The sequence below is a fragment of the Anabaena sp. FACHB-1391 genome, from assembly GCF_014696755.1.
Taxonomy (GTDB): Bacteria; Cyanobacteriota; Cyanobacteriia; order Cyanobacteriales; family Nostocaceae; genus Dolichospermum; species Dolichospermum planctonicum.
In genome coordinates this window covers 1-57,671 of record NZ_JACJQS010000018.1, presented here as the reverse complement: position 1 = coordinate 57,671, position 57,671 = coordinate 1, and the positions used below count along the sequence as shown (strand labels likewise).

The following is a 57,671-nucleotide window of genomic DNA, read 5'->3' as shown; positions in this document are numbered from 1 at the left end:
TGATCCGCGTGTCTGATATGGTTCTGGTGTGGTGTAAGAGGAGAATAAAATGAGTAATTCTATAGATTTTAGTGGCAGACCATTTCATTTCATTGGCGTTGGAGGTATCGGAATGTCTGCTTTGGCTTATGTTTTAACCAAACGTCAATTACCAGTATCTGGTTCAGATTCGCGTCCTAATCATATTACGCACAAATTAGAATCTCTGGGTGTTCACATTTTTAGTAAACAAGAAGCCAACAATCTGGAGTTTTTTCTGCCTCAAGTAGCTAGTGATGAGGTATTATTAACTAGAGCAAAAACCAATTTGCCGCAGGTGATTTGTTCCACAGCTATTAATGCGAATAATTTGGAATATAAAGCTGCTTTGGAATTAGGTTGCCCGATTTTGCATCGTTCTGATGTTCTAGCTGCTTTAATTGCTGATTATTACAGTATTGCTGTAGCAGGCACTCATGGGAAAACCACCACCAGTAGCATGATTGGTTATATGCTATTGCAAGCTGGACTTGATCCGACGATTTTGGTTGGTGGGGAAGTCAAAGCTTGGGAAGGTAATGCGAGAATGGGGGAAAGCCGTTATTTAGTAGCAGAGGCTGATGAGTCTGATGGTTCTTTGGTGAAACACGCTCCTGAGATTGGAATTATCACTAATATTGAATTAGATCATCCTGATCATTACGAGACTTTAGAAGAAGTAGTTGATACCTTTCAAACCTTTGCTCGAGGTTGCAAAACCTTGGTAGGGAGCATTGATTGTGACACAGTGCGCCATCGCTTGAAACCAAGTATTAGCTATAGTCTTGACCCAGATCAAGGTGCTGACTATACCGTTAGTAATGTCAATTATCGGGCGGATGGGACAACAGCTTTGGTGTGGGAAAAAGGTCAAGCTTTAGGTGTATTAAATTTACAGCTATTGGGTCGTCATAACCTGAGCAATTCCTTAGCAGCAGTGGCGGTGGGTAGATTCTTAGGCTTAGAATTTGGGCAAATTGCCGAAGGTCTTGCCACTTTTGAAGGCGCAAGACGAAGGTTTGAGTTCCGAGGTGAAGCTGCTGGGGTGACTTTTATTGATGACTATGCCCATCATCCTAGTGAAATTCGTGCTACTCTAGCCGCAGCTAATCTTCAATCTAGACCTGGACAAAGGGTAGTGGCTATTTTTCAACCCCATCGTTATACTCGGACATTAACGTTTTTAGAAGAGTTTGCTGAGTCTTTTGCTCATGCTGATCTGGTTGTGCTAACTGATATTTACAGTGCTGGTGAACCTGATTTGGGTCAAGTCAGTGGAGAAGATTTAGCCACTGCAATTAGTAAACACAACCCTCAAGTAGTTTATCAACCAAATTTACCTTTAGTTAGTGAATTTTTACTGGAAAACCTGCGTTCAGGAGATTTAGCACTGTTTTTAGGTGCTGGTAATTTAAATCAGACTATTCCTGAATTGATTACCACCATGAGTAAACCAGCAAAAAGCTACATCTGAGAAAGATAACTGCATCTAGCAGTGGGGTGATAAGTTAACTGCAAGACCGGATTTTTACGGTAAATAAATCACATAAGTCAAAAATTCACCAATTGAAGTAAAGATGATAACTTCCCAGGAACTTGGCAAAATCTGTAATTTTTCTGATTTGACCCCGCAAAGACAAATTAAAGATCATGGGGATAATGGTAAATCAATTTACTTACCAGGGACTGATTGTTCTCTCAAGACTCATACTTCCTTGTCAGGGTTTACTTCTTATCGAGTTGGGGGGGAGGCTGAATACTATGTTTCTCCTCAGAATTTAGAGGCTTTAAAAGCAAGTATTGAGTTTGCCAAAGAGAATTATTTAGCGATAACAATCTTAGGCGCTGGTTCTAATTTGTTAGTGAGCGATCACGGTATACCTGGATTAGTCATTGCCACTCGTCATCTCCGCTCTAAATATTTTAACCCAGATACAGGTCAATTAACCGTATCTGCGGGAGAATCGATTCCTGCTTTAGCATGGGACGCTGCTGCTTTGGGATGGGAAGGATTAGAATGGGCTGTGGGTATCCCTGGAACGGTAGGGGGTGCGGTGGTGATGAATGCTGGGGCGCATAGTAGCTGTATTGCAGATATGTTAGTTAGCGCTCAAGTTCTTTGTCCTGATGGAACTTTGGTAACTCTCACCCCGGAGGAATTAGGCTATACATATCGGAGTTCACGGCTACAAGGTGGGAAATGGATTGTGACTCAAGCGACCTTGCAACTGCAACCAGGGGCAGATCCTGTGGTAGTGACAGATAGAACCAAAGACCATAAAAAACACCGACTCAGCACCCAACCATACAGCTACCCCAGTTGTGGTAGTGTGTTTAGAAATCCTCAACCCTATACTGCGGGTTGGTTAATTGAACAAACTGGACTCAAAGGCTATCAATTAGGGGGAGCGCAAGTTGCCCAACTCCATGCTAATTTTATTGTCAATCGGGGGGGAGCTAAAGCCAGCGACATTTTTTCTCTCATTCGTCATGTTCAAAATCAGGTGCAAGAACGCTGGTCAATTTGGTTAGAACCAGAGGTAAAAATGTTAGGTGAGTTTCCAGCGGTTTTCTAAAGGGAATAGGGAATAGGGAATAGGGAATAGGGTTTGAAACTGTAACTTAAATTCTAGCCAGATATAGACAAACTTGCCGAAATCTACTATTTTAGATTAAATAGTAATCAAAACATTGGAGGTTTAACAATCCATCTATAATTGAATTTGATTTGTCAGTAATCGTACAGCGGATAACCAGTTATGACAGGAAAAGGACAGGGATTTGGCTTTGGCTTAGGCAAAATGAAAGAATTAGCCGAAGCTTTTAAAAAAGCGCAGCAAGTTCAAGAGGGTGCAAAACGTCTTCAAGAAGAATTAGAGGAAATGGAGATTCTGGGAGAATCTGGTGGTGGACTGGTTAGGGTGATTGTCAGTGGCAACCAAGAACCCAAACGAGTGGAAATTGCTCAATCTGCTTTAGAAGAAGGTGCAGAAGTGCTTTCTGATTTAGTCGCTGCGGCCATGAAAGATGCTTATAAAAAGTCTACCGAAACCATGCGGGAACGGATGGAAGATCTAACCAGTGGATTGGAGTTACCTGGATTGTAGTCAATAGCTAGTGGTCAGTGGTCAGTGGTATAAAGTAACTGGCAACTGACACAAAAAATCAAAATAGATGACTTATAAGTTACTGTTTGTCTGCCTTGGTAATATTTGTCGCTCACCGTCGGCTGAAAATATTATGAATCATCTGATTTCGCAAAGGGGTTTAACTAAAACAATTCTTTGCGATTCTGCAGGTACTGCTGGTTATCATATTGGTAACGCACCGGATAGACGCATGAGCGCCGCAGCAGAGAATAAGTTAGGATTTAAACTCCAAGGCCGAGCGCGTCAATTTCAAAGCTCCGATTTTCAAGAGTTTGATTTGATTTTGGCCATGGACCGTAGTAATTATGATGATATCCTAGCTCTTGATCCTTCTGGGCAATATCATTCTCAAGTTAGGCTGATGTGTGATTTTTGCTCTCAATATACCCTCAAGGAAGTTCCAGACCCTTATTATGGAGGAGTTGAGGGTTTTAATTTTGTGATTGATTTACTGATGGATGCCTGTGAAGGTTTACTAAAGTATATTACTGAGAAGTAATCCAAAGTATCATATTTCTTAGATCCTCGATTTATTGACAAAATCGGGGATTTAACTTTTGGATTTGGGGATTTGGGTTTTTTAGATTAACTAACCACAGAGGACACAGAGGACACGGAGTTAGGAAGAAAATACAGCTTTGATTCTCACTATTTCAAAGTTTAAAATTTTGTAAAATATTTTCTTTTTTTGTCGGGGTAGTTGACTTTCCCCCGTGGGCGTGATATTGTGATAATGGGAATGCGTCCCTCAATAAAAATTTTGCTCACACTCCATTATATTTATATGACTATAATACCACGCCGAAAGCAACCCGAACCCTAAAAATAAAAAATTTTTTTCAAAAAAACTTATTTAAAATTGTATTTAGATAAATAAAACTTATGAGTTGTGTAAAAGTTCAGTTTTTTGGTAGATATTGTAAATTCTGAGTCGGAAAATATCTGAAAATAAATAATTAATATTCAATATTCTAGTTGGCCATGAAAAGTGAAGATTGTCAACGGGTAGAAATATTTCTGCAAAAGTGGAAAGGTTCTCAGGGGAACGAGAGAGCAAATTATCAGGGTTTCTTTTTAGAACTTTGTGATGCTCTGGGGGTAGAGCGTCCATCACCTAAAGGCAGTATAGCAGGCGATCGCTATTGTTTTGATAAAGATATCAAAATTTTTAACAAAGATGGAGTTACGACCAACTTTGCAGACTTCTATAAAGAAGGACATTTTTTAATTGAAGCCAAACAAGGGGGAAACGCAAATAAACGGGGTACAGCCAAACGAGGGACAAAAACCTACGATATAGCCATGGAAAAGGCCTTTTATCAAGCACAAAGCTATACACCTTTTCTACCTAGTAAACCTCCCTTTTTAATTACCTGTGATATTGGTTCACATTTGGAAATTTGGATGAGTTTTAGTGGTAACTATGGTGGTTATGGAGCGCGGGAAAAAATTGATCTTGATCAGCTTTTACATGAGAAAGTATTTAATCGCTTTGTTGCGATATTTAATGATCCGCAAAGTTTAAACCCGGAAAAATATCGAGCGCGGGTAACAAGAGAAGTAGCGGATACCTTAGCTAAATTAGCGCGGTGGTTAGAACAACAAGGACACGAACCGAAAGAAGTGGCAAATTTTCTCATGCGCTGCATTTTTACCATGTTTGCAGAAGATGTGAAATTATTGCCAGGAGAAGTTTTTACTAAAGCATTAAAAGAACGTTGGTTGGTTGAACCCAAGACATTTAAAACCCAGATTGAAAGACTGTGGAAAGTGATGAATACTGGGGGAGAATTTAACTTTGATGAAATTCCCCAATTTAACGGCAGCTTTTTTGCTCATGCAACAGCTTTTGATTTACCCAAAGAACAGTTAGAAGTGCTGTATGAAGCTGCAAATAAAGATTGGACTGAGGTAGAACCGGCGATTTTTGGGACTTTATTAGAACGAGCTTTAGATAGTAAAGAACGGAAAAGTTTAGGAGCGCATTACACACCCCGATCCTATGTTGAGCGGTTAGTGCGTCCCGTAGTCATAGAACCTTTGCGGTCAGAATGGTTATTAGTGGAATCGGAGGTTAATCGCTTTTTAACTCTCAAAGAAACACAGCAAAAACCGACAAAGACACAAATAGAAAAAGCTGAACATGAGATTCGGGGATTTTTAGAGAAGTTACAACAAATTCGTATTCTTGACCCGGCTTGTGGTTCGGGTAATTTCTTGTATGTAACATTAGATTTATTAAAGACATTGGAGCAAGAAGTACAGACGCGGTTACTGGATGTTTTGGGAGAGGTAACAACGAATTTATTAGAGGAATTTGATCCGCGTTTAGCAGGAAGAAAACAGGTAAATCCGTCGCAATTTTTAGGGATTGAAATTAATCCTAGAGCGGCTGCTATTGCAGAGTTAGTAATTTGGATTGGTTATTTACAATGGCATTTTAAACGCTATGGAAGTACACCACCACCAGAACCGATTTTACAGGATTTTCATAATGTTGAACATCGTGATGCGGTGTTAGATTATGATGGGAAGGAGTTAGATATTGATCCTAAAACGGGTCAGGTAAAAACGCGCTGGGGTGGAAAAATGATCAAGCATCCTGTGACGGGGGAAGATGTTCCAGATCCGAGTGATCAAGTTCCTATTTATCGTTATCTTCATCCTCGTCCTGCTATATGGCCAAATGCAGATTATATTGTTTCTAATCCTCCTTTTATTGGTAATTATCGGATGCGTGAAGCTCTAGGAGACGGGTATACAGAAGCAGTACGACAAGTCTATAAAGATGTACCTGATACTGTAGATTTTGTTATGTATTGGTGGCATAAAGCGGCTGATTTAGTTAGAACGGGTAATTTACGAAGATTTGGATTAATTACAACTAATAGTATTAGTCAAACGTTTCAAAGAAAGGTGATTGATTTTCATCAGAATCAAAAAAACTCCATTCGTTTAATTTTTGCAATTTCTGATCATCCTTGGGTTGATGGAGGTGCAGCAGTTAGAATTGCAATGACTGGAGTAGAGTTAAATGATTCAAAAAATCAACGAATACCCCAGTTAGGTAGTATAATATTTGAAAATGAGGCATTAACCCCAGAAGATCAAGCTGATAATATTAAGATTGAGTTTTGCAATGCTAACACAATTTTTAGTAATCTATGTGTTGGAGTTGATTTCACACGAACTCGGCCACTTATTAGTAATAAAAAACTATGCTGTCGAGGTGTTCAACTTATTGGTAAAGGATTTGAGCTAACTCATGCACAAACTTTAAATATAGAAACAGAAATTGTTCATCCTTATCTAAATGGACGAGACTTATTACACATTTCTAGAAATGCACTTGTAATTGATTTATTTGGTCTTTCAGAAAATATAGTTAGAGAGCAATATCCAAAAGCATATCAATGGGTTTATGAACGAGTTAAACCAGAAAGAGATCAAAATAATCGAGGATCATATCGAAAAAATTGGTGGATATTTGGAGAGCCAAGAGCTACTTTAAGAGATTCAATAAGAGCAATCAACAAATTTATTGTAACTGTTGAAACTTCAAAACATCATGTATTTTTTATGCTTGATAAAAGTGTAATTCCTGATAATAGGCTTATCATATTTTCTCTTGATGATGCTTACTTTTTAGGGATTTTATCAAGTCATTTTCATAAAATTTGGGCATTAGCAGCAGGTGGAAATTTAGGAGGAAATACACCATGTTATAATAAAACTGTTTGTTTTGATCCTTTCCCTTTTCCAAATCCTACACCAGAACAAAAACAGAAAATCCGAGAATTAGGAGAAAAATTAGACTCCCACCGTAAACGAGTACAAACACAACATCCTGAAATCACAATTACGGGAATGTATAACCTGCTAGAAAAACTCCGCAAAGGAGAAACATTTACCGAAGCAGATAAAACATATAATAATAAAGCCTTAGTTTCCACCCTCAAACAAATTCATGATGAATTAGATCACGCTGTTTTTGATGCTTATGAATGGCAAGATTTAAAAGATAATCAAAAAACAAAGGCCGAAATTGAGGAAATAATTTTATCAAGATTAGTCGCGCTCAATGCTGAACGTGCAGAAGAAGAACGTAACGGAATAATTCGCTGGTTGCGTCCCGAATATCAAGCACCAAATGAAGTTACCCAACAACTACTAACGGAAGTTATGGAAACAGAAGAAACTGTGATTATTCCCACAGAACAAAAAACTTTTCCCAAACAACCAAAAGACCAACTTGCAACTATCCGCGATTTACTTCGCACCAATACCAACGAGTGGACAGTGGAACAAATTGCTGCTCAATTTAAAAATGGTGGAAAATATAAAAATACTATTACCGAAAATCTGGAGAGATTAGAATGGTTTGGGATTTTAATGTGTCGAGAAATAGGAGAAAGTAAATATTGGCAATATGTGGAAATATAGTAGAATGTCTGATAGCGAAGCGTGGCCTTAGCTATATCAGGATTGACAGGATTTCAGGATTGACAGGATGCTTATTTGTGTTATAATTCTTTTATCTGAAACTTGATGGTCAGCGGTTCGAGTTTCCCGAAAATTTTAAAAAATTAAACAATTCTCAAAAAAATTCTAAAAATTTTAAAAAAAATTTCTTTTTTTTGGTCTTAACCGATTGACTTGCGCTGCGCGGCATGATATTCTGATAATGGGAATGTGTCCCTCGATAAAAATTTTGCTTACACTCCATTATATTTATATGACTATAATAACACGCCGAAAGCGACACGAACCCTAAAAATAAAAAATTTTTTTCAAAAAAACTTATTTAAAATAGAAAATCTATAACTTTAACTTATATATATCCCATATATTAATGGTTACAGAGGTTGGGGAGCTAATATTTTATTTGTCTAAATCAGGATTGACAGGATGCTTATTTGTGTTATAATTTTGTTATCTGAAACTTGATGGTGAGTGGTTCGAGTTTCCCGAAAAATTTGAAAAAATTAAAAAATTCTCAAAAAAATTCTAAAAATTTTAAAAAAAATTTCTTTTTTTTGGTCTTAACCGATTGACTTGTGCCGCGCGGCATGATATCCTAATAATGGGAATGCGTCCTTCAATAAAAATTTTGCTTACACTCCATTATATTTATATGACTATAATAACACGCCGAAAGCGACACGAACCCTAAAAATAAAAAATTTTTTTCAAAAAAACTTATTTAAAATAGAAAATCTATAACTTTAACTTATGAATTAGTCATAACATGAATATAAATTACCATTACAGCGGATTAATATAAGGGTGAGGTACACTTTTGGCGGGCAAGATGCCCGCACCACAAGAGTTTTATTATTAATATCTGTACTTCATAATATCGGAAACTGCTATACATCACTATTTTATTATTAACTGATTACAAGAAAAAGAAAAAATGTAAACGTGGTAAATTACCCAAATACATGAATAATTAATCACATATTGAAAATGAAGAGGTAAATAAATGCGGGCTTTTGTGACTGGTGGTACGGGGTTTATTGGTTCTCATGTGGTGCGATCGCTGTTACAATCAAAATACCAAGTTACAGCTTTAGTCCGTCCTCATAGTCACCTGAACAATTTACAGGGTTTGGCTGTAGATATTGTTAAAGGTGATGTAAACGACGCGAATATTTGGGAACAGATGCAGGGGTGTAATTACTTATTTCATGTTGCTGCCCATTATTCATTGTGGCAAAAAGACCGGGATTTGCTATATTTGAATAATGTACAAGGGACGCGCAATATTTTAGCAGCAGCGCAAAAAGCGGGAATTGAACGTACAGTTTATACTAGTTCCGTTGCGGCTATTGGTGTGGGAAAAGCTGGGGAAATTGTGAATGAAACCCATCAAAGTCCGGTAGAAAAATTGGTGGGAGATTACAAAAAATCGAAGTTTTTAGCCGAACAAATAGCAATATCAGCAGCTAATCAAGGTCAGGATATTGTGATAGTAAATCCTAGTAGTCCCATTGGTCCATTAGATATTAAACCTACACCAACCGGGGATATTATTTTACGGTTTCTGCGGCGACAAATGCCCGCTTATGTAGACACAGGGTTAAATTTTATTGATGTGCGGGATGTAGCTAAGGGACATTTATTAGCATTAGAAAGAGGGAAAAAAGGCGATCGCTATATACTAGGTCATGAGAATCTTAGCTTCAAACAACTTCTAGAACAACTTGCCCAAATCACCGATTTACCTGCACCACAAACGTCTATACCAGCTTGGATACCTCTAACAGTCGGCTGGGTAGAAGAAAAAATCCTCGCACCTCTAGGGAAAACCCCAACAGTTCCCATAGATGGTGTTCGCATGGCACAACAACCAATGTATTATGATACTTTTAAGGCTATCCGCGAATTAGGTTTACCTCAGTCCCCCCTGAGTGTAGCGCTCAAGGATGCTGTAGATTGGTTCGTGTCTAATGGTTATGTGAATAGGTGACAGGTGATAGGTGACAGGTGACAGGGAACAGGTGATAGGTGATAGGTGATAGGTGATAGGGAACAGGTGATAGGGAACAGGTGATAGGTGATAGGTGATAGGTGACAGGTGACAGAAATTAACTACCAATTACCAATTACCAATTACCAATTACCAATTACCAATTACCCATTACCCATTACCAATTACCAATTACCAAACAAATTGAGGAGTGTTAGTTTCATGGCGATTAATCTACAACAAGCAATAGATATAGGTAAGTATTTAGTTACACAACGCTTATTAGGGCGGAAACGGTTTCCCCTGGTATTAATGCTAGAACCGCTGTTCCGGTGTAATTTAGCCTGTACAGGTTGCGGTAAAATCCAGCATCCAGTGGAGATACTCAAGCAAAATCTCACCCCAGAACAGTGTTTTGCAGCGGTGGAAGAATGTGGCGCACCAGTTGTTTCCATTCCCGGAGGAGAACCATTATTACATCCCCAAATCAGGGAAATTGTTGAAGGTTTAATTAAACGCAAGAAATATATTTACTTGTGTACAAATGGTTTATTACTAGAAAAGAGTCTCGATAAATTTCAGCCTTCTCCCTATCTCACCTTTAGTGTACATTTAGATGGAATGCGAGAATGGCATGATAAATGTGTAGACAGAAAAGGGGTTTTTGATACTGCTGTCCAAGCAATTCGCGCCGCTAAAGCGAAGGGTTTTCGTGTCGCTACCAACACGACCATTTTTGAAGGTTGTAATGTTGAAGAAATGCAGGAGTTTTTCGATTTTCTGGAAACATTGGGAACTGACGGGATGATGATTTCTCCTGGTTATAGTTATGAATGGGCTCCAGATCAAGATCATTTTTTACAAAGAGAACAAACCCGCGCTTTATTCCGGGAAATTCTCATACCCTACACCTCTGGAAAGAAAAACTGGAACTTTAATCATAATCCTTTATTCTTAGATTTTCTCATTGGTGAAAAAGACTATGAATGCACTCCTTGGGGTAGTCCTAGTTACAGTGTTTTAGGTTGGCAAAAACCCTGTTATTTGTTGAATGAAGGCTATTATCAAACATTCCAAGAATTGTTAGATAAAACTGATTGGAGTCAATACGGACGCGCTAGTGGTAATCCCAAATGTGCTGATTGTATGGTACATTGTGGTTATGAACCCACAGCAGCAATGGACGCAATGCAGCCGAAAAATATTGCCCGTTCTCTAACTACTGTATTTGGGAAGTAACATTCTGAATCAGGATGTACAGGATTTGAGGATGTACAGGATTAAATAATAGTTAAGTGATATTTAATCTTGTTAAGATTCTCATCTAGAAAATCCTGATTCTGATTACTTTTTGAATAAATAAGATCCAAAATTAGAGAACAACGTCGTCGGATTAAAGAACATTTAGAAGAAAACCCTAGTTTAAAATCCTATCTATCAGAAGTAGTTATTTCTGCTTATCAAGATGGTGTAGATTTAGCAATTCAGGAAACTAATTTACCTGATACCACTTTTCCTAGTGAAAATCCTTATAGTATTTCTCAAATTCTTGATCCTGCTTTTTTAGTGAATCAAGAGGAATAATAACCAAATGGTAACTGAGAGTTTTGACATCAGTATGCAAAAAAAAGTTGTCAAAATACTTGGCAAATAAAAGATCATCTGCTATATTAGTTTCATACCCAAAAACCTAATCCCCTAATCCCCTGTCCCTACGGGGATGTAGAGACGTTCCTCGGATCGTCTCTACTCTTTTATATTGAGATTGCAGGTTTCTGAAATTTTAGATATTGAATCTTTAACCTAAAACCCAAAATCCAAAATCCAAAATCCAGTTAGGCCCTATCTAATCAGCATTAAGAATTTTGGGAACTCGGAAAAAATCACCTTCCTGTTGAGGAGCGCTGTTGAGGATTGCTTCTCTGTCAGGATAAGGTTGGAGAATGTCCTCTCTGGTGACATTACTGACATCAATAGCTCTGGTTGTTGGTGCGACATTAGTAACATCCAGTTGATTTAGTTGTTGAATATAATCCAGAATACTACCCAATTGAGTGGTAAATTGTGTTTCTTCATCTGCTGTCAATTCTAAACGAGCGAGATTAGCAACTTTACGAACTAGTTGACTATCAATCATAATTTATCAGTTATCAGTTGTCAGTGGTCAGTTGTCAGTTATCAGTTATCAGTTATCAGTTATCAGTTGTGAGTTGTCAGTTGTCAGTTGTCATAAAACTAACAACCGACTCATGGCTAACTTAAAAGAATACGTCAATTTGCGATCGCCCGGTAGTTTTTAGCCAGTTTTGAGCTTCAATGTAATTATTGGGAGCCATGCGAATTGCTCGAATCCAATAATCCGCTGCTTGATCAAACAATGCCTCACCACCGTCATGATCCCCGCTTTCCTTAGCTCTTTCACCTTGAAAATGATAAATGACGGCGATATTATTTAAAGCTTGGGGTAATTGTGGATTTAACTCAATAGCCTGATGATAAAACTCTAAAGCCTTATTATGATCACCGTTACTGGCATAAATCAACCCCATATTATAGAGAATATAACCGCGATCATTGGGGTCATCTTCCATTTCCAAGGCTTCTGTATAATAGTCTAATGCTTCAGCATACTCACCTTCTGCTTGTGCGGACATTCCATCTCGGTAATAAACAAATGCCTCTTTAGCTTTTTTGTTGGTTGGCAATATCTTGAGGATGATATCTGCCATAACGGTAAAGGATTTGTCAACAAAGTTATCGTTTTTCTGTGTTCTTGGCATATAAACCTTTTTGGTTACTCAATTGCAGCATAAACCTAATACGGCTAATTTAACTGATTTGTGGGGGTTTGAGTTAGGGAGGGAGAAGGAGACACGAGTATTATATGCTATAATATAATAATTAACCGTAGATAAATGCAAGTGATTAGGGATGAATCATATTTATTTATATGTATTAATTTGTATTAATTTAAAGCTTGACAATATGATCACTATCTGTAAATAATCAATCAAACAAATTAGATCCAAAACTATTCCCATAAATTGATGATTAAGGCACTAAAACTACCCCAGAAATTAATGCTGCTTGGTTCAGGAGAACTAGGAAAGGAATTTGTAATCGCTGCTCAACGTTTAGGTAATTATGTGATTGCTGTTGACAGATATGCTAATGCTCCTGCTATGCAAGTAGCGGATTGTGCTGAAGTTATTTCTATGCTGAGTGCTGATGATTTAGAAGCAGTAGTAAATAAACATCAGCCTGATTTTATCATTCCCGAAATTGAAGCTATTAGAACTGAAAAGTTACAGGAATTTGAACAAAGGGGAATTACAGTTATTCCCACAGCAGCGGCCACTAACTACACCATGAACCGCGACAGAATTAGGGAATTAGCCCACAAGGAACTAGGAATTAGAACTGCTAAATATGGTTATGCTATCACCTTAGAAGAATTAATTACTGTTGCTGAAGAAATTGGTTTTCCTAATGTTGTTAAACCTGTGATGTCCTCTTCTGGAAAAGGTCAATCTGTAGTTAATGATAGAACTGAAGTAGAAAAAGCTTGGAATTATGCTATTTCTAATTCTCGTGGAGATAGTCAAAAGGTAATTGTCGAAGAATTTATTAATTTTGAAGTTGAGATTACCTTATTAACAATTAAACAATGGGATGCACCCACAATTTTCTGTTCTCCCATTGGCCACCGTCAAGAAAGAGGAGATTATCAAGAATCTTGGCAACCCGCAGCTATTTCTGAAGCTAAAATATTAGCATCTCAAGAAATTGCCAAAAAAGTTACTGATGCTTTGGGTGGTGCGGGAATTTTTGGGGTTGAATTTTTCATCACTAAAGACGAAGTGATTTTTTCCGAACTTTCTCCCAGACCCCATGATACAGGAATGGTGACATTAATTTCCCAGAATTTGAATGAATTTGAATTACATCTGCGAGCGATTTTAGGTTTACCAATTCCCCATATTCAACAGTTAGGATTTTCTGCAAGTGCGGTAATTTTAGCTTCAGAAAAATCTGATTCTATTGCTTTTACTGGTGTAGCTGAAGCTTTAGCAGAAAAAGATGTAGATATTAAATTATTTGGTAAACCTATTGCTCATCCCTATCGTCGCATGGGAGTGGCCTTAGCCAAAGGTGGAGATATTCAGGAAGCGAGAGAAAAGGCCACAAAAGCAGCTAGTCAGGTGAAAATAAGTAATATGTAAATTAGCTTGTTATTAACTTATACATAGCATTTTGTCAATAGTAAAAGTCCTGAACAAATGAGTATTATATTTTACACTCAATCGTCAGGACGATGATTTTGAGATAAATTTACAAGAATCTAACAGTGATGAAAGTTGACAGAATGGGAAAAAATGCCCCCGGTGTCAATCTTTGGTACTATTATTACCGAACTTATGCAATATTCATCACCTGGTAAAGCAGTTTGTTGACAAGATTATTTTTTGGGTGAAATCAGCATCATCATATTTCGCCCTTCTTTCTTTGGTGCTTGCTGTAGTTCACCAAAAGGCTCTAAATCTGTAGCCATCCGCTTAAGCAAGGTTTCTGCCAAGTCACTGTGTTGAATTTCCCGACCTCGGAACATTACAGTAGCCTTAACTTTATCGCCATCTTTGAGGAAGCGTTCGGCTTGCTTGACGCGCACATTATAGTCGTGTTCTTCTATTTTGTAGCGCATTTTTACTTCTTTCACATCAGCCGTGTGCTGCTTCTTCCGGGCTTCCCGCGCCTTCTTTTCTTGCTCAAACTTATATTTCCCATAGTCCATAATTCGACATACCGGCGGGTCAGCTTTGTCACTGATTAGCACCAAGTCCAATTCCTTCTCTTCGGCTAATTGTATGGCTTCTTGGGGGGTTATAATTCCCAGTTGTGCGCCATCAGTGTCAATTACCCGAATTTTCGGGAAGCGAATGCGTTCGTTAATTTGGGGAAGATCACGAGTTCTTTTTTTCTCAATCACAGGCATTATGATTAGTGGCAGCTCTTTAGTTAAGAATTTGGGTTGGTCTTGATTTAGTTAGCTTGGTTGAATATGCCGATTAAGGCAAAATACAAGAGTAACTCAGAATTGAAAAATGAATATCCATCTCCAGTGTAGCTAATTCATACACTAGTTGGCAGTCTCAACATATTTGTTATGCTATTGCTATACAGAACTTGACAAAAACCGGTTCAAAAAATTAATTAATGTAAATTACATGATATTTAACACCAATAACTATGGTTGCAATTTATCCTCATGAATACTTAGAAATCTAAGATATCTAGGGGATGCTTCTAGGATAACAAAATTAGGTATACAGTGGAGATAATCAAATATAATTTAACATATTAGGGAAAAAGAAACAAGGTTAATAATTGCTTAATCACAAAAGAGGGAAAAGTGACGACTGCAATACATTGGCGGCAACGGGTTGGTAATCAAAGAGACTGGGTATGGCGGGGCTGGCAGACTCGTTATACTTATATTCGTCCTGTCAAAGATCATCCAGGACAAACACCATTGATTTTACTACATGGCTTTGGTGCTTCCATTGGTCATTGGCGGCATAATTTAGAGGTATTAGGTAAACACAATACAGTTTATGCTATAGACATGATTGGATTTGGCGCATCTGAAAAAGCTGCAACTAATTACAATGTAGAATTATGGGTAGAACAAGTTTACGACTTTTGGAAAACCTTTATCGGTCAACCAGTTGTTTTAGTGGGTAATTCCATAGGTTCACTGATTTCTTTAGTGGCAGCGGCTACCCATTCTGACATGGTAAAGGGTATTGTGATGATCAGTTTACCAGATCCCAGCCTAGAACAAGAAATGATCCCGACTGCTTTCAAACCTGTGGTTAGGGGTATTAAAAGTATATTTACCTCCAGATTAATATTAAAACCGATATTCTATTTTGTGCGTCGTCCTAGCGTGCTGCGGCGTTGGGCGGGTTTAGCCTATGCTCATCCTGAAGCGATTAGTGATGAACTGATAGACATTTTAGCAGGACCTCCCCAGGACAGAGGATCTGCCCGTGCTTTTAGAGCCTTATTTAAGGCAACAACAGGGGCTAATTTTAGTCCGAGTGTCAAGAAAATTTTACCAAACTTAACAATTCCCATGTTGTTAATTTGGGGGAAAAAAGATCGATTTGTTCCCCCAAAACTAGCGGATCAATTTCTGCGCTACAATGAGAAACTAGAACTAGTATATTTAGAAAATGTGGGTCATTGTCCCCATGATGAATCACCAGAACAGGTTAACGAAGCAATTTTAGATTGGATAGGTAGAATGGGTAACTGGTAATAGATAAGGAGATGATTAAGTTCTTGAGTAACGGTGGGAAGTTATTCAATATTGACTTCTGTAGTATCAATATCCGTACTTCCGTCAACACCATGAGCGATAGAAACCATTTTCGTGAGAATATGCTGACTAGGGACTTTACCTTTTAATACCACAGTGCTACCCGTTTGAGCAACCCAGAGAGTGTCAATATCATCAAGGTCAGGATCTTGATCAAATGCTAATGCTACGCGTTTTGCTAAACCACTTTGGTCATATTCTCCGTTTAATCCTATCCGTTCTGGGGGAGTTGTTTGTCTATTAGCATCAGTCGTGGGATTAACTTGAGTGCTTTCCGATTGTTCTAAACCAAAAAGTCTTTGTAACCAACCCATAAATACTGATCTCCTATCATGATTCACTTCTGATAATAATATAAGTCCTTAAAAATAGATATATTTAACCAAGAAAATTTTGGACAAAATCCACTAGTAGTTAGATTTCTAGATAACTTTTCCAGAAGAACTGAATGATTGGAACTATTAAGTATAAAATAAGAATTAAGACCGACAATTCAGCGTGGTAGAAATTCGCTTCGCAGTCATGAGTGCCGGTCTGCGTTCATGCCATGCTTTTTTAGTTGCCGATGAAACATACGCTGTCAGTTATAGTTGAAGATGAAGCAGGAGTTCTATCCCGCATTGCTAGTTTATTTGCACGTCGGGGTTTTAATATTGAAAGCCTTGCTGTCGGTCCTGCGGAGCAGGGAGGAGTATCGCGGATTACAATGGTTGTGCCTGGTGATGATCGCATCATCGAACAACTTACCAAGCAACTGTATAAGTTAGTTAATGTTCTCAAAGTGCAAGATATTACAGAAATACCTTGCGTAGAAAGAGAATTGATGCTTTTGAAGGTAAATGCTAATAGCAGTAATCGTTCAGAAATAATTGAATTATCTCAGATTTTCCGGGCGCGAATTGTTGATGTGGCTGAAGATTCTTTGACTTTAGAAGTTGTGGGTGATCCTGGTAAAATGGTAGCGATAGTTCAAGTGCTACAAAAATTTGGACTGAGGGAAATTGCCCGTACAGGTAAAATTTCTTTAACTCGTGAATCAGGTGTAAATACTGAATTACTGAAGTCTTTACAGGTAAAAGTCTAGGGTGATTAAACGCGGATTAAACTTATAGTTAACAATCGAAGTTTCCCGTCCAATTAAGCAGCAGATATGGTGTAACTACTATGTCTGCTGCTATTATTTTGCTATTATTTTGATTTAATCAGGAATTATGTCAACCTGGCGTGACTTAATGAGTGAAAACTTGATAAAAAGTTTATAGTTCAAAGCAAAAAATAATAACCCATAGATTATGTTCATATTTGGTTAGTAAATATAAATTATATAGCACTCAAACATGACTAGTGAAAATTTATTCTTGTAAATTATCACCCCAGAGGCAGAAGACACAAACCGCAAGAATATATTTTCATTAATCAGCTATTGATGCTATGTGATTTGGGATAAATTCTCAAAAAATGATGAAGATATTGAGTAGATTCATTGATTATTAAATTTCCACCATTTTACCATTAAGATTTGTTTGTATTAATAACCAATTTAGAACTGGGCAGGTAATCCCTATGATTGATAATTGAATAGGGTTATTTCCATAAGTATTTTTTTGAGGTTATTAATGAGAATTTCAGGTGTTTATCCAGTGAAAAAATTCTGTAGATTTTCCTGGAGATACTGATATGAATATCCTATTTTTTGTTTCTCACGTTACTATTCAGAGAACAATTAGAAAATTATCGAGTCAATTAAGTAAAATCAGGAATAGACATTGGTTTATTTGTGATATCACGGTTTTTGCAATGACACCATTGTTAGCATTAGGATTGCGTTTAGATGGTAATCTAAACTTGCAACAAGATATTTTCCAGTTGGGAATTGCGACAATTTTGTTTTTAGTAGTCAAACTAATTATCTTTTGGGGGGTTGGTTTTTATAGACGCTATTGGAAGTATGCAAGCATCGAAGAAGGGATTTATATAGTCACATTGATGATGGGTGTGGTAGTCATCCAAACGACCCTATTTAATTTATTGGAGATGCTATTAAGTGAACTTCCGCAATCACTGCCAATTTTGGAGGGAATACTATCTTGCATATTTGTGATTTTACTGCGGTTTAGTGTTCGAGTTGTAGAAAGGATAAGCCACAGACAAAAAATATCTAAAAATAGAGAAAGAGTGTTGATAATTGGTGCTGGTAGTGCGGGGGTTTCCCTTGTAGAAGATATGCAAAGAAATCCCCAATTTGGAGCTTATCCCGTAGGATTTATTGATGACGACATCAAAAAACAGAATATACATTTAAGGGGAATTCCCGTATTAGGAAATCGTCAGAAAATTTCTGAAGTTATCAAAACACTAAAAATCCATAAAGTTATCATTGCTATGCCTACAGTTCCTGGACAAACTATTAGAGAAATTGTAGATATTTGTCAAAACAATGGAGTGCAACCTAGTACCTTACCAGGAATCTATGAAATCCTGAATGGTCGTGTAAGAGTAGATAGTGTTAGAGACATCAAAATTGAGGATTTGCTCAGACGTGAACCCATTCAGACAGAACTGGAAAGAGTAGCCCAATTTATCAATAATAAGACAGTATTAATCACAGGTTCAGGAGGATCGATTGGTAGTGAACTATGCCGACAAATTTTACGTTGTTACCCAGCTAAAATTATCCTAATTGGCCATGGAGAAAATTCTGTTTTTAATATCCAACAAGAACTAGAAAAACTGATCCAAATACTGAAAAATAATCATAAATCAGCGACGGATGTTAATATACCGCAGATTTATACCTTCATTGCTGATATTAGAGTGCAGTCGAGATTAGAACACGCTTTTGAGAGATTTAAACCGGATGTAATTTTTCATGCTGCGGCTCATAAACACGTTCCTCTGATGGAATTAAATCCCGCAGAAGCAATTACTAATAATGTAATGGGAACGAGAAATTTACTACAAGTAGCATTGCAATATAATGTTGAACATTTTGTGATGATTTCCACAGATAAAGCAGTTAATCCTACTAATGTCATGGGTGCTAGTAAAAGAGTAGCGGAAATGTTAGTTTTACAAGCTGCAAAAGAAAGTGGTAAATCCTATGTAGCGGTGCGTTTTGGCAATGTTTTAGGAAGTCGTGGTAGCGTAGTTCCTACGTTCCAAAAACAGATTTTAGCAGGGGGACCAATTACAGTTACTCATCCCGATATTTGCCGATATTTCATGACCATACCGGAAGCAGTTCAACTAGTTTTGCAAGCATCTATTCTGGGTCGTAGTGGTGAAGTTTTAATGTTAAATATGGGTGAACCTGTGAAAATTGTAGATTTAGCAAAAGAATTAATTCATCTTTCAGGATATGAAGTTAACAAAGATATTGACATAGTATTTACAGGTTTAAGACCGGGGGAAAAGCTATTTGAGGAATTGTTTATTGAGGGTGAAGAGTATGAAAATACTGAACATGAAAAACTATTAGTTGTGAAAAATGCGAGTCGGATTATTCCTAATTCTTTGAATATTACTGTAGAAAAATTGCTAGGAGTAGCTGCCAGAAATGATACCAATTCTATTATCTTATTGCTATCGCAATTGGTAGCAGGTTACAAACCGAAATTCCCGGAAGAAAGCAGTTTATTAGATACCGCTAAATATGCCAATCAGACCTCCCATAGGCAGGTAAATATTTTAGCAAATATCGAGCCAACAAGTGCATAAGCATTCTTGATAGTTTAAGTCAATCTCAATGAAAATTATGGAATTAAGTAATAGAGTTCAGATCAAAGATTTTCCTAAATCAAACTATTTATCTTCCCTCAAAAAAACAGTGAGAACTTTTGTGAGAAGAAAATGTGATTGGTCAATAGGAATTTATACAGGTGAATCACCTTTTCAATTAAGTTCTCCAGAGAATATCAAAAATCCGGTTTTGACGGCTAAAGATGTTACAGATATACCAGCAGACTTCGTTGCTGATCCATTTATGGTTCGTGAGAATGGAGTTTGGTATATGTTTTTCGAGGTACTAAATAGTTTGAATTTTAAAGGAGAGATAGGACTTGCAACTAGCAAAAATGGCTTGAATTGGCGTTATGAACAAATCATAATTAGGGAGGATTTTCATTTATCTTATCCTTATGTATTCAAGTTCCAAAATGAATACTATATGATTCCAGAAAGCTATAAAGCTAATGCAATTAGGCTATATAAAGCAGTTGAATTTCCTACTAGATGGACATTAGTTAAAACCTTACTAGAAGGCAGCGATTATGTAGATTCTTCAATTTTCAATTTCCATGATCAATGGTGGATGTTTACGACATCTCCCCAGGGGAATATACTGCATCTTTACTATGCTGATGAATTAATGGGAAATTGGGTCAAGCATCCTCAAAGTCCTTTAATAGAAGGAAATTTTCATATATCCAGACCGGGAGGAAGGGTAATAGTATCTGATGGCAAGATTTTCCGATATACACAGGATGTGGTGGGTTTTTATGGTAATCAAGTTAGGGCTTATGAAATTACAAATTTGACAACTACTAACTATGAAGAAAAAGAGATCATCCATAATCCAGTGATTAAAGGAAGTGGTGAAGGTTGGAATAAAATTGGTATGCACAATATTGATCCACATCAACTTGATAATGGTAAATGGATAGCTTGTGTGGATGGTTATCAAATAGTTTTTGTATTTGGCATGGCAGAAAGAAAAAGAATTAAGATCATGACGAAAGCCAATGCCAAAAAATAAAGACATAACCCTACGTCGTAATTTTTCTTGGACTTTCATTGGTAATCTAATTTATTCAGGTTGCCAATGGGGAATGTTAGTAGTTTTAGCTAAACTTGGTAATCCAGAAATGGTAGGGACATTTACTTTAGGATTAGCAGTAACAGCCCCAGTAATGATGTTTAGTAATCTCCAATTACGAGATATTCAAACAACAGATGCTAAAAATCATTATCTTTTCAATGATTATTTAGGTTTAAGATTGATCACGACAGGGTTAGCATTACCAATAATCTTATGGATTACCTTAGCTACAGGATATAAAGGTGAGACAGCAATAGTCATAATTTTGATTGGTTTTGCTAAAGGATTAGAATCAATTAGCGATGTTTTTTATGGACTGCTTCAGAAACATGAAAAAATGGATCGCATGGCCGTATCTGTAATGATGAAAGGTCCTTTATCTTTACTGATGTTAAGTATAGGTACTTATATATCAGGTAGTATTGTTTGGGGAGTCGTTGGGTTAGTCATAGCTTGGGCTTGTATTTTATTGATCTGGGATATCCCTAGTTATCGGTGGTTGATTAATAAATTTACATTAGAAGGTGAAATTCCTGATTCTCTGGAGGGAAAGACAGCAAAACCTCGGTGGCAATTAGGAACTATCAGGAAGTTAATTTGGTTATCCTTACCTTTGGGTTTGGTAATGATGTTGATTTCCCTGAATGCTAATATTCCTCGCTATTTTCTAGAGCAGTCTTTAGGAAAAAAAGAACTCGGTGTATTTGCTGCCCTTGCGTACCTGATAGTGGCAGGAAACATGGTAGTCAGTGCATTAGGTAGCGCAGCCCGTCCTAGACTGGCAAAATACTACGCGGGGGGGAACGTTAGCGCGTACCAAAAACTTCTCGTCCAACTTGTTGCTATTGCTTGTCTGTTGGGGTTGTCCGGTATTTTAGTCGCTTGGGTTGCTGGTGGGCAAATCTTAACTATTGTTTACCAACCAGAATACGCCCAATATACTGAGCTTCTGATTTGGTTAATGGTGACAGCGGGAATTGGGTATGTTTCCTCTTTTCTCGGTGAAGGAATGACCGCTGCTAGATATTTTCGTACGCAAATTCCATTGTTCATTATAGTCACCAGTACATCTGCGATCGCTTCCTTCTGGTTTATTCCTAAAAATGGACTCAAAGGGGCAGCAATAGCACTGATGATAGCCGAAATAGTCCGCATAATTTTTACATTAGGAGTCATATTTCATGCCGTACATCGCATCCAAAGATATCAAACACACAGATAGAGAAATTACTCAAAAACCTCGACGCATTCTTCATGTTTTAGGGGGTATGAATCGGGGGGGAATTGAAACTTGGCTCATGCAAATTTTACAGCATATAGACCGCGATCGCTTCCAAATGGATTTTTTAGTCCATAGCACAGAACCCGGTGCTTATGACCAAGAAGCACGCGCTCTCAACAGTCAAATTATTACCTGTCCCTATCCCTCTCGACCCTGGATTTACGTTCCCAAATTTCGCCAGATTTTGCGTGAACATGAACCCTATGATATTATTCATAGTCACGTACATCTCTTCAGTGGCAATATTTTGCGTCTGGCTGCTCAAGCAGGTATACCCTGTCGTATTGCTCACTGTCACACAGATACATCAGCCATAGCCACGAAAGGGGGACTTGATCGCCGATTATATTATACCTGGATGAAATCTTGGATTAACCGCTATGCAACTATGGGTTTAGGAATCAACAACCAAGCGGTAGCAGCCTTATTTGGTTCGAGTGACAAATCTAACCCCCGTTGGCAAGCTATTAATTATGGTCTGGATATCACCCCTTATGCAGATAAAATTGATGCAGCCGCTCTCCGGGCTGAACTTGGTATCCCTACGGATACTTTTGTAATTGGTCACATAGGTAGATTTGTGGAAGTAAAAAACCATACCTTTATTCTTGATATTGCCGCAGCAGTAGTCAAAAGAGAACCGAAAATACGTCTTTTGTTAGTAGGAGAGGGTTCACTGCGATCGCAAATAGAACAAAAAGCTTCCCAATTAGGCTTAACGGATCATGTGATCTTTGCAGGTGTTCGTGCTGATGTTCCCCGATTAATGCGAGGTGCTATGGATGTATTCCTGTTTCCATCCCTTTTTGAAGGATTAGGAAATGTACGGTTAGAAGCACAGTGTGCGGGATTACCTGCCGTAATTTCCGACGTTGTTCCCGAGGAAGGTGATGTAATCAAACCCCTAGTGCAGCGACTTTCTCTAAGTGAATCAGCGGATACTTGGGCAGAAGCAATTTTAACTTGGAAAAATAAAGCACCAGCGATTAATCAAACTGACGCTTTAAAAATCATGAAAGATAGTAATTTCAACATTGACAAAGCCGTCAAACAATTAGAACAGATTTATCAAAATTAAATATCCAACAACATAGTTTTATGAATCAACAGCCCCTTCACAGGAAAACAATTTATCCTGATAGTTTAATAATTTCCGTTTTCCTTTGTCTCATCATATTGCTAGGATTTCTGCCAACTACAAATCAATTTTTACACTGGTTTATTATTCCAGTAACATTGAGTGGAATTGTGATTGGTATTGACGCTGTGCAATGGTTTCGGGGGCGCTTGAATATCTTTTCTCCCGTAGGCGTTATGGGTTTATTAGGTGTTCATTTTTTCTTTTTAGCACCCCTACTTCATGTTAGTTGGAATAATTGGTTAAGTAGTGATTTAATACCACCCCCAGACTGGCGACCCTGGGTAGGTGGAATGGCAATTCTGAACTTATTAGGTATTTTACTTTATCGCATTTCTAGAAATATAGATTTCTCTGGGTTTTTCCAGGAAAAATCAATTAATCAAAAGAGAAATCAAAAAACAGTTTGGATGATTAATAAACAACGTTTTCCTTTAATTGTGGGGATAGGACTAATTGTTTGTTTAGTTTTACAAATATTAGTTTATAGCCAGTATGGAGGGTTAATTGGTTATATCAATGCTTTTGCAGATAAACAAACCGAAGCCGGAGTAGGACAAGGTTGGTTATTAATGATTTGTGAAAGTTTTCCCAATTTAGCAATGATGGCATTTGCAGTCTATGCTAAAGACAAAAAAAGATTACAAACATGGCCTGTATTGATTACAGTTCTGGTCATATTTTTTGTAATTAAATTACTATTTGGTGGCTTGCGGGGTAGTCGTAGTAATACAATATGGGCATTATTTTGGGCAGCGGGAATGATTCATTTTTGGCTGAAGAAAATTAATAAAAAACAAATCCTCATGGGCATGATATTCTTCATATTTTTCATGTACTTTTATGGATTTTTAAAATCAGGGGGAACTGAAGGATTTCAAACTGCCTTAGAGGGAGCAGAAGCCAGGGAAGAATACACAGCAGAAAATGGGAGAACTTGGGAGAACTTATTATTAGGAGATTTAGGCAGAACCGACGTTCATGCTTATATGCTATATAGATTAATGGACGATGATAGTGATTACCAATATGGTTGGGGGAGAACTTATTATTCAGCATTTACTATTTTAATTCCCCAACAACTTTGGCCTTTCCCCGAAAAACCGCCGAATAAATCCAAAGAAGGAACAGACCTGCTTTATGGTATGGGTTCTTATGTTCCTGGTGTGTGGGTATCCTCCAAAGTTTACGGAATTGCTGGAGAAATAATGCTAAATTTTGGACCTTTTGCTGTACCTTTTTCTTATATTTTTCTGGGGGTAGTTGTAGGATCTATTCAACGTTCTTTGGCGGGGTATTTAAAAGGAGATACTCGCTTACTGTTGCTACCAATGTTAATCAATTTCAGTTTTACAATTTTGATAGGTGACTTGGATAATCTTATATATTTTTTAATCACTGTCGGTGGTGTTCCTTCTCTAGTAATTTTTAGCAGTTCTGAAAGAAAAATACTCCTCCCTCACTCTCCTCTGATCAACGAAAGGGAACAAACTCCCCTTTACAACTAAATGACCAATTACCCATTAGCAATTACCTATGTTAAAGATTCTTCATTTAATTAGCAGTTTAAATAGAGGTGGAATTGAAATGTGGCTACTTTCTATGCTGCGAGAAATTCCCAGAAACCAATATGAGATGGATTTCTGTTGTAAAGGACAAAATGTAGGTGCATTAGCAAATATTGCAGAAGAATTAGGTGCAAAAGTATTTCATTGTCAATTAAATTTTGCTCATTTTGGCTTTATTGACAACTTAAAACGGATTATCATAGAGGGAAATTACCAGATTCTCCATAACCATTTAGAAACTTATAGTGGTCTTGGCACTTGGCTAGGTAATGAATTAGGAATCCCCGTGATTACCTCCTTTCATAATACGAAATTTTTTACTCCCCAAACACCATTAACTCGTCGTTTTGTCATTCGACAATTACGGTCAATTTACGCAAAATTTAGTATTCGCTACGCATTGGAAAATTCTCATTTAGTCACAGGTTGTTCTCAAGGAGTAATTGATAGTTTGACGAGTTTTGATCAAAACATAAAAAATTCTGGTCTTGTTTTAAATTATGGTGTGAATATTCCCGATTTAGCAACACCTGAAAAATGCAAAGAGTTGCGTAATTCTTTTGGTTGGACTGAAGATACCCCGATTATTCTTCATGTAGGAAGATTAATAGAACAAAAAAATCATTTAGGATTACTTTCTATATTCCAAAAAGTTGTAGAAAAGATTCCTACAGCCAAACTTTTGTTAGTAGGAGAAGGTCCATTACGAGGATTAATTACAGAAAATATCACCAAACTTGGACTTATAAATGCAGTTAAGCTACTCGGACTGCGTGACGATATTCCGGCATTAATGACTTGTACTAACGTTTTTTTATTTCCCTCTTTTCATGAAGGATTACCAGTAGTTTCTCTTGAAGCCAATGCAGCGGGATTGCCAATTGTTGGTTCAAAAATACCCGGTTTAATAGAAGCGGTCAAAGATCGAGAAACAGGGATTTTACATGAAGTAGAAGACCTAGAAGGCATGGCTAAATCAACAATTGAAATCATCAATAATCGCCAATATGCTCAGGAACTTGCTCAGGCTGGAAGAACCTGGATAAAAAGTAAATATTCCACGGAAAATAGTACCAAAAAACTAATAGAAATTTACCATAATTGCCCAATCAAAATATAAAAATTAAGCCCAAAAAAATGGATGTATTAGTAACAGCCAGCGCCCGCTTTGCGATAACAAGTGATGGTATGCTGTGGACTCCAAATCAATCATTAGATTATCACTTCTGGTCTCGATATTTAGACGTATACGATGAAGTTAAAATCTTGGCACGAGCAAAACCGTATCAATTACCACCATCCGGCTGGAATCAAGCTTCAGGACAAGGAATCAAAGCGATACCCTTACCCGACTATCAAGGCGGATCAGGATTAGTAAAAAACTATACTTACATCAAAAAAACTGCGATCGCTGCGTTAGCAAATACGAAAGCCGTACAAATGCGTTTATCCTGTGATATTGGTGGAATTGTCTGGCGGTGTTTAGCATCTTCAAGACCTTATGGGATAGAAGTAGTTAATGATCCTTATGATGTTTTTGCCCCTGGTGCTTATAAGCATCCTTTAAGAGCAGTTTTTCGGAGATGGTCAACGTGGCAATTACAACGTCATACCGCCAATGCTACGGCTGCTGCTTATGTAACAGAATACTCATTACAAAAGCGATATCCGCCGAAAAATGGCGCATTTTCCACTTATTTTTCCAGTATTGATTTACCCAATTCAGCCTTTGCGGCTGCACCGCGAGAACCAAGAACAGGTATAAAATCATTTACGCTGGTTAGCGTAGGTACATTGGCTCAACTGTATAAAGCACCAGATATCTTAATTAAAGCCATTGCAGTTTGTGTACAAGAAGGGTTAGATCTACAACTAATTTGGGTAGGAGATGGTAAATACAAAAGAGAATTGCAAACATTAGCAGCGGAAAAAGGTATAAATAAGCGAGTCACATTTTGCGGATATTTATCAACCAGAGAGCAAGTAATTGAGCAATTGGATAAAGGGGATCTTTTCGTTCTCCCATCATACCAGGAAGGCTTACCAAAAGCCATGATCGAAGCCATGGCGCGGGGGCTACCTTGTATTGGCTCAAATGTAGGGGGTATTCCCGAATTATTACCAGAGGAGGATATGGTTAACCCTGGTTGTCACATAGCACTGGCACATAAAATCCGGGAAGTTGTCACCAACCCATACCGTTTAGGAAATATGTCAATTTCCAATTTAGAAAAAGCCAAAAATTACAGAGAAGATATTTTGCAAAAACGCCGAATTAAATTCTACAGTCATGTCAGAGAACAAACGCAGACATGGTTATCAAGCCAGACAAAATCCTTCTAAATTATCTATCAACCTCTAAACAAACTCTAAATAAAAATGAATAAAATTTTAATAGTAACAACAATTCCTAGCACTATTAATGCTTTTCTTTTACCTTTTGTTGAACATTTCCGCGCTCATGGTTGGAAAGTAGATGCAATGGCACGGGGAATCAGTGCAAATGCTCAATGTTTAGCAGCATTTGATCAAGTGTGGGATATAGAATGGTCAAGAAATCCCCTAAATCCATTGAATTTAATAGCTGCTCCTCAGATTATTCAGAAAATAGTTGAAAAAGAGAAATATGATATAGTTCATGTTCACACACCAGTAGCAGCTTTCGTGACTCGCTATGCTTTAAAAAAACTGAAAAAGCGACTTAATACAAAAGTCATTTATACAGCTCATGGTTTTCATTTCTACCAAGGAGGTAAAGCTTTAAAAAATGCTTTCTTTCTAGCTTTAGAAAAATTAGCTGGGTATTGGACGGACTATTTAGTAGTGATTAATCGTGAAGATCAAGCAGCGGCTCAAAAATACAAACTTGTCTCATCAGAACGGCTTAATTATATGCCAGGAATTGGCGTAAATTTGCAATATTATAAAGCTGATTCTATTTCTTTAGAAGATATTGAGAAATTACGTCAAGAATTAGGACTAACAGCAAACACTAAATTGCTGTTATCAGTAGCTGAATTTATTCCCCGAAAAAGATTGTCAGATATTTTAAAAGCATACTCTAATTTAAACAGACCTGAAACCTGTTTAGTTTTTGCTGGAGATGGAATATTAATGGAGGAAATGCAGCAGTTAGCAATGAAATTAAATATTCAAAATCAAGTCCGATTTTTAGGAATACGTCGAGATATTCCCATTTTAATGCGTACCGCAGCAGCCACCATTTTAGTTTCCGAACAAGAAGGTTTACCCAGATGTGTAATGGAAGCTATGTCCTTAGAAACTCCAGTAATTGGTACAAATATTCGCGGAACGAGAGACTTATTAGAAAATGGATGTGGTTTACTTGTAGAAGTGGGTGATATAGCAGGAATAACAAAAGCAATGACATGGATATTAGATCATCCAGAAAAAGCGATAATTATCAGTAAAAAAGGACGAGAAATAATAGCTAATTATGACATAAACCAAATTATTAACATGCACACAACCTTATACACCCAAGTTCAGACACCAAACTTATAGTGATTCACGAAGATTAGAAAATCTGCAATAATTATGAAGAAATATCCGGTATTATTAGCTATTGTTATCTGCATTTTTATAGTTTTCCAAAATGGAGTATTTCCACAAAACTTATCTGCGTTAGCAACAAGAAAAGTTATTAATAACGAAAGAGGATTTTACTATGTATTTCCTTATAATGATGATTGGTCAAAAGTTGGAGCTTATATAGGATTAGCTCATTATGATAGTTTTGAAGCCATGAATCAAGAAGCTATTAGAGGAATTCAGGGTCGTTTTCAACACTTTCATTCTCAAGATGAAAATAAATATGCTTATTTTCCCTATGCTGAATTAAAGGAATATGAAACTGACGAATTAAATCAAAATCATCCACCATTATGGATTACTGCTAGGTATAAAAATCAAAGAAAACCTGTAATTTTTGAATGGTTGTCAAAAGAAAAAGCTCAAGGTGTGAATTTTGCTGATGAGCGTTATATAAATTTCTTTATTAAAAAATATGTCCGTAATAAACTACAAAAAAATTCCTATCAAAATATTTGGTTAGGACTGGATAACTGCGCTTTTAATTACAGTTTATATGGTGTATTTGACGAAAAAAATAATTTTATAAATAACGTTAAATGGGAGAAACCATTTCCCCAAAATAATCAGGATTTTTTACAATCTGTCAAGTATTTTTTCAAACGAGTTAAAGAATTAGCACCCGATATTAAAATTATTTGTAATGAAGGGAGTATTGCTGATGAAACTCAGTATAATCAAATATTTGCGAATACAGATGGAGTTATTTTAGAAGATTTTCTTGGTGAGATATATAATCAAGATGGAAATTATGCTAGAGATAAAATTTATCAAATTTATTTGCGAATGAAAAATTTTGCGACCAACAAAGTACAAATTTATCAACCTCATACACACGACCGAGATGAACTTATTCATGATATGTACCTTGGGTATTTAATTTTTGGTGGAGAAAATCGATTTTTAAGTATGGATAATGATCAAAGTCAAGAGATTGATCCAAAACGATATATAGAAATTAAAAATGCTTTGGGTAATCCAACTTCTCCAGCAACAGACCAACAGGAAATAAATAAAAGTCAAGGATATCGTCTTTATTCAAGAAGTTATGAAGGAGGAATTATATATTTTAATCTCACGGGAAAAACGCAAACCATAAAATTAAAATCAGGGAAGAAATATTTTGACGAAGATCATCGTCCAGTAACAAGAATTGTCATTCAAGATAAAACAGCAAAATATGTAGTTTTTAGTCCACAAGTCAGAGCCGAGAAACCTGTGATTAGTCCAGTTCAAGAAGGGATGATCACGGGTGAAGTTCTTGTTAATATCGAGAGTAAAATACCCAATGCAACTATTAGATATACTCTTGATAATAGCGAACCAAATCAAAATTCTCGAATTTATATTAGTCCGATTAAACTAACTAAAAGTGCTATGGTAAAAGCTAAAGTGTTTACTCCAAATGGGTCTACAAGTTTGATATCAAGTACTTATTATAGTATGACCAATAAATTACCGCAAGTGGAATTTCATGTAAGTGCAGCAAGTGGAAGTGAATTTTTAAATATGGATTATCCCCTAGTAAAACTAAATTACATGAGTGGGAAAACGGTAACTGTTAATTATTCAGTTGTAGGGGGTACAGCCAAGAATGATGGTATAGATTATAAATTAGGAAATGGTCAGTTGACATTTAAAGCTGGAGAACAGTACAAATATTTACCAATACCAATTATTAATGATGATCAAAAAGAAAATAATGAGACTATCAAAATTAAGCTTTATCAGACAGTTAATGCCAAATTAGGGAATAAAAATTTATATACTTATACAATTAAGGATAATGATTAAAGGTATTGACAATATGGCTATATTATCTTTTGTATTTTCGCTATATTTTTAATAAGGGTTTTGTTTCGCGCAAATGTGCAAAGACGCAAAGAAGAATATAAATGTCTGAATCAGGATTTATAAGATTAACAGAGTAGAAAAACATGGGAAATAGCGAATCACAAACTAGGAATTATAATCAATCTTACCTAAGATGGATTAGCAGATTTATCAAATTAGTATTAGATAGATTTGTCGCTTTTATCGGCATAATTTTTCTTTTTCCTATTCTGATAATTGTAGCAGGTGCTATTTATTTGCGTATGGGGAGTCCAGTTTTATTTATCCAACCCCGTCCAGGTAAAAATGCGCGGATTTTTAACTTCTATAAATTCCGCACCATGACTAATGAAAAGGACGAAAAAGGTAATTTATTATCTGACGAAAAACGCTTAACATCCTTTGGTGATTTTATCCGCAAAACCAGCTTAGATGAACTTCCTCAATTGTGGAATGTTTTTAAGGGTGATATGAGTTTTGTGGGTCCACGTCCTTTGCGTGTGCAATATCTTGAACTTTATACTCCTGAACAAGCTCGTCGTCACGATGTTTTACCAGGAATCACAGGACTAGCCCAAATTAATGGTCGTAATGCTATTAGCTGGGAAACAAAGTTTAACTTGGATATTTGGTATATTGACAATTGGAATCTTTGGCTAGATTTGAAAATTCTTCTATTAACATTTTGGAAAGTCCTGAAGCGTGAAAATATCAGTCAGGAAGGATATGCAACTGCGCCGGATTTTAAAGGTCAGCAATAAATAAGTATTAAGTTTTTTTGGCAAATCAAGGATGGTAATTTTATGGACAAAGTTGTTATTTTTGGAAACGGTTTTTTTGCAGAAAGTATTTACTTTTATCTCAAGCATGATTCAGATCATCAATTAATCGCGTTTACGGTTGATGAATCTCACATTACATCAGAAAGTTTCCATGATTTACCAGTTGTGGCTTATGAAAAACTTGAAAAATATTATCCACCTACTGAATATAAGTTGTTTATTCCTCTCGGTTATGAAAGATTAAATAAGTTGCGGGCAGAAAAATACTATGATGCTAAAAAGAGAGGATATGGTTTTATTTCTTATATCAGTTCTAAAGCTGATAGCGAAGCGCGACCTAGGAATCATCATAATATATCTGTAGGTGAAAACTGCTTGATTTTAGAGAATAGTATCATAGAACCTCAAGTTATTATTGGTGATAATTGTATTCTCGCTGGTGGTAATCATATTGGACATCATTCGATAATTAATAATCATTGTTTTCTTGCTTCTCATGTTGTCCTTGGTGGAAGAGTAATGGTAGGAGAGTACAGTTTTATCGGCATGAATGCTACTATCAGAAATGCCATAAATATTGGCAAAGAAAATATTATTGGTGCAGGGTCAATAATTCTTACCAATACCGAAGATCAAGCAGTTTACTCTCCAGGAGAAACTCCAAAATTTCAAGTTCCTAGCAATCTTATCCATATTTAAGGGAGAGAATAATTTATGACCGGGTTTTCCTGTTTTGTTGTTGGTAATGGGACTCTATCTATCAATTGTTTAGAACTTTTATTGCTCAAAAATTGCCAATTATTAGGAGTATATTCGCCAGATAATTCATTACAAGCATGGTGTGAAAGTCATGGAATTGACTACATAAGTTCTCGCAATATTTTTCACAAAAGACTTATGAATGTTGAATATGACTATCTTTTTAGTATTAATAATGTTCAATGGATTATTCCCAAAAATGTAATTGCTAGAGCAAAAAAAGCGACTATCAATTATCATGATGCCCCACTACCAAAATACGCTGGTTTATACGCAACTTCCTGGGCATTACTAAACGGTGAAACCCAACACGCTGTCACTTGGCATCAAGTCGTTACCCAAGTTGATGCTGGTCCTATTTTTAAACAAAAAATAGTGCCAATTCGTCCAGATGATACGGCCTTTACTTTAAATATTAGTTGCTTTGATGCTGCGATCGCTTCTTTTGATGAACTCACAGCAGAATTAATCGCTGGTAATGTTGAACCAATACCCCAGGATTTATCCCAACGAACTTATTTTGGTTATGAACATCGTCCGGTTTCCCTAATATCTTATGATGTCAGCAGTAAAGATATTTGCAATTTAGTTAGGGCCCTGGATTTTGGTCCAGTATGGCTAGGCCAGGCAGGTTATCGCAATGAATTAGGTCAACCTAAAATCTGGCTACCAGGAGGGGTTGTCGTCGTCAGTTCTGCCCGGCCAATCATATCTGAACATGGAACGCCTGGACAAGTTCTGATTTTAAATGCGGAAGGAATTAGTATTGCTACTATAGACGGGGCAGTGCAATTTGGTAATTTAAAAACATTAAATGGAAAGGACATTTCTTTTCAAGAGTTGCAACAATATTATGGTGTGCGGGTTGGTGATGTTTTACCTGTAATTGACACGGAAACCAAAAAGGCAATTAGTCAGCGGAATATTGCTTTATCTCGTTATGAACAATTTTGGGTTGAAAGGTTGACAAGGTTTACGCCTTTTCAACATCCCTATTTAGGGCGAGAAATATCCCATCAATTACCAGAGTTTTCATCACCCCAGCTTCAACGTTATCATATTTTGTCCAATGCACCTGTAGAACCAAAAAATCTACTGGTGATGTTTGCGGCTTATTGTGTGCGATTAGCGACAGAATCAAGTGGGGAATTTGATTTAGGACTACAAACGGAATCTCAGCGCGGTATTGCTCCTGAATTGTTTTCGCAAATAGTTCCTTTGCGTGTGAAATTTGAAAAGGAAGAGTCTTTTAGTGATTTTCAAGGGCGATTATCAGCGGATTTAGATTACATAAATCACTTAGGTAGTTTTAGACATACACTATTAGGACGTTATCCTGAATTACAGGATACGGAATACGGGCGGAATCTTTTTTCTAGGGGGCGAACAGCCGTTTGCCCCTACCCGTGGTTGCCGAAAATCTTTCCTGTGGCGATCGCATCTGTTCCTGCTCCCGATGCTTTAAAAGATTTGGCTGACTGGGATTTTATGAATGCTTCTATGGCCTTTGTGGCTTATGAAGATGGGAGTTACAGTGAGTTGGTACATAAGGGGGAATTGAGTGATGCGGACTCTAGGCAAATTGTCCAACAACTTGAGGTTTTTATCTCTGCTTGTTTAGAACATCCCGAACAATCTTTAGATAATTTACCAATTCTTAACCTCAGCCAACAACAGCAGATTTTAGAAGAATGGAATCAGACTGCACAACCTTTCCCCGCAGATAAATGTATTCATGATTTATTTGCTCAACAAGTAGAGCGGACTCCTGATGCTATTGCTGTGGTTTTTCAAGAACAACAATTAACTTATCGGGAATTAAACACACAAGCTAACCAACTAGCGCATTACTTAATTTTACAGGGAGTTGGACCTGATGTGTTGGTGGGTTTGCTGATGGAGCGATCGCTAGAAATGATGATCGGGTTATTAGCAATTCATAAGGCTGGAGGGGCTTATCTTCCCCTAGACCCTGATTTTCCTCAAGAGCGTTTGGCTTTCATGGTAGAAGATTCCCAAGCACCCATCATCTTAACCAACTTAGTAGCAACTACGGCGGAAAGGGCAACTACGGGGGGTTGCTCCTGCAGGATTATTCCCATTGATGGAATCAGGGAAGAATTTAGCCAACAACCGACGACGAATCCCCATACAGAAGTTAAACCAGAAAACCTCAGTTATGTCATCTACACCTCTGGCTCCACGGGAAAACCCAAGGGTGTGATGGTAGAACATAGAAATGTGCTTAATTTTTTCACGGGAATGGATGGGGTAATTAACCATGAACCACCGGGAGTATGGTTAGCTGTAACCAGTTTGTCTTTTGATATTTCAGTCTTAGAACTCTTTTGGACTCTGGCACGGGGATTTAAAGTAGTAATTTATAACCCCAAAGCAGAGCGGAAACCTGCTACTGCCGCCAGTTTAAAACGGCAAAATCGCTCTAAATCCATAGATTTTAGTCTTTTCTATTTTTCTAGCCATGAGAAGGGTGAAGATGCTGCGGACAAATATCGCTTATTACTAGAAGGGGCTAAATTTGCCGATGCTCATGGGTTTAAAGCAGTTTGGACTCCGGAACGTCATTTTCACGCTTTTGGTGGCTTATTCCCCAATCCGGTGGTCAGTAGTGCGGCGATCGCTACCATCACTAAAGATATCCAAATCCGGGCTGGTAGCTGTGTTTCTCCACTACATAACACAATTCGTCTGGCGGAAGATTGGTCTTTAGTAGATAATCTCTCCAATGGTCGAGTAGGCATATCTTTTGCCGCTGGTTGGCAACCCAACGATTTCGCGCTGTATCCCGATAGATTTGCCAACCGCAAGGAAATCATGTTTGAGCAAATAGAAGAGGTACAGGCACTTTGGCGGGGAGAAAGCCTTGAGCTTACGAACGGAAAGGGAGAAAGGTTTTTTGTGCAAACCCTACCTCGCCCCGTTCAACCGACACTGCCAATCTGGATCACAGCCGCAGGTAACCCAGAGACCTTTCGTGAGGCGGGAGCTAAGGGCTTTAATATTTTAACTCACTTACTGGGACAAAGTTTAGAGGAATTAGCGGCCAAAATTGCCATTTATCGTCAAGCTTATACAGAGAATGGACATACTGGCGAGGGAATTGTCAGCTTGATGATACATACTTATGTAGGGGAAAGTAAGGAAGAAGTGAAGGAACTTGTGCGGCAGCCAATGCGGCAATACTTGGCCAGTTCTTTGGATTTAATCAAGCTTGCGGCCTGGTCTTTCCCCACATTCAAGCAGAAAACCACGAATGAGAAGGGACAGTTTTCGGTGTCCCATTTGTCTGACCCAGATATGAGTGAGGTACTAGATTTCTCCTTTGAACGCTACTTTGAAACTAGTAGTTTATTTGGAACAGTGGATACCTGTGTACAGATGGTAGATCGAATTAAAGCCATCGGTGTTAACGAAATTTCTTGTCTGATTGATTATGGTGTGGATACGGATACGGTGCTATCTCAGTTACCGCTACTGGATGAATTGAAAACACGAATCGCCTCTCAACCTACCACTGAATCCGTAGCCGATTTGATTAAGAGTCATCAGGTGACACATCTGCAATGTACTCCTTCTATGGCTAGTTTACTGATTGCAGACACCCCGAACCGCCAGGCTTTATCACAGTTATCTAATTTAATGATAGGTGGTGAGGCTTTTACCGAAGCTTTAGCAAAAGAACTTCAGCAGATAATTCCCGGACAGATTCATAATATGTATGGTCCAACAGAAACCACTGTTTGGTCTGCAACCCATACTTTAACTCAAGTCAATGGAGTTGTTCCCCTGGGTCGTCCTATTGCCAATACTGAGTTATACGTTCTGGACAATAATCAGCAACCTGTGCCTGTTGGTATGGCTGGTGAGCTATATATTGGCGGTCAAGGGGTGACGCGCGGATATTTAAACAGACCAGAGTTAACTCAGTCAAGATTTATCCCCCATCCTTTTAGTGGGGACACTAACGCCCGTTTATACCGAACTGGGGATTTAGTTCGCTACCGCAAAAATGGTAATCTAGACTTTTTAGGACGTATAGATTTTCAAGTAAAAATACGCGGACATCGGATTGAATTGGGAGAAATTGAGACAATTTTAAGCCGACATGAAGCAGTACAAGAAGCTGTAATTATTGTTCGTGAAGATATCCCAGGAGATAAGCGACTTGTAGCCTATATCCGTCCCCAACCAGGACAAAAACCATCTCATACAACTATTCGAGAATACTTACTTTCCCACTTACCTGAGTATATGGTTCCTTCTAACTTTGTTGTTCTGGAGACGTTTCCCCTGACTCCCAACCATAAAGTTGACCGCAAGGCCTTACCTGCTCCCATGTTAGCGTCTGTGACTGGAGATACTGTAAGTACCATAATACCCCAAAATCATCTTGAACAAACTCTGATAGAAATCTGGCAAAAAGTGCTTCAGATTTCCACCGTGGGAACTCAAGATAACTTCTTTGATTTGGGAGGTAATTCCCTAGTTGCTGTGAGATTAATTGGGGAAATTCGTTCGGTATTTAATGTAGATTTACCCTTGATTACTTTGTTTCAAGCTCCAACTATAATCGACATTTCTGGGCAGATTATGGCTAAGTCCGCAAATCAATCCAGTTCACAACATTGGGGTCAAATCTGTGCCAATAAATCCCGTCATGAAAAAGTGGAGATGGTGGGAATATCCAGATAAATTATTGCCATTAATATAGGCTGATCATTTGATATTTTAGATTTTGGGTTGACTCCTATTCAATCTAAAATCTAAAATCCGAATTTCTGAATTGACAAACTTATTTTTTTTGATTCTCGATATTCCTGAATATTCATTTATCAACATAGTGCCAAAGTGGCGAGAATATTTGAACGGATTTAGTATAGTTATTAATAACTGCTCATTTGCGTTTATTAAGTAACTCAAGTTGTTAGTTATCGGCTGGTAATGGGTAATTGGTCATTGGTGAGTAATTTTCTGTTTTAATCCTGTAAATCCTTTAATCTTGGAAATCCTGATATGACTCTGATCTGACTACGCTATCAGATATTTTCTTTAACTAGCAACTTACGTTATAATTTAATAATTTAGGATGTATAAATATGCCAAATCGCCAAGAAATACTAGAAATCTTAGGTGAAGCGATGGAAATAAATAGTGCAGATATTACAGAAGAAACAGTACTAAAAAACTTAGGAGATGCCTGGGACTCAGTGGCTATATTATCGGTAATATCAATCATTGATAGTTATGCTCAGAAATCTATTCCTGTTAATGTTATAGTCGAGAGCAAAACAATTAAAGACCTCATTGATCTTGTCTATAAAAATGACAATCAAGTAATTAGTTATCAGTAATTTTAATAATCAAGGAGAATAAGATGTTAGAGATGAAGAGAGAAGAAGTTGTCAAAATCATCAAAAAGGCATTTGCAGAAGTTGGAGATAAGTCAAATATTAACTTGCCAAAAAAATTAGATGAAGAAACGAGAATTTTAGGAGGAAATTCGCCTTTTGATTCTATGCACGTTGTCAATATTATTGTTCTGATTGAAGATTATATTGCAGATACATTTAACCTGAATATTACTTTAGCTAATGAGCATACTATGTCTCAGGGTAAAAGTCCATTTTTATCTATTAGGACATTGACAGATTATATAGTAGGTAATCTAATCTAATCTTCAAACATGAAAAATCTTCAGAATAGTCTTTATCAAGACCGTATTGTTTTAATTACTGGCACAACTAAAGGTATTGGACTGCATTTAGCAAAACATTTTTTAGAACAAGAAGCTATTGTTTGTGGTTTCGCTCGTTCTGAATCATCTTTGCAACACAATCAATACTATCATTATCGAGGAGATGTTACTAACGTTAATGATGTTAAAGGAGTTATACAGGAAATCAGAAAAAAGTTTAATCATTTAGATATACTGATTAATAATGCAGGTATAGCGTCAATGAATCCTTCTATGTTGATGCCAGAAACTACTGCTAAAGAGATACTTGATATCAATATAATTGGTGTTTTTAATATGTCGCGGGAAAGCACTAAGTTGATGATGAAAAAAAACTATGGTAGAATTATCAACTTTAGTTCTGTTGCTGTTCCTATGCACATTGAAGGAGAGGCAATTTACGCATCTAGTAAAGCAGCTATTGAAGAATTTTCTCGGGTTTTTGCGAGAGAAGTTGCCAGATTTGGCATCACAGTTAACGTCATTGGACCTTCACCAATTATGACAGATTTGATTGCCAAAGTATCTCCAGAAAAAATCCAAAATCTTGTTAATAAAATGCCTTTAAGTCGTTTAGGAGAATTTAAAGATGTGGAAAATGTGATTGATTTTTTTGCTAGTGAAGCTAGTCAATACATTACAGGACAAGTTATTTATCTTGGAGGTGTTTCATGAATAATCTTGAGAGATTTTTATCCTATTTCGCAGATTATGATCATAAAACTGCTTTAATCTTGAATAATCGAAATTATAGTTATAATTGGATTTTAGAACGAATAGAATACTGGTCTTATATTTTGTCAGAGGAAGGTATACAAAAATCTGTTGTTGGTTTTCAAGGAGATTATTCCCCGGAAATTATAGCCTTATTCTTCGCACTCATGCGGCTAAAAAATATCTTAGTCCCTTTAGGTGTAATTAATCAGCAAGAACAAAAGAGATATTTTGATATCGCTAATCTTAGGTATATTCTGTCAATTGATAAAGAAGAAAAGTTAGTAATTCAAGATTTGAAAACTATTGTAGATAATACTACTTTATCTCAATTCATCAAAGGGGAAACTGCGGGAATTATCTTATTTTCTTCTGGTTCTACTGGCACACCCAAAGGAATGCTTCATGATTGTGATAAATTATTATCAAAATACAATCATGGCAGAAAAACTCTTAATACTTTAGCATTTTTATCCCTGGATCATATTGGGGGAATCAACACTCTATTATATCAATTATCTAATGGGGGAATAACAGTATTAACGGATAATAGAAGACCTGAAAATATCTGCCAATTAATTGAAAGTTGTCATATAGAGTTATTGCCAGTCTCTCCTACTTTTCTGAATTTACTTTTGATGTCAGAGTCTTATAAAAATTATGATTTAAGTTCTTTAAAAATTATTAGTTATGGTACAGAAGTAATGCCAGAAAATACATTATTGGCTTTAGCTAATGCTTTTCCTGGGGTAAGTTTAAAACAGACTTATGGACTATCAGAATTGGGAATATTACCCACTAAAAGTGAAAGTTCTGAAAGTAAATGGGTTAAGTTAGGTGGGGAAGATTACCAAGTGAAAATAGTAGATAATATCCTCTGGATAAAAACTAATTCAGCTATGGTTAGTTATTTGAATGCTCCCTATCCTTATGATGATCAAGGTTGGTTAAATACAGGAGACGTGGTAGAAACAAAAGGGGATTATTTTAAAATACTTGGTCGTCAATCAGAAATGATTATTGTCGGTGGTTTAAAAGTCTTTCCCCAAGAAATAGAGAATATTTTAATCCAAATGCCGGAAATTGATCAAGTAACAGTTTTTGGTGAAGCGAATGCAATTACGGGAAATATAGTTGTTGCTGTAGTTAAACCCACAGATTTATCAATTGACGAACGGAAAATGAGACAACTGATTCAATCCTATTGTCAAGAAAAGTTACAAAGTTATAAAATTCCAGTTAAGGTTTATTTACACTCTAGTGAACATCACAATCATCGGTACAAAAAAATTCGTTCTCAAGTTAAGGAAATGCTATGAATCAAACAAGTATTCCTCTTATCAGTATGCGAGGTATTGCGATCGCTTTACCTGAAAAAATTGAATTTAATCATCAATTATCCGATGTGTTAGATGATGAAGACATAGAAAGAGTTAGTCAAACAATTGGTATTCACAGTAGAAAGGTTGCTGGTGAGGGAATTACAGCTTTTAATCTGATGTCCCAAGCTATAGAAAACCTTTTAAAAACTACAAATATTAGCATAAAAAATATAGATTGTTTGGTGTGTATTACCCAAACTCCAGATTATTTGATTCCGGGAAATTCTTTTCTATTATCTCATCAATTAGGACTAAAAACAAGTGTCTTAACACTAGATATAAATGCTGGTTGTGCCGGATTTACCCATGGTCTAATTGTCCTGGGAAAATTAATTAGTAATGGTGATATTAAATGTGGATTACTTGTAGTTGGAGATACACTTACAAAGCTAGTCAATCCTCAAGATAAAACTGAAAGGTTGTTATTTGGTGATGGAGCGGCTGCCTGTCTTTTAGAATTTGATGAAAAAGGCAAAGGACTAACAGCTTGCTGGAGAACTATTGCTAGTGATTATAATAAGTTAATAGTTCCTGCTGGTGGTATGAAAACACCAACTACAGAACATACGAAAATTGTCAAAATCCAAGAAGATGGTAGCTATAGAAGTGAAAATGATTTAATTATGGATGGTGCTGCCGTTTTCTCATTTTCAATTAAAGAAGTTCCTGAAGTTGTTAACTTAGCTTTAAAAAATTGTAATTTAAGCGATGAAGATATTGACTTATTTGTGTTTCACCAAGCTAATAAATTTATGGTTGATTATATCCGTAAGAAATTAAAGCTTGCTGAAGAAAAAGTTCCTATTTGTGTAGAAGGAATAGGTAATACCAGTAGTGCATCTATCCCCATTGCTATTAGTCGTTATGCCTTAAATCAAGGCATAAATAAAATTAGTGGTCGGCTGTGTTTAACTGGGTTTGGAGTAGGTTTATCTTTGAGTAGCGTCATTATTGAAGTAGAAGATTTAATTGTCACTTCCCTATAATTTCACAATGTTATGAAGAAACAAAGAGTAGTCGTAATTGGAGCAGGAGGTCATGCCAAAGTAGTAGCAAGTACGCTCATGGACGCAGGACACCAAGTAGTAGGTTTTTACGATGATGATCTGCAAAAGAGGGGAAAGCATATTTTTGGTATTCCCGTTGTTGGTCCACTGGGCGAGCTTAAATATAACGATTTTTCTCATGCAATCATTGGTATAGGTGAAAATGAGGTAAGAAAGCATTTAGTAGAAAAACTGAATCTTAATTGGATAACTGTGATTCATCCATTAGCTTATGTTCACCCCGAAGTTTATTTAGGCGTAGGTACTGTAGTTTGTGCTGGTGCTATAGTCCAGCCCTATTCTAGAATTGGCTCGCACGTAATTATTAATACTAAATCTAGCGTTGATCATGACTGCTGCGTTGGAGATTATGTACATCTAGCACTCTCCCACCTTGCAGGTGGTGCAACAGCTAATGAGGGAGCATTTATAGCCCTGGGAAGCATTGTATTTCCAAAGGTTACAATTGGTGCTTGGGCTACTGTCAGTGCTGGTTCAGTAGCAATGAAGGATGTGATGCCAAACAGCATAGTCGCAGGTGTGCCGGCTCGATTGATTAAAGAAGCTAATCTTAATTAACGCAAGAGGCAAAAGAAGATTAACATAAATACTGATAATTATCCCTACACATTCCCTATTCCCTATGAAAATTATTTCTCTCGGTCATGCAGGCCTCCAAGTAGAAACTCGAAATGCTAAAGTGCTGATTGATCCTTGGTTTTCACCAGAAGGGGCGTTTCTGGGTTCATGGTTTCAGTACCCAGATAACCAACATTTGATCACTTCTGCACTGCTGCAACCAACGGCCATCGCTATTTCTCATGAGCATTTAGATCACCTTGACCCTTGGTTTCTGTCCCAAATACCAGCAAATACATCTATTATTATTCCTCGCTATCCCTCACCAGTCTTAAAGAGAAAAATTGCTGCTGCCGGTTTAAAGGAAATTATAGAATTGCCTCAGTGGCAACCAATAAAAATAGCTGAGAGCATTAGTATTTTCTTTGTATCAGAACAGTCACCAATGAACCATGACTCCGCAGTGGTTATTGTTGGTGATGGGCAGACTCTACTTAATCTCAATGATGCTCGCTTGTCTGGATCTCAACTTAGCAGCATCCGTAACAAAGTAGGTGGAGTAATTGATGTGTTAGCACTGCAAGGAGCAGGAGCTTCTTGGTATCCCATCTGTTACGAGTACCCCGAAGAGCGTAAAAGAGAACTTTCCCAGAATAAGCGCCTAGCTAAATTTAAGTACATGGAACGGGCGATTACTATTGTTGAACCAGTAACAGTTATGCCCTGTGCTGGTCCTCCCTGTTTCCTTGATTCAGAACTGACTTGGGCAAATGCACAGATCGAAGCCGGAATTTTCCCAGATCAACAGCAGGTAGTAGACTGGCTAGGGCAGGAGGGAATTAAAAATACTATGATTTTGCTCCCAGGTGATGCTTTTGATGTGACTACAAATCAAAAAGCAGCTGATCCTATCTGGGATGATTTTCACTTTAGCAATCGCACCTCTTATGTACAAGACTATGCTGAATTGAGAACTGGTAATCTTCTGGCTTTAAAGGCTCGTTACCCTCAACCTACCGCATCTCTTTACTTACCATTTTGCGACTATTTCCAGCGTCTTTTAGGAATGAGTCCTTACTTCAACAGCAAAATCAAGATGCGAGTTGGCTTTGATATCACAGGACCTGGAGGGGGGAAATGGGCGGTTGATTTTCGACCCGGTTTAGAGGGGGTATATGAAGAGATGGGTGAATGTAGTTATGGTTACCGTTTTGCCTCAAGATGGCTTCCTTCTTTGTTAGATGGTTCCTTGTCTTGGGAAGACTTCTTTTTGTCCTTACGATTTCAGGTATGGCGAAATCCAGATATCTACAATGACCATCTTTTAGGACTCTTGAAATTTGCTTGTTCTCAGTCCCTACAAGCTGTAGAAGATTATGAAAACTCAGTGGATTTCCAAGAGCAAATTACAATCCATTGCGACGGAAGTAATTACTTGGTACAGCGCCATTGCCCCCATGCAGGTTTTGACTTACAGGAGGTAGGAGAGGTTTTACCTGGAGGGATTCTGCGCTGTCTAGGTCATCACTACGAGTTTGATTTAAATACCGGAAAATGCCTGAATGGCAAATCTAAATTACTCAGCAGCAAACGCACTATTTAGGTGAATTATGAATAAACCAATTCTGCTCTCAACTCCCCATATAGGATCTCAAGAATTAGCATTCGTAAAAGAAGCATTTGATACTAATTGGATCGCCCCAGTAGGTCCTCATGTTGATGCTTTTGAACAAGAATTTTGCCTTGGGACTGGCGCTAGTTATGCTGCTGCCGTCAGTTCGGGAACTGCGGCTTTACATTTAGCTTTACAATTAGTTGGCGTAGGGTCAGGGGATGAGGTTTTTTGTTCTACTTTAACCTTTGCTGCTACTGCTAATCCTATCATTTACTTAGGTGCAAAACCAGTTTTTATTGATAGCGATCGCATTTCCTGGAATATGAACCCAGAATTGTTGCAAGAAGCTTTACAAAAACGCGCCTATTTTGGTAAATTACCAAAAGCAGTTATCCTTGTACATTTGTATGGTCAAAGTGCAGATATTGAACCTATTCTCCAAGTTTGTAATCAATACAATATTCCCCTAATTGAAGATGCAGCCGAGGCTTTAGGTGCTACTTATAAAGGGCTTTGTCCTGGAACTTTTGGGCGAGTTGGTATTTACTCCTTCAATGGTAATAAAATCATCACTACTTCCGGTGGGGGAATGTTAGTTTCTGATGATGATAAATTAGTTATGAAAGCCAAATTTTTAGCAACTCAAGCCCGCGATCCTGCACCCCATTATCAACATTCAGAAATCGGTTATAACTATCGTCTGAGTAATGTTTTAGCAGGTATCGGTCGTGGTCAGTTACAGGTTTTAAATGAAAGAGTAGCAGCGAGACGACGCAATTTTGAAATTTATCAATCTGCTTTGGGAGATTTACCAGGAATCGAATTTATGCCCGAAGCTAATTTTGGACATTCTACGCGGTGGTTAACGGCTTTAACAGTCGCGACCGAGGCTTTTGGTGCAGATCGAGAATATATTCGTCTTCAACTTGCTAAAGAACAAATTGAAGCTCGTCCTGTATGGAAACCATTACACCTCCAACCTGTGTTTTCTGAATGTGAATGTATTGGTGGTGAAGTCGGGGAAGATTTATTTGTACGCGGTCTTTGTTTACCCTCTGGCTCTAATCTAACAGACGAAGATTTAGAAAGAGTAATTTCTGTTATTACAGCTATTTACTCAACAACTTAAAAATATCCAACTTTAATGATTATGGAACTACAAGAATCTTCTATATCACCGATAAAATATTGGACAATTCTCAAACGTCGTTGGTTGGCAACTTTATCTATTAGTATTGTTGTTTTTGGGATATCACAGTTAGCAACATCTTTGAAAAGACCTCTTTATGTGGCAGAAGGTAAGTTACGTTTTCAAAGAAATAATTCTACTTCTTCTATGACGGGATTAGGAACAGAAATAGGCAAATTAGTTCCTCTCATGGAACAAAGTAATCCCATGAACACAGAAGTAGAAATAATACGTTCTTTTCCGGTAATAGAGAAAACTATTAACCGTTTAGAACTCAAAGATGATAAAGGACTGGCTTTAAAAACTAGGCTATTTCTCAAAAACCTCACTATCAAAGAAGTTAAAGGTGCTGATGTTCTCCAAATTACCTACACAGATAGTAACCCAAAAACTGCTGCTCAAGTTGTAAATGAGCTAATGAAAGTTTATTTGGAGCAGAATTTATCTTCACGCAGAGCCGAAGCAGCCGCAGCTCGCAAATTCATAGAAAGACAACTACCAAAAGCCGAATTAGTTGTGCGTCGCTCTGAATCTGAATTAGCAGGTTTTAAAGAGAGAAATAAGATTGTTTCTTTACAGGAGGAAGCAACTCAGGCAGTGGAAATCATGGCTAATTTGCAATTAAGAATGAACGATACTCAATCTCAATTGGCTAATGTTAAATCCCAGTCTCAGGTAATAAGTCAACAATTGGGAATGAGTCCCGAACAGGCATTATTAATGACTTCTATCAGTCAAATCACTGGAATACAAGATATTCTTAAAGAAATCCAACAGCTACAATCAAAATTGGCAAATAGGCAAACTATTTTGGAGAATAGTCATCCAGAAATTATAGACATACGAGACAAAATAATCTCTTTAAACAGAGTTATTGATCAGAGGATAGCCCAAGCATTAGGTAAAAATAAACTACAAGCACAAGGTAACTTACAATTGAGTGCATTACAACAACAACTCTCTACTAGACTCGTAGAATTAGAATCTAACCGTCTAGGTTTAGCAAGTCAAGTCAATTCTTTATTAGATTTACAATTTGCTTATAAACAAAGATTAAATAACTTACCGAAATTGGAAGAACAACAGCGTCAGTTAGAACGTAAACTACAAGCAGCACAATCTACCTATTCCCTGTTACTTCAAAAGCTACAGGAAAGCAGAATAGCCGAAAATCAAAATTTAGGTAATGCTACTAAGATATCTGAAGCACAAATTCCTGATGAATCTACCTTCTCTGCTATGGGTTCTTATCTAAGTTCAGCCTTAATTAGTATATTGGCGGCCTTGATTACTATATATATTCTAGAACGGCAAGATAAATCTATTAAGACTGTTGATGAAGCTAAAGAATTACTGGAACTGACTTTATTGGGAGTTATTCCTACAGCCAGTAAGTGGAAAAGATCCTCTAGCAATCAGGATGAAAGTGATCCCTATAATCAAAGTATTATCATTCGAGATTTCCCCCGTTCTTCTATTAGTGAATCTTACCGAATGTTAAGGGCAAATCTCAATTTCATGAGTGCTGATAAAGAGCTAAAAGTTATTGTTGTCACCAGTTCTGTACCCAAAGAAGGTAAATCAACGGTAGCAGCCAATTTAGCTACAGCAATGGCACAAATGGACCGTCAAGTTTTACTAATAGATGGAGATTTGCACAGTCCAGTTCAGCATAAAATTTGGGATTTGATGAATAATCAAGGTTTAAGTAATTTAATTATTAAAGAAGAGGAAATCTCTGCTACTATCAAAAAAGTCATGCCTAACTTAGATATCTTAACTTCTGGCATAGTTCCTCCTAGTCCGGCCTCTCTTCTAGATTCTCAAAGAATGGCAACTTTAATGGCGAATTTTTCTGATAAATATGATTATGTAATTGTTGATACTCCAGCATTAAATGTTGCTGCTGATGCTGTTACTTTAGGACAAATGGCCGACGGTGTTTTATTAGTGGTTCGTCCTGGTATTGTTGATTCTGTTAATGCTACTTTTGCTAAGGAACTATTAGCAAAATCCGGACAAAATGTCTTAGGACAGGTGGTTAATAGTGTAATCGTTAAAAATGAACCCCATAGCTATTACTACTTCCAAAAAGAAGACTATTCACAAACAATTAATCAAGAGTCTCAAGAAACTGTAAAAATTTAGTTTAGTGAGGATTTACTGATAAGTATTGATTAATGTAGTGAGGACTTGAGTCCTCTTTTCCCCTTTTCCCCGTAGTCAGGACTTGAGTCCTCTTTTCTAGATACTACGCGAACAAAATCAAGGCTAAATCCCTGACTACAAAGGAAAAATTATAATTTTTACTGCCACCCTTGCGTCGCTCCTGTTCTGGAAGGAGTCGGGGATATGCTTTCTGCTTATACTTGTATTGAGAAAATTATTTTTTATTCTTTCTATCAACATCCAATACTATGCGTTAATTTATATTTAGTAATAGTTTAGCTCTTACCCATACGCTACCAAAGAAGAAACTAGGTAGGACGTATCTTTGCGTTAACGGGAAGCGCCCCATTATAGATAATCTTTTATTTAATAAGCTGTTTAGCATTTAAGTTTGACAAAATCAGTCATTTAAAATCTTATAGGTGGGCATACCTTTGAATATTTATACATATATAATTTAGTGACGCTTTAACTTATCAATAAACACAAAAATAAGATAGCGGTTTACTAACCTGGTATCAATATAACCTTGATCATTTTTGCCTACCGTCTGTCCTTTGCCTTTATGAGTCAGCTTAATCATTAAATTGGTGCAAAATATGGGATAGAATCTATGTTCATCCCAGAAAATAGAAGTATGTATCTTCTGGAATATCAAATTTAGATTACAGATTCGACATACTTCTTAATAAACCAACAGCGTCAACACAAAACGTTCTAATCTAAAAATTGAACTGGGTTAATTTACTGGGTTTTGCCAGCGTCATATTCACAAATACGCAAAAATGTCAAGCCTTAAAAATAAATAACTCAGGCTTAACACATAAACGATTATGATAGGAGTTTTAAAAAGCTAATGAGTGTTAAGGCAAGCGGTGGAAGCTCAGTTGCGCGTCCGCAACTATATCAAACCCTACCCGTGTCCACTATTTCCCAAGCGGAACAACAAGACCGCTTTTTAGGAAGAGGTGAACTAAGTGAACTGGTCAGTTATTTTGCCTCTGGGGCAAAACGTTTAGAAATCGCCCAAATTCTCACAGAAAATTCGGAAATCATCGTTTCTCGCGCTGCTAACCGGATTTTCGTCGGTGGTTCACCTATGGCTTTCTTAGAAAAGCCTCAAGAACGAGAATTGGCAATGGTCGGTGCTGGTGCTAGTCTGCAAGAGGGCATGAAATTAGGAACAGTCACCTACGTTGAAAGTCGTGGTGGTTTCTTGGAAAACCTGCGTTCTATTTTCAATACTTCTGCTGGCGGACCGACACCTCCGGGCTTTAGACCCATTAACGTCGCTCGTTATGGTCCGGGTAACATGGCCAAGAGCTTACGGGATTTATCCTGGTTCTTGCGCTATGCTACTTATGCCATTGTCGCTGGTGACCCTAATATCATCTCTGTGAATACCAGAGGTTTACGGGAAATTATTGAAAATGCCTGTTCCTCTGAAGCGACTATAGTGGCTTTACAGGAAATCAAGGTGGCTTCTTTATCTTATTTCCGCAAAGACGCGGCAGCTACAGAAATTGTGACTCAGTACATGGATGTATTGCTCACAGAATTTCAAGCGCCCACACCTTCAACGAAAGTCCGCCAACGTCCCACTGGTGATCAACAAGGGTTACAACTACCCCAAATTTACGCTAACGCGGCTGAAAATCGTCCCAAATACGCTATGAAGCCGGGTCTGTCTTCTAGCGAAAAGACAGAAGTGATCAAAGCGGCTTATCGTCAAGTATTTGAGCGCGATATTACCCGTGCTTATAGCTTGTCTATTTCTGATTTGGAATCAAAAGTTAAAAATGGCGAAATCTCCATGCGGGAGTTTATTCGTCGTCTTGCTAAGTCTCCCCTTTACCAAAAGCAATTTTACCAGCCTTTTATTAACAGTCGGGTAATTGAATTGGCTTTCCGTCATATTTTAGGACGGGGACCTTCCAGCCGCGAAGAAGTGCAAAAATACTTTGCTATTGTTTCTAAAGGCGGTTTAGCGGCCTTGGTGAATGCTTTGGTAGATTCTACCGAATACAGCGATTACTTTGGCGAAGAAACAGTACCCTATATTCGGGGTCTGGGTCAAGAAGCTCAAGAGTGTCGCAACTGGGGACCACAGCAAGACCTGTTTAAATACAGTGCGCCTTTCCGTAAAGTACCTCAATTTATTACAACTTTTGCGGCTTATGAACAGCCATTACCTGATCAACATCCTTATGGTTCTGGTAATGATCCCTTGGAAATTCAATTTGGGGCGATTTTCCCGAAAGAAACTCGCAACCCCAGCAGCAGCCCTGCACCTTTTAGTAAGGATACCCGCCGGATTTTGATTCACCAAGGACCTGGTATCAATAATCAACTTAGTAACCCTAAAGCCCGTGGTGTAGCTCCAGGGACTCTAGGGGCTAAAGTCTTCAAATTAGACCAATTACCAGGAACTATTGGCAAAAAAGCGGCTAAGGGAGCAAGTGTTAAGTTCTCTGAAAGTTCTACCCAAGCGGTAATTAAGGCTACATACTTACAAATTTTCGGTCGTGATGTTTATGAAGGTCAACGGCTGAAAGTTGCAGAAATTAAGCTGGAAAACGGCGAAATCACTGTCCGTGAGTTTGTACGGATATTGGCTAAGTCGGATTTATTCCGCAAGATGTATTGGACTTCTCTCTATGTGTGTAAAGCGATTGAGTATATTCACCGTCGCTTATTAGGTCGTCCTACCTATGGTCGGGAAGAGAACAATAAGTATTTTGACCTGGCGGCTAAGAAGGGTTTCTATGCTGTTGTTGATGCTATCATTGACAGTGATGAATACAGCCAAGCATTCAGTGAAGATACTGTTCCTTACGAACGCTATTTAACTCCTGCTGGTGTATCTTTACGTCAGTTGCGCGTGGGTACTATCCGCGAAGATTTGGCCAATGTTGAAAAACAAGAAACCCCGCGCTTTGTGGAATTGGGTGCAGTTACAGAAATGCGGACTGAACCAGATATTGATTTCCGCATTAATCAAGGTGTTACTAAGCAACGTGAGCAAACCAAGGTCTTTAAATTAACAGCAGTCGGTAATGATAAGGTTGCTGTTGATACTGTAATTAGCGGTGCTTATCGCCAGATTTTCGAGCGAGATATTGCTCCTTACATTTCTCTCAACGAGTTCACGAGTCTAGAAAGTAAGTTGGTGAATGGTGAAATTACGGTGAAGGAATTTATTCAAAGTTTGGGTTACTCTAACCTGTACTTGAAGGAGTTTTATACACCTTATCCCAACACGAAAGTAATTGAGTTGGGTACTAAGCATTTCTTGGGTCGCGCACCGATTGATCAAGCAGAAATCCGCAAATATAACCAAATTCTCGCTACTCAAGGTATTCGTGCCTTTATTAGCTCTATGGTGGAGAGTGTGGAATATCGTCAAGTCTTCGGTGAAGATACTGTTCCTTACCGTCGCTTCCCCACTTTACCTGCTGCTAACTTCCCCAATACTGAAAAGCTTTACAACCAGCTAACTAAGCAAAATGATGATTTGGTTGTTCCCAGCTTTAAAACAGTTAAGCCTCGGATTAAAACTGAGAATACACCAATTTTGGCGAAGGCGATCGCTGATTTAGCAGCCCAAAGTAAGAAAATGGACAAGACTAAACCCTTGTTTATTGAGTTGGGTCGTTCTTTCAATGATGGACGTGGACAGTCTGTAGAGGTAGGTGTAGGCACGAGCAGACGCAAGCCAATTCGGATTTATCGCGCTACTACTGGCACAAATTCCCCGGAAACCAATCAGGTAATTAATGCTATTTACTGTCAGGTAATGGATGTATTTAGTGGTCAAGTTCCTGGTTATTTCCGCCGTTCTGACTTAGATAGCAAATTACGGAATGGTGAAATTACCGTGCGTGAGTTTGTCCTGGAATTAGCTAGTTCCGAAATCTATCGCAAACGGTTCTATACTCCTTATCCCAATACCAAGGTAATTGAATTTTTATTCCGTCACCTGTTGGGACGCGCACCGGCTACCCAGAGCGAAATCCGTCAATATAACAAATTATTGGCTGATAGCGGTTTAAGGGCTGCTGTAGAGGGAATTGTCAATAGTCCTGAATATGCTCGTTATTTTGGTGAAGACGTAGTACCTTACAAACGCTATCCCTCTTTACCAGCGGGTAACTACTTGGGTAGTGTACAAGCTGAGGCTGATTTGGTGAAACAATCTTGGTCTAGCTTGTCTCCTGCTGTTTTAACAGGTCGTCCTAGCAATAGGTAGGTTAATGGGTAATGGGTAATGGGTAATGGGTAATTGGTAATTGGTAATTGGTAATGGGTAATGGGTAATGGGTAATTGGTAATAACTCTACCTCCTTGCCTGTTACCTGTTACCTGTTACCTGTTACCTGTTACCTGTTACCTGTTACCTATTCCCTGTTGCCTCAAAATGAGCAAATCTGAAAATTAATGTTACAAAATATTAAGAGCAGTAATAAATGCTCAACATAATACTGGACAATATTTTGCGGAAGGTATTTGAGTTTTCCATCTGGTTTACACCAAATCCAGTCAATCTGGTTAGAAATGTAAATCAAGATGTCGGGCTTGACTATCAACCATATAAAGTCGTACCAGTTTAATCAAACTCTGGTTACATTAGTTTTGGAGGAATCCATTAATGAGTATCGTCACGAAAGCTATCGTGAATGCTGATGCAGAAGCTCGCTACCTCAGCCCCGGTGAATTAGATAGAATCAAAGGTTTTGTTGCTGGTGGCGCACAACGCCTTCGCATCGCGCAAGTATTGACCGAAAACCGCGAGCGCATTGTTAAGCAAGCTGGTGACCAACTGTTCCAAAAACGTCCTGATGTTGTTTCCCCCGGTGGTAACGCTTACGGTCAAGAAATGACAGCTACTTGCTTGCGTGACTTAGACTACTACCTCCGCCTGGTTACCTACGGAATCGTTTCTGGTGATGTTACAGCCATCGAAGAAATCGGTATCGTTGGTGTTCGGGAAATGTACAAGTCTTTGGGTACTCCCATTGATGCAGTTGCTGGTGGCGTTGCCGCTATGAAGAACGTTGCTGCTACCTTGTTGTCTGCTGAAGACGCTGGTGAAGCTGGTTCTTACTTCGACTACGTTGTTGGTGCAATGCAGTAGGTTTTAGCTCTATTCTCGGCTAAAACTGATACTGTGACAATAAGGTTGGAAATAAGGAAAAAACAACAATGCAAGACGCAATTACCTCCGTTATCAATTCTTCAGACGTTCAAGGTAAATACCTTGATACCTCTGCTCTCGAAAAATTAAAAGGCTACTTCGCTACTGGTGAACTGCGCGTTCGTGCCGCAGGTACTATCAGTGCTAATGCTGCTGCGATCGTTAAAGAAGCTGTAGCTAAGTCCTTGTTGTACTCTGATGTTACCCGCCCCGGTGGTAATATGTACACTACCCGTCGTTACGCAGCTTGTATCCGTGACTTGGATTACTACTTGCGTTATGCTACCTATGCTATGCTCGCTGGTGATGCTTCCATTTTGGATGAGCGCGTATTAAATGGTTTGAAAGAAACCTACAATTCCTTGGGAGTACCCGTAGGCTCTACCGTTCAAGCTATCCAAGCTATGAAGGAAGTAACCGCTAGTTTGGTAGGTCCTGACGCTGGTAAAGAAATGGGCGTTTACTTCGACTATATCTCCTCTGGCTTGAGCTAGGAGTTAGGTTTGCACTTAGTAATATAGGTGCGAAACTGGTATTTTGGTCTGGAAATCAATCATGATTGCTAGAAGGTTCTCTTGCTAATTTGATTGTAAGTGTTATCAGTCTAGTGTTGATGGTTGATTTCCAGTCTGCGAAAGATTAATTAAAGATTTGCACTCAAAATTTTTGAGATAAAAAAGTTTCCACAAACAAATAGAGGAGATTTGAAAAAAATGGCTCGTTTATTTAAAGTAACTGCTTGTGTTCCTAGTCTATCTCGTACTCGCACCCAACGCGAATTACAAAACACTTACTTTACTAAGTTAGTTCCCTATGAAAATTGGTTCCGTGAACAACAACGGATTCAAAAAATGGGTGGCAAGATTGTTAAAGTGGAATTAGCAACTGGTAAACAAGGTACTAATGCTGGTTTGTCTTAATTTCTATACATAGCGAGCTTATTTTATTTCGATTTTCTTAGGGGTCTAAAAAGACCTCTTTTTTTGTTATATTTTCGCTGTTGCTGATTCAGATAATTTAGCTCATGCAGAAGCACTCCAGGCGCAGAGAGTGAGAGTAGTAAGAGTTTATCTTTTTTTCATTTGATATTCTTTTGTATCAAAAAGAAAGTTGCAAAGTGTTTTAGCTGAGTTTACTGCTAATCTTGCATGATGTTCTGATGGTTTAACTGGAAATTACATGAGAGTCACTCATTGTATTTCGTAATGTAGCCAAACCAGAAACTACACTTGTTAAACCTGAAAGGATTTAAAGTATTTTCCTATGTATGACAAAGTGGAAATCATGCCGACAAGTATTCATTGTAAGCGATCGCCTGTGGTGCGATGCGCCAATAATAAACTAGAATTAAATAACCCTAGCTAAAAATTCTCTCAACTATGGCAACTGCTACTAACATTGGTACGCTAGTAACCTGTTCTCCAGATATCAATAATGGTCGTCCCGTGATTACAGGGACTAAAACTTCTGTGAGTCGGGTGGTTGTTCTTTACAAACAAGGTGCAAATGCTGAAGAAATTGCCCGTCGGATAAGTCACCTCAACCTTGCCCAAGTTTATGCAGCTTTAGCTTACTACCACGTTAATCGTCATCAGATTGAAACTGAGTTAGCCCAAGCAGAAGCAGAATACTGGAATTTAGCAGAGTTACACAGCCAGAAAGATAAAAATACAGATGAATAAAATCCGGCTTTATATTGACGAAGACTCTATGGATGAAGATTTTGTTCAAGCCCTACGTTCGCGCAATGTAGATGTGTTAACAGTTGCAGATGTGGGAATGTTGTACAAATCAGATCGAGAACAGCTAAGTTGGGCTAAAGAAAATAACCGAGTTATATTTAGCTTTAATGCCAGGGACTTCTATTATATCCATACTACTTTACTCGAAGAAGAGTCATCTCACGCTGGAATAATTTTAGCACCTCAGCAAAGATACAGCATTGGCGAGTTAATGCGTGGAGTTTTGCGACTTATTAACACCAAATCAGCAGAAGATATGCAGGGACAAGTGGAGTTTTTAAGTAACTGGGTTTATTGATTATGCCAGCTTTTATAGTCAGTCATACAAAAATAGGCTGGGCTTTTATACCCACCCTTAGTTAATTTTTCTTATTTAAATGACTCAGAATTATTGGGGGTTGCGTTGTTGATGATGAAAACGCATTTCTCCCCGGAATTTCTTCATTTGTGCTTGCTGTTGGGGAGTTAATATAGCTTGCATTTTTTGTCTTTCCGAATCATGGATTTGTTTAATTTGATCTTTCTGTTTGTCCGTTAGATTCAAAGAATTAAAAATATCACCTTTTTTCTCATGTCCACTGTGATGTTGTCCTTGTCTTTGTTGACGTTCAGCTTTACGTTTTTCCATTGCAGTTTTTAACTGATTTTTTTGTTCTGTGGTCAAGATAGCGTCAACTTGAGCGCGGGTATTGGTGTGAATTTCCTTCATTTTCGCTTTTTGTTCACTGGTCAAATTCAAGTGTTTAAATAAACCTCTTTTTTGTAATTCTTGACCAGGTTGGGGTAAGGGTGGGTTGTTCTGCGCTTGCACTGCAAAGGGAGTTGCGATTAAAGTTAAGGACAGAGTACCAGCAAGCAGTGATAATGTCTTCAGTTTCATATTTACCCTTTGGTTATTTGTAGTTATTTGTCGTTATTTCGGTTTTTTATGTTCCTATGATATTAACTTCTATCCAGAAATTAATCTAGAATTAACAACAACTTTAGCAACTTTAAAGTTGATAATTCAGGATAATGGTAAAGGTTTTGATTTAGGTGAAAATCCGACTGGATTTGGTTTACAAAGTATGCGCGATCGCATTTTAGCATTAGGAGGGGAATTTGAAATTAACACTCATCTAGGTGCAGGTTATCAAATTATTGTGCAAGTTCCTTTACTGAACTATTAAACTGTTTTACTCTCAAAATCATAGTTTTTAGAAAATTTATCTCGGAAAATAAAGTAAAGAAATATTAAAAATTCATGAATTTCACCACCTTCATCTTTAAAATGAATTATAATCATAAAGTGACCAGTTATTTAGTAGAGCTTACTAATTGGTAATTAGTAATATAATTCCTGGATATCCTGATTATGACGATGTATTTCAATAGTAACTTATCATTGATAACATCACATATTTATTTGAAAAACACAGAAAATATATGGACTTTAGACACTACTTACAACAACTGCAATCAAAACTAGAAAAAGGCAGTGAACGCACTCACTACTCCACATTAGAAAATCTGATTAATAGTGTTACTTTAGGAATAAAATACACCGTTGAAGAATTGGGAAATCAAGCAGGTATTCCTGATTTTACGGTGAGAAAGAATAATCAATTACTCGGTTATATTGAAGCCAAAAAAATCGGAGAAAACTTAGATAAAATTCAAAAAAATGAACAATTACAACGTTATTTAGAATCATCCATTGGTGAAAATATTATCCTGACTAATTATCTTCAGTTTCATTGGTATCTTGATGGTAAACTGCAATTAGAAACCACCTTAGCTACAATTGAAAACAATCAAATAATTCCTGTTTCTAATATATTAGAAACAGAACAATTAATTAGATCATTTCTCAGCAAACAAGAAAAAACTATTAATAACTACTATGATTTAGCTAAGGAAATGGCCGCAGCAACTAAAGCTATTCGTTATAGTATTAATGAAGCATTGAAAACCGAAGAACAAACAGGAGAATTAACCCAATTAAAATTATTATTCCAAGAGTTACTATTACCAGATTTAGATAATTATAATTTTGCTGATATGTACGCTCAAACCATAGCTTATGGTTTATTTACCGCTAGGGTAGGCCATTGTCATGGACAAACAACATATCAATTTAATCGTCAAAATGCGGGTATTTATATTAGTGATAAAATTCCCTTTTTACAAGGATTATTTAGTACAGTCATTTCCACAGATATCATCAGTAAAATTAATTGGACAATTGATAGTTTAGTCGAACTTTTAGCTAAAGTTGATATGAATAATATTCTAGAAAACTTTGGACAAGAGACACGAAAACAAGATCCCATAGTCCACTTTTATGAAACATTTTTAGCAGCTTATGAAGCATCATTAAGAAAAAGTAGAGGAGTTTATTATACTCCTGAACCTGTAGTATCTTTCATTGTTAAAGCAGTTAATCATATTTTAGAAAATGATTTTAATTTAGATGATGGTTTGGGTAGTAAAAACTTCACAATTTTAGACCCAGCTACGGGAACAGGAACTTTTTTATATGAAGTCATTAAACAAATTTATTTTAACTTTGAAAAATATGGAGTTAACCGTTGGAATCAATTATTTAGAGATAAACAAGTTCTCAAACGTTTATATGGTTTTGAGTTATTAATGACTCCTTATACAATTGCACATTTAAAACTGGGATTATTATTAGAAAACTTAGGTTATGAATTTCAAGAAAAAGAAAGATTAAATATCTTTTTAACTAATGCTTTAAATGAAGGAGTGAAAAAATCAGAATTAATTTTAGGCCAGTATATCTCAGCAGAAGCAAACCAAGCAGCAGCAATTAAAACAGAAATCCCTAGTCATGTAGTTTTAGGAAATCCTCCCTATTCGGGACATTCAGAAAATAAAAATGAATGGATAGAAGGATTAGTTAAAGATTATTATCACATAGATGGATTATCTTTAGATGAAAAAAATCCCAAATGGTTACAAGATGATTATGTAAAATTTATTCGCTTTGGACAATGGAGAATTGATAAAACAGGAGTAGGAATTTTAGCTTTTGTTACCAATCATGGTTATTTAGATAACCCGACATTTAGAGGAATGCGTCAAAGTTTATTACAAAGTTTTAATCGGATTTATATTCTGAATTTACATGGTAATGCTAAGAAAAAAGAAGTTTCTCCAGATGGAAGTATAGATCAAAATGTCTTTGATATTCAACAGGGAGTAGCGATTTTAATTGCTGTTAAGGATATTCCTAAAAATCAGCTTATATTTAATCAACAAAATGCACTAGATAATGGCGTTTTTTATGCTGATTTATGGGGAACTCGTGAACATAAATACATAAATATGAGTTATTGAAAGAATTAACGATGAAAACCGTAGCATGGGAAAAAATCAATCCTATTTCTCCTTTTTATTTGTTGACTCCTCAAGATGTTTATGCTTTAGCAGAATATAATCGAGGTTGGAAAATAACTGATATCATGCTTGTTAATTCTGTGGGAATTGTCACAGCACGAGATTCTTTAACAATTCAGAAAACTCGTGAAGACGTGGAAAAAATTGTTAATGATTTTGCATTTTTACCACCAGAAGAGGCAAGAGAAAAGTATAATTTAGGAAAGGATACAAGAGATTGGCAAGTTGCTTTAGCGCAAGATGATATTAAAAAAAGCAGAGTTAAACAAAATAAAAATAATACAATAAATAGAAATTCGATTAAACGGATTTTATATCGTCCTTTTGATATCAAATACACCTACTATACAGGTAAATCAAGGGGATTTATTTGTATGCCTCGAAATGATGTGATGAAAAATATGTTATTAGGTGATAATTTAGGATTAATTACCGTTAGACAACAATCTCAGTCTGGGGAATGGTCTTTAGTTGGTACTACTCAAGATATGATAGAATCTTGTGCTATTTCTAATAAGACCAAGGAAATTAATTATTTATTCCCTCTTTATATTTATCCAGAGAACGAAACAACCCAAGACAGAAAACCTAATTTCTCTCCAGAATTTCTGACTGTAATTAAGTCCAAATTAGGTTATATTCCCACAGCAGAAAATATCTTTTATTATATTTATGCTGTGTTTCATTCTCCTCAATATCGTCAACGATACTCCCAGTTTTTAAAGATTGATTTTCCGCGTCTTCCTTTAACTAGCAATAATGAATTATTTAATCAATTAGTTATCAAAGGAGAAAAGTTAGTTAATTTACATTTGATGAAAAATCTGCCTTCAACTCCCATTACTAAATCAGAAACTTCTACTACTGCTAATTTACCTTTATTTAATGGAGAAGAAAGAGGCGCTATTCATTATCAAGGTGATGGTAAAAATGAAATAAATCAAGTTAAATATAATACAACCCACATTCCGCACCCCAAACTGTCACAGAGGTAAATTACGTAGAGAAAAAATTAAAGAGAGCATCAAAACAAACATATAAAGTGAAAAAAGGCATTTGAGAAACAGTAAATC

45 protein-coding genes and 1 pseudogene are annotated in these 57,671 nt (G+C 37.2%); 41 read left to right on the top strand and 5 right to left on the bottom strand.

The features are described from left to right. The first annotated feature begins 49 nt into the window (after positions 1-49). The 8 genes from murC (at position 50) to H6F62_RS10720 (ending at position 11,223) form a co-directional block, all read left to right on the top strand. Positions 50-1,492 carry a UDP-N-acetylmuramate--L-alanine ligase gene (gene murC, locus H6F62_RS10755; protein ID WP_137907104.1) on the top strand — a complete coding sequence of 481 codons (1,443 nt, stop codon included), beginning with the start codon at positions 50-52 and terminating at the stop codon, positions 1,490-1,492. 103 nt (positions 1,493-1,595) lie between these two features. After that, positions 1,596-2,594: a UDP-N-acetylmuramate dehydrogenase gene (gene murB / locus H6F62_RS10750; RefSeq protein WP_137907103.1), complete on the top strand. Its 999-nt coding sequence runs from the start codon at positions 1,596-1,598 to the stop codon at positions 2,592-2,594. 183 nt (positions 2,595-2,777) lie between these two features. Continuing rightward, the gene (locus H6F62_RS10745) at positions 2,778-3,125 is read left to right on the top strand and encodes a YbaB/EbfC family nucleoid-associated protein (RefSeq protein WP_137907102.1); all 348 of its coding nucleotides are present in this window, start codon (positions 2,778-2,780) and stop codon (positions 3,123-3,125) included. A 67-nt stretch (positions 3,126-3,192) separates the two neighbouring features. After that, positions 3,193-3,666: a low molecular weight protein-tyrosine-phosphatase gene (locus H6F62_RS10740; RefSeq protein WP_137907101.1), complete on the top strand. Its 474-nt coding sequence runs from the start codon at positions 3,193-3,195 to the stop codon at positions 3,664-3,666. A gap of 482 nt (positions 3,667-4,148) precedes the next feature. Continuing rightward, the gene (locus tag H6F62_RS10735; protein WP_190372015.1) at positions 4,149-7,610 is read left to right on the top strand and encodes a class I SAM-dependent DNA methyltransferase; all 3,462 of its coding nucleotides are present in this window, start codon (positions 4,149-4,151) and stop codon (positions 7,608-7,610) included. A gap of 1,042 nt (positions 7,611-8,652) precedes the next feature. Then, positions 8,653-9,639, top strand: coding sequence for a hopanoid-associated sugar epimerase (gene hpnA / locus H6F62_RS10730; RefSeq protein ID WP_190372014.1), 987 nt, complete (start codon positions 8,653-8,655; stop codon positions 9,637-9,639). 222 nt (positions 9,640-9,861) lie between these two features. Continuing rightward, positions 9,862-10,878 (top strand): adenosyl-hopene transferase HpnH, encoded by a 1,017-nt coding sequence (hpnH, locus tag H6F62_RS10725; RefSeq protein ID WP_137907097.1) that lies wholly within the window; start codon positions 9,862-9,864, stop codon positions 10,876-10,878. A gap of 120 nt (positions 10,879-10,998) precedes the next feature. Next, positions 10,999-11,223: a DUF29 domain-containing protein gene (locus tag H6F62_RS10720; protein ID WP_306420181.1), complete on the top strand. Its 225-nt coding sequence runs from the start codon at positions 10,999-11,001 to the stop codon at positions 11,221-11,223. Positions 11,224-11,485: 262 nt separating this feature from the next. Here H6F62_RS10720 and gatC read toward each other — a convergent pair whose 3' ends face one another. Then, a complete protein-coding gene (gene gatC / locus H6F62_RS10715) occupies positions 11,486-11,776 on the bottom strand; it encodes an Asp-tRNA(Asn)/Glu-tRNA(Gln) amidotransferase subunit GatC (protein WP_137907096.1) in 291 nt (96 codons plus the stop codon). A 121-nt stretch (positions 11,777-11,897) separates the two neighbouring features. Beyond that, a complete protein-coding gene (locus H6F62_RS10710) occupies positions 11,898-12,419 on the bottom strand; it encodes a photosystem I assembly protein Ycf3 (protein ID WP_137907095.1) in 522 nt (173 codons plus the stop codon). 267 nt (positions 12,420-12,686) lie between these two features. On the opposite strand from H6F62_RS10710, the gene purT reads away from it, so the two are divergent. Further along, entirely contained in the window at positions 12,687-13,862 is a 1,176-nt protein-coding gene (gene purT, locus H6F62_RS10705; protein ID WP_137907094.1) for a formate-dependent phosphoribosylglycinamide formyltransferase, read from the top strand. A 236-nt stretch (positions 13,863-14,098) separates the two neighbouring features. On the opposite strand, the gene infC is transcribed toward purT, so the two are convergent. Then, positions 14,099-14,632: a translation initiation factor IF-3 gene (gene infC, locus H6F62_RS10700; protein WP_015083285.1), complete on the bottom strand. Its 534-nt coding sequence runs from the start codon at positions 14,630-14,632 to the stop codon at positions 14,099-14,101. A 417-nt stretch (positions 14,633-15,049) separates the two neighbouring features. Here infC and H6F62_RS10695 point away from each other — a divergent pair, with 417 nt between their 5' ends. Then, positions 15,050-15,961 (top strand): alpha/beta fold hydrolase, encoded by a 912-nt coding sequence (locus H6F62_RS10695; protein ID WP_190372013.1) that lies wholly within the window; start codon positions 15,050-15,052, stop codon positions 15,959-15,961. Positions 15,962-16,002: 41 nt separating this feature from the next. On the opposite strand, the gene H6F62_RS10690 is transcribed toward H6F62_RS10695, so the two are convergent. Next, positions 16,003-16,335, bottom strand: coding sequence for a BON domain-containing protein (locus H6F62_RS10690; protein WP_137907092.1), 333 nt, complete (start codon positions 16,333-16,335; stop codon positions 16,003-16,005). Positions 16,336-16,586: 251 nt separating this feature from the next. Here H6F62_RS10690 and ilvN point away from each other — a divergent pair, with 251 nt between their 5' ends. The 28 genes from ilvN to H6F62_RS10545 all read left to right on the top strand — a co-directional run bounded on the left by ilvN (position 16,587) and on the right by H6F62_RS10545 (position 53,494). Then, positions 16,587-17,105 carry an acetolactate synthase small subunit gene (gene ilvN / locus H6F62_RS10685; RefSeq protein ID WP_028084672.1) on the top strand — a complete coding sequence of 173 codons (519 nt, stop codon included), beginning with the start codon at positions 16,587-16,589 and terminating at the stop codon, positions 17,103-17,105. Positions 17,106-17,698: 593 nt separating this feature from the next. Beyond that, entirely contained in the window at positions 17,699-19,738 is a 2,040-nt protein-coding gene (locus H6F62_RS10680) for a nucleoside-diphosphate sugar epimerase/dehydratase (RefSeq protein ID WP_137907091.1), read from the top strand. Between the two features lie 28 nt (positions 19,739-19,766). Continuing rightward, positions 19,767-20,774, top strand: coding sequence for a hypothetical protein (locus H6F62_RS10675; RefSeq protein ID WP_190372012.1), 1,008 nt, complete (start codon positions 19,767-19,769; stop codon positions 20,772-20,774). Continuing rightward, positions 20,761-22,059 carry an oligosaccharide flippase family protein gene (locus H6F62_RS10670; RefSeq protein WP_190372011.1) on the top strand — a complete coding sequence of 433 codons (1,299 nt, stop codon included), beginning with the start codon at positions 20,761-20,763 and terminating at the stop codon, positions 22,057-22,059. The genes H6F62_RS10675 and H6F62_RS10670 overlap by 14 nt, the downstream gene beginning before the upstream one ends. Beyond that, positions 22,019-23,197, top strand: a complete 1,179-nt coding sequence (locus H6F62_RS10665; RefSeq protein ID WP_137907088.1) for a glycosyltransferase family 1 protein — start codon at positions 22,019-22,021, stop codon at positions 23,195-23,197. The genes H6F62_RS10670 and H6F62_RS10665 overlap by 41 nt, the downstream gene beginning before the upstream one ends. A 20-nt stretch (positions 23,198-23,217) precedes the next feature. After that, positions 23,218-24,765, top strand: a complete 1,548-nt coding sequence (locus H6F62_RS10660; RefSeq protein WP_190372010.1) for a hypothetical protein — start codon at positions 23,218-23,220, stop codon at positions 24,763-24,765. Between the two features lie 28 nt (positions 24,766-24,793). After that, entirely contained in the window at positions 24,794-25,945 is a 1,152-nt protein-coding gene (locus H6F62_RS10655) for a glycosyltransferase (protein WP_137907086.1), read from the top strand. Positions 25,946-25,962: 17 nt separating this feature from the next. Next, positions 25,963-27,168 carry a glycosyltransferase family 4 protein gene (locus H6F62_RS10650; protein WP_190372009.1) on the top strand — a complete coding sequence of 402 codons (1,206 nt, stop codon included), beginning with the start codon at positions 25,963-25,965 and terminating at the stop codon, positions 27,166-27,168. 36 nt (positions 27,169-27,204) lie between these two features. Further along, positions 27,205-28,350: a glycosyltransferase family 4 protein gene (locus H6F62_RS10645; protein WP_137907084.1), complete on the top strand. Its 1,146-nt coding sequence runs from the start codon at positions 27,205-27,207 to the stop codon at positions 28,348-28,350. 33 nt (positions 28,351-28,383) lie between these two features. Next, a complete protein-coding gene (locus tag H6F62_RS10640) occupies positions 28,384-30,231 on the top strand; it encodes an FN3 associated domain-containing protein (protein ID WP_137907083.1) in 1,848 nt (615 codons plus the stop codon). Between the two features lie 143 nt (positions 30,232-30,374). Then, entirely contained in the window at positions 30,375-31,031 is a 657-nt protein-coding gene (locus H6F62_RS10635; RefSeq protein ID WP_137907082.1) for a sugar transferase, read from the top strand. 42 nt (positions 31,032-31,073) lie between these two features. Next, entirely contained in the window at positions 31,074-31,751 is a 678-nt protein-coding gene (locus H6F62_RS10630) for an acetyltransferase (RefSeq protein WP_137907081.1), read from the top strand. A 15-nt stretch (positions 31,752-31,766) separates the two neighbouring features. Beyond that, on the top strand, positions 31,767-36,524 hold the full coding sequence (locus H6F62_RS10625; RefSeq protein ID WP_190372008.1) for a MupA/Atu3671 family FMN-dependent luciferase-like monooxygenase: 4,758 nt from the start codon (positions 31,767-31,769) through the stop codon (positions 36,522-36,524). Positions 36,525-36,928: 404 nt separating this feature from the next. Further along, positions 36,929-37,183 carry an acyl carrier protein gene (locus H6F62_RS10620; protein WP_190372007.1) on the top strand — a complete coding sequence of 85 codons (255 nt, stop codon included), beginning with the start codon at positions 36,929-36,931 and terminating at the stop codon, positions 37,181-37,183. Between the two features lie 23 nt (positions 37,184-37,206). Continuing rightward, on the top strand, positions 37,207-37,506 hold the full coding sequence (locus tag H6F62_RS10615; RefSeq protein WP_137907078.1) for a hypothetical protein: 300 nt from the start codon (positions 37,207-37,209) through the stop codon (positions 37,504-37,506). A 9-nt stretch (positions 37,507-37,515) separates the two neighbouring features. After that, on the top strand, positions 37,516-38,241 hold the full coding sequence (locus H6F62_RS10610; RefSeq protein ID WP_190372006.1) for an SDR family oxidoreductase: 726 nt from the start codon (positions 37,516-37,518) through the stop codon (positions 38,239-38,241). Beyond that, a complete protein-coding gene (locus H6F62_RS10605; protein WP_190372005.1) occupies positions 38,238-39,599 on the top strand; it encodes a fatty acid--CoA ligase family protein in 1,362 nt (453 codons plus the stop codon). Before H6F62_RS10610 ends, H6F62_RS10605 begins: the two co-directional genes overlap by 4 nt. Beyond that, positions 39,596-40,648: a ketoacyl-ACP synthase III gene (locus tag H6F62_RS10600; protein ID WP_137907075.1), complete on the top strand. Its 1,053-nt coding sequence runs from the start codon at positions 39,596-39,598 to the stop codon at positions 40,646-40,648. The genes H6F62_RS10605 and H6F62_RS10600 overlap by 4 nt, the downstream gene beginning before the upstream one ends. Before the next feature lie 12 nt (positions 40,649-40,660). Continuing rightward, entirely contained in the window at positions 40,661-41,287 is a 627-nt protein-coding gene (locus H6F62_RS10595; protein ID WP_137907074.1) for an acetyltransferase, read from the top strand. 64 nt (positions 41,288-41,351) lie between these two features. Next, positions 41,352-42,890, top strand: coding sequence for a Rieske 2Fe-2S domain-containing protein (locus H6F62_RS10590; protein ID WP_190372004.1), 1,539 nt, complete (start codon positions 41,352-41,354; stop codon positions 42,888-42,890). 7 nt (positions 42,891-42,897) lie between these two features. Then, a complete protein-coding gene (locus H6F62_RS10585; RefSeq protein WP_137907072.1) occupies positions 42,898-44,031 on the top strand; it encodes a DegT/DnrJ/EryC1/StrS family aminotransferase in 1,134 nt (377 codons plus the stop codon). Positions 44,032-44,052: 21 nt separating this feature from the next. Beyond that, positions 44,053-46,239: a polysaccharide biosynthesis tyrosine autokinase gene (locus H6F62_RS10580; RefSeq protein ID WP_190372003.1), complete on the top strand. Its 2,187-nt coding sequence runs from the start codon at positions 44,053-44,055 to the stop codon at positions 46,237-46,239. Positions 46,240-47,116: 877 nt separating this feature from the next. Beyond that, positions 47,117-50,509, top strand: a complete 3,393-nt coding sequence (locus H6F62_RS10575; protein WP_190372002.1) for a phycobilisome rod-core linker polypeptide — start codon at positions 47,117-47,119, stop codon at positions 50,507-50,509. A gap of 399 nt (positions 50,510-50,908) precedes the next feature. Further along, positions 50,909-51,394: an allophycocyanin subunit alpha gene (gene apcA / locus H6F62_RS10570; RefSeq protein ID WP_028084653.1), complete on the top strand. Its 486-nt coding sequence runs from the start codon at positions 50,909-50,911 to the stop codon at positions 51,392-51,394. Positions 51,395-51,462: 68 nt separating this feature from the next. Next, positions 51,463-51,948 (top strand): allophycocyanin subunit beta, encoded by a 486-nt coding sequence (gene apcB / locus H6F62_RS10565; protein WP_028084652.1) that lies wholly within the window; start codon positions 51,463-51,465, stop codon positions 51,946-51,948. 219 nt (positions 51,949-52,167) lie between these two features. Further along, positions 52,168-52,374 (top strand): phycobilisome linker polypeptide, encoded by a 207-nt coding sequence (locus H6F62_RS10560; RefSeq protein ID WP_027402734.1) that lies wholly within the window; start codon positions 52,168-52,170, stop codon positions 52,372-52,374. A 459-nt stretch (positions 52,375-52,833) separates the two neighbouring features. Then, entirely contained in the window at positions 52,834-53,136 is a 303-nt protein-coding gene (locus H6F62_RS10550; RefSeq protein ID WP_137907070.1) for a DUF433 domain-containing protein, read from the top strand. Further along, complete coding sequence (locus tag H6F62_RS10545) at positions 53,129-53,494, top strand: DUF5615 family PIN-like protein (RefSeq protein ID WP_137907069.1); 366 nt, start codon at positions 53,129-53,131, stop codon at positions 53,492-53,494. Before H6F62_RS10550 ends, H6F62_RS10545 begins: the two co-directional genes overlap by 8 nt. Positions 53,495-53,584: 90 nt before the next feature. Here H6F62_RS10545 and H6F62_RS10540 read toward each other — a convergent pair whose 3' ends face one another. Further along, the gene (locus H6F62_RS10540; RefSeq protein WP_190372001.1) at positions 53,585-54,076 is read right to left on the bottom strand and encodes a Spy/CpxP family protein refolding chaperone; all 492 of its coding nucleotides are present in this window, start codon (positions 54,074-54,076) and stop codon (positions 53,585-53,587) included. 76 nt (positions 54,077-54,152) lie between these two features. Between H6F62_RS10540 and H6F62_RS10535 the strand changes: the two are divergent. The 3 genes and pseudogenes from H6F62_RS10535 to H6F62_RS10525 form a co-directional block, all read left to right on the top strand. Continuing rightward, positions 54,153-54,365: pseudogene (locus H6F62_RS10535) on the top strand (sensor histidine kinase); the annotation flags it as partial. Positions 54,366-54,621: 256 nt separating this feature from the next. After that, positions 54,622-56,538 carry an N-6 DNA methylase gene (locus H6F62_RS10530; RefSeq protein WP_190371999.1) on the top strand — a complete coding sequence of 639 codons (1,917 nt, stop codon included), beginning with the start codon at positions 54,622-54,624 and terminating at the stop codon, positions 56,536-56,538. 11 nt (positions 56,539-56,549) lie between these two features. Then, positions 56,550-57,593, top strand: a complete 1,044-nt coding sequence (locus H6F62_RS10525) for a type ISP restriction/modification enzyme (protein ID WP_190371998.1) — start codon at positions 56,550-56,552, stop codon at positions 57,591-57,593. Positions 57,594-57,671 lie beyond the last annotated feature (78 nt).

Bases quoted from the DNA above. Each gene is read 5' to 3' on its own strand.
- murC (WP_137907104.1), top strand. From the start codon at position 50: ATGAGTAATTCTATAGATTTTAGTGGCAGACCATTTCATTTCATTGGC.
- murB (WP_137907103.1), top strand. From the start codon at position 1,596: ATGATAACTTCCCAGGAACTTGGCAAAATCTGTAATTTTTCTGATTTG.
- H6F62_RS10745 (WP_137907102.1), top strand. From the start codon at position 2,778: ATGACAGGAAAAGGACAGGGATTTGGCTTTGGCTTAGGCAAAATGAAA.
- H6F62_RS10740 (WP_137907101.1), top strand. From the start codon at position 3,193: ATGACTTATAAGTTACTGTTTGTCTGCCTTGGTAATATTTGTCGCTCA.
- H6F62_RS10735 (WP_190372015.1), top strand. From the start codon at position 4,149: ATGAAAAGTGAAGATTGTCAACGGGTAGAAATATTTCTGCAAAAGTGG.
- hpnA (WP_190372014.1), top strand. From the start codon at position 8,653: ATGCGGGCTTTTGTGACTGGTGGTACGGGGTTTATTGGTTCTCATGTG.
- hpnH (WP_137907097.1), top strand. From the start codon at position 9,862: ATGGCGATTAATCTACAACAAGCAATAGATATAGGTAAGTATTTAGTT.
- gatC (WP_137907096.1), bottom strand. From the start codon at position 11,776: ATGATTGATAGTCAACTAGTTCGTAAAGTTGCTAATCTCGCTCGTTTA.
- H6F62_RS10710 (WP_137907095.1), bottom strand. From the start codon at position 12,419: ATGCCAAGAACACAGAAAAACGATAACTTTGTTGACAAATCCTTTACC.
- purT (WP_137907094.1), top strand. From the start codon at position 12,687: ATGATTAAGGCACTAAAACTACCCCAGAAATTAATGCTGCTTGGTTCA.
- infC (WP_015083285.1), bottom strand. From the start codon at position 14,632: ATGCCTGTGATTGAGAAAAAAAGAACTCGTGATCTTCCCCAAATTAAC.
- H6F62_RS10690 (WP_137907092.1), bottom strand. From the start codon at position 16,335: ATGGGTTGGTTACAAAGACTTTTTGGTTTAGAACAATCGGAAAGCACT.
- ilvN (WP_028084672.1), top strand. From the start codon at position 16,587: ATGAAACATACGCTGTCAGTTATAGTTGAAGATGAAGCAGGAGTTCTA.
- H6F62_RS10680 (WP_137907091.1), top strand. From the start codon at position 17,699: ATGAATATCCTATTTTTTGTTTCTCACGTTACTATTCAGAGAACAATT.
- H6F62_RS10675 (WP_190372012.1), top strand. From the start codon at position 19,767: ATGAAAATTATGGAATTAAGTAATAGAGTTCAGATCAAAGATTTTCCT.
- H6F62_RS10670 (WP_190372011.1), top strand. From the start codon at position 20,761: ATGCCAAAAAATAAAGACATAACCCTACGTCGTAATTTTTCTTGGACT.
- H6F62_RS10665 (WP_137907088.1), top strand. From the start codon at position 22,019: ATGCCGTACATCGCATCCAAAGATATCAAACACACAGATAGAGAAATT.
- H6F62_RS10660 (WP_190372010.1), top strand. From the start codon at position 23,218: ATGAATCAACAGCCCCTTCACAGGAAAACAATTTATCCTGATAGTTTA.
- H6F62_RS10655 (WP_137907086.1), top strand. From the start codon at position 24,794: ATGTTAAAGATTCTTCATTTAATTAGCAGTTTAAATAGAGGTGGAATT.
- H6F62_RS10650 (WP_190372009.1), top strand. From the start codon at position 25,963: ATGGATGTATTAGTAACAGCCAGCGCCCGCTTTGCGATAACAAGTGAT.
- H6F62_RS10645 (WP_137907084.1), top strand. From the start codon at position 27,205: ATGAATAAAATTTTAATAGTAACAACAATTCCTAGCACTATTAATGCT.
- H6F62_RS10640 (WP_137907083.1), top strand. From the start codon at position 28,384: ATGAAGAAATATCCGGTATTATTAGCTATTGTTATCTGCATTTTTATA.
- H6F62_RS10635 (WP_137907082.1), top strand. From the start codon at position 30,375: ATGGGAAATAGCGAATCACAAACTAGGAATTATAATCAATCTTACCTA.
- H6F62_RS10630 (WP_137907081.1), top strand. From the start codon at position 31,074: ATGGACAAAGTTGTTATTTTTGGAAACGGTTTTTTTGCAGAAAGTATT.
- H6F62_RS10625 (WP_190372008.1), top strand. From the start codon at position 31,767: ATGACCGGGTTTTCCTGTTTTGTTGTTGGTAATGGGACTCTATCTATC.
- H6F62_RS10620 (WP_190372007.1), top strand. From the start codon at position 36,929: ATGCCAAATCGCCAAGAAATACTAGAAATCTTAGGTGAAGCGATGGAA.
- H6F62_RS10615 (WP_137907078.1), top strand. From the start codon at position 37,207: ATGTTAGAGATGAAGAGAGAAGAAGTTGTCAAAATCATCAAAAAGGCA.
- H6F62_RS10610 (WP_190372006.1), top strand. From the start codon at position 37,516: ATGAAAAATCTTCAGAATAGTCTTTATCAAGACCGTATTGTTTTAATT.
- H6F62_RS10605 (WP_190372005.1), top strand. From the start codon at position 38,238: ATGAATAATCTTGAGAGATTTTTATCCTATTTCGCAGATTATGATCAT.
- H6F62_RS10600 (WP_137907075.1), top strand. From the start codon at position 39,596: ATGAATCAAACAAGTATTCCTCTTATCAGTATGCGAGGTATTGCGATC.
- H6F62_RS10595 (WP_137907074.1), top strand. From the start codon at position 40,661: ATGAAGAAACAAAGAGTAGTCGTAATTGGAGCAGGAGGTCATGCCAAA.
- H6F62_RS10590 (WP_190372004.1), top strand. From the start codon at position 41,352: ATGAAAATTATTTCTCTCGGTCATGCAGGCCTCCAAGTAGAAACTCGA.
- H6F62_RS10585 (WP_137907072.1), top strand. From the start codon at position 42,898: ATGAATAAACCAATTCTGCTCTCAACTCCCCATATAGGATCTCAAGAA.
- H6F62_RS10580 (WP_190372003.1), top strand. From the start codon at position 44,053: ATGGAACTACAAGAATCTTCTATATCACCGATAAAATATTGGACAATT.
- H6F62_RS10575 (WP_190372002.1), top strand. From the start codon at position 47,117: ATGAGTGTTAAGGCAAGCGGTGGAAGCTCAGTTGCGCGTCCGCAACTA.
- apcA (WP_028084653.1), top strand. From the start codon at position 50,909: ATGAGTATCGTCACGAAAGCTATCGTGAATGCTGATGCAGAAGCTCGC.
- apcB (WP_028084652.1), top strand. From the start codon at position 51,463: ATGCAAGACGCAATTACCTCCGTTATCAATTCTTCAGACGTTCAAGGT.
- H6F62_RS10560 (WP_027402734.1), top strand. From the start codon at position 52,168: ATGGCTCGTTTATTTAAAGTAACTGCTTGTGTTCCTAGTCTATCTCGT.
- H6F62_RS10550 (WP_137907070.1), top strand. From the start codon at position 52,834: ATGGCAACTGCTACTAACATTGGTACGCTAGTAACCTGTTCTCCAGAT.
- H6F62_RS10545 (WP_137907069.1), top strand. From the start codon at position 53,129: ATGAATAAAATCCGGCTTTATATTGACGAAGACTCTATGGATGAAGAT.
- H6F62_RS10540 (WP_190372001.1), bottom strand. From the start codon at position 54,076: ATGAAACTGAAGACATTATCACTGCTTGCTGGTACTCTGTCCTTAACT.
- H6F62_RS10530 (WP_190371999.1), top strand. From the start codon at position 54,622: ATGGACTTTAGACACTACTTACAACAACTGCAATCAAAACTAGAAAAA.
- H6F62_RS10525 (WP_190371998.1), top strand. From the start codon at position 56,550: ATGAAAACCGTAGCATGGGAAAAAATCAATCCTATTTCTCCTTTTTAT.